Genomic DNA, 56982 nt, shown 5'->3' on the forward strand with positions numbered 1-56982 from the left:
ATGCATCTTGAAATCTATTGAGTATATTCATACTAACACTAAAACACCTGTAAAAAATAACTTTTTCAACAATACCACATTAAGTAATAAGACTATTAAGCAACATATGGAAATACTATTTCATATATATATTCATACAAATTAACTTCATCCAAGATGATAAACGCCTTGATTGAATTACCAAACTCTAAATCAAAATCCCTTTTATCAACAATATTAATCACAATTTCAGCCGTACCGTTTTTTACGCCAAATATAGCCTCAACCTTCCCTTTTATTGCCCCATACTTGAGATAATCATAAGCATCCATTTTTAATTCTACGCTCTGTCCAATTTTAATCTTTCTAATGTATTTTTCACTAACAACTCCTTTTGCTATAAAGTGATTACCATCAGGATATATAGTAAAAACTAACTCGCCTTTTTTTACCTGCTTAGGCCTGATGCCATTAATATTATTAAACTCAACCTTACCATCAGCTTTTGCAATTCCTTCTATTCTCAACTTACCATTCTTTATATTCTCCATCCCTGTGTTTTTTACATTCAATTCTGAGACAAGAACGGAGAGTTCACCTCTTAACTGGTTAAGCTCCATATCTAACTCTTTATATTTGGTTGCTCCAATTATGTATCTACTCTGCTCATCATCTAAACTGTACTTTCTTTTCTCTAAGTCTAATATATCAGATTCAAGATTAATCAGGCCACGACGTGATGAGAACAATTCCATTTTATATTTAATAATATCTTTCTTAGATAAATAATTATTATTCTGATTTAACAATTTATCTACAAAATTCATCTGTTCTCTGTAGCTTTGACTAAAAAAATCATAGTCATCTCTATGGTCTTTCAAAATAGAGTCTATATTTTTTAACTCACTTTCATTTTTATTAAACTTAAAATCCTCATAATTTTTTTCAATCTTCATCCGCTCATAGACATTATCTATATACTTTTCCATCGCATTAATTTTCGTATTATCTCGTTTTATATTTTGCAATAAAATAGATTCAGCCTCCTCTAAATCTGGATTAATCGCATTATAAATAGAATCTCCTTTTTTAACCACATCACCATCACGAACATTATAATTTTTAATGTCTATATCCTTTTCTGCATAAAATAATACAGGCTCTGGTGCGGTTTTAATAAAAGCATTTTCTAAAACAACTCGCCTCTTTATAGTCACAACAAAAGATAAAGCAAAACATATAATCAGCAAAAAAACTGTTATACTTATAATTAATTTATATTCTTTATGCAGTTCTGACTTAACTTCATTATTAGAGTTTAATTTATTCATTAAAAGCCTCTAGTTTGAAGAAATCATAGTCCTTTTCACTTTTCAACTCTAACACTTCATGATTTTCACAATCGATAGTAAAATCATGAGCGACATAGAATATAATACAACCTTCTTTTTCTGAAATTAATTTACTTACGACTTTAGCATTTTCATTATCAATTCCTCTAAATATTTCATCAAATATCAATACCGATTTATCTGACAGATAACCTCGTAAAAAGAGTAATACTTGTCTTTGTCCTTCAGAAAAAGGGTTAACCTTATCACTAATAACGGTATCTAGTTTTTCAGGCAAGCTATCTATTGTCTGCCATAAATTTAATTTTTTAAGCATACTCTCAACTTTATTCCTATCAACGTCTCTTCCTAATGTAATATTTTCAATAATACTTGTAGTAAAGAGTATATCTTGTGGGAAGTATGCAGAGCATTGATTTATATGAATTTCAGGCTTAATAGTTTTATCAGAAACATAAAAATTCACAGATCCATTTACAGGTGGAATCAAACCAATCAAAGTCTTACATAAAGTTGTCTTACCAATACCATTCTGTCCTATTATTTTATATATACCCAAGAAACTTCAAGATGCAGTTTTTAGCACCTGAAAATGGTCGTTAATTCTAGACATCAGCGAGTCCGCTATATCCGGTAGCGTTGTGGTGAAAAATTTGAAGACGTTGTCTCGAAATTCATGTTTATCCGCAAAATAACGGTTATTTCGAACCTGTTCATTCATGACCTTCCATAATCGCTCTATTGGGTTTAAATTTGGGCTATAGGGAGGAAGGTAATGTAACTCAATATTGCTAACATAAGCCCACTCCTTAACAAGATGAGCTTTGTTGTAACCCGCCCCATCCACAATAAGATGAATTTTTTGATGATAGTCAGGATAAGACTTTCTTATTTCATTGAAAAAACAGCAAATGTTGTAGTCATTGATGGTTTGATATTCCTGGAACACCGTACGACCAATGGCATTCAGGTTGAGCGCGCCCAATATATTCAGGCGAGTCCGGCTTCCTGTTGTTTTTACTGTTTTTTTCTCGCCTTTTCGCATCCAGCCATAACCGAGTTTGGTGCCTTGAGTCGGGTGAACAGCATCAAGAAAAAGGATGGGTTCGTCTTTCGCTGTGACTTTAAGATTCTCATAATATTCAATAAATTGTCGCTGTTTTTCTGCGTCGAATTTATGAGGGACGCCACAAGGTTTTTTATAAGAAAAACCCTGACGGTGTAGCCATTTATTCATGCCGGGAATGCTAAAGGTAATATTCCAGAGCTGAGCAACATAGGCCACGATTTCATGGGTGTGATGGAAAAGATGTTGAGATAAGTGATTGATTAAAAAATCAGTTTGTTCTTGAGAAAGCAAACTATCAGACCCCCCATTATCAGATTTAAGTTTACCTTGATTAAGGTAATCGCTGATATGACGGTTAACGGTCATTTCATGAAGACGCAGGGCCTGAGCGATCATCACTGAACTCCAGCCTTCAGAGGCCAGCAGGACCGCTTTGATGCGATCACACTCCCTCTTATCACGGCAGGTGTGATGGAGATGTTCAAGTTCGGCTTTTTGTTCATCGGTAATGAATATTTTCATAGCGAGGATAATGATCTCCATTTCGGATAAAATCAAGCATCTTCAATGATTACGGGTATATCTTATTACTTTGAAAGGTAAAATCCGGAATTTTACAGACGATATTTCCATTAGTACCAATATGAAGATTCCTCACTGTAATTTCGTCTACACTAACAATATTATCATCTAATTCAGTATTCAATAAACTCTCATCTACAACATTATTCCCCATGAATTCTTTATACCTTTCAAGAGTAATGCTTGATCTTTTCAACTCCATAAAAGAAACTAAAATTTGCATTGTATGTTTTAGAGACATTTCTGTAAAAGCAATTAATGTCAACATTATACCTAGTGAAAAACTACTATATCTAATAATGCTAATAACCATGACACATCTAATAACAGTACCAATGATTGTGTTAACTGTTAGCGTTTTACTTTTCACACCAGCAACAAGTAATGCAACATTTTTCTCCCTATTCAAAAAATCATTCATCCTGTCAACACATCTATTCAGAATCCTGTTTCGATAGTTATTGCCTCGTATCGTTTCCCTTCCTCCAATAATATCATCCATAATTGAAAGAAAATTTGATTTTATTTTAAAACGCTGCTCTTCTAAAATAATCATTTTCTTGACAGACAAAAAATAGACAATCACCAGCATAATCATTCCTAAGATCAAAAAGCTGACAACTAGAGGACTAACATATAGCACTATGATTGATAATATTAAAATCGTAATAAGCTTAACAACAATATCTATTAGCAGAGTCAAATAATACTTTTTAATATTTTGAGCATCATAAATCCTTTGAATCAATCCACCTTTATTATAATCATTCAATATAGATAATCTTGTAGTAATCAAAGCAAGTAAATATTTATCTAAATAATAATAGTCCAAATATTTTTCCAGTGATGCTCTAAAGCGAGCAGTCAAATAAGTTAGTATCATATTGAATGATTCATATAATAGATAGGATATCATAAAGATAAATAAAAAACGCAAGTCACCTGATGGTATAACCGCGTCAATCAGATACTGCATAAAAAATGCAGCAAAAGAACTAATGACACTTAATAGTAAAGAGTATAGTAATAAAGATTTTATATAACCTGTCGCAAAGTTATCCTTCAATGCCACATCCATTTTCATGCTAAATTCCTGGATAATATTAATATAATTTACAACAATGAAATAACCGTGGATTCAGCAACAAGTTAGTTCATTACCCAATTAGAAAACCTAATTAAAATACATATAGCACTATTTTGGAATATTATTTAGTTATCAACCACATTCAGTATGTTCATAATGCCCTGACTCACAAAATTTTCATCAGAATTTGTTTCACCACCAAGAAGCATAATAACCTCTCTATAAAGAAAATCTATTTCCTTAATTCTTGTTTCTATATGATTAGGACTCATTGCCAGTGAGAAATGCTCAGCAAAACTTTCATCAATATCTTTGAGCTGGCTAATCATTTTGCGAAAACCTTGCAGCCCCCAATGACGATGAAGTCTGATATAAGAATCTGCAATATTGAGCAAAAACTTAGAACATGCAAATTCGAAAAATCCAAGGTCATATTTCACTTGATGTACCTTCCGGTATAGGCTTTCAATTAGCAATGCACTTTTCCTTCTATTTTCTATAGAAAATGTTTCTACAATAGGTGACTCGACTATAGAATAGGTTTTTAGTTTCAATTCTCTTGCTATATTTTTATTATCAAAAATAATCTCTGAATCCAACATATGCTTTATTGTTGGTCCATGCTTATGAGATAAAAGTTTTACTAAAGATTTTTCTGCCATATACCGAAGTTCAAATTCTACTTCACGATAGACTACCTTCTTTCTAAATAAATCAATTTTACTTCCATGTATAATAAGCAAGTCAATATCACTGCTTCCATTTTTATATTTACCTGTAAAATATGATCCATATCCAAGAATAGCTAAGACTTTTTCTTCTCTCTTTATTTTTTCTACAATTTCTTTTAAGCATTCTTTAATGTCGTCCATACTACCTCGCTTAGAATATCTGTCACGAAAAATATAAAAATCATTCACTGGAAACTACAGCATATTTCACATCAAAACATTTCAACTATTTTAACTCGATTTCATTCAGGTGAAATCGAACATCGTTGGGTTTGTTCATATACTCTGATAATGGTAAGTTACTCTTTATTGTATTTCGTAATTGATCTAGCTTCTTAATATAATTTAATCTCGTTTCTGATTGGAATCCAGTAATAGACGATGTGGTAAGGGAGCTTTCTCTTTCTATCTTTACATAGAGGGGACGGTTAATATTCCTGACCTTTACACAATGAATAGCCCTAAGTAAAAAATCATCATCAGCAGCAATTCTAGTTGTACCATCAAAACCACCAAGGGTACGAAATATACTAAATCTAATTAACTGAGTAGGTTGAAAACTCAGATACTTCTTACCAAGTTGATGTGCAATATAAGGGATTCTATAAAACTTCTTAATGCGAAATGAGTTAACCGTATGGAAATTTTGGTAGAAATCTATATATGAAGTACCTAATATATCAATATGACTATTTTTGTTCATCAGATTATACAGGCAATCTAAATAACTTTTCAAAATAGTAGAACACTTGGAGGGAACTCAGTCCAATTTTTGCAATCTGATCAATTGTAGATAATCCCAAACCACTAAACGGACTGAGTTATGCCTATCATAGCACCTATACCCCGCAATGAACGACGCCAGATGAAAAAAATTATCCAGAACACCCGAGATAAAGATTATGCTCGCAGGCTCATGGCCATATTGATGCTGCATCGAGGCGAGTCTGTCTCTCTGGTCGCCAAAACCCTTTGCGCCAGTCGTTCTTCTGTCTATCGCTGGATAAACTGGTTGACTTTATATGGTCTGGAAGGACTCAAAAGCCTGCCTGTGGGCAGACCCGCTGTCTGGAATTTAATCCCGCTTTATCCTTTACTGTCTTTTTTATTGCAATATTCTCCCCAGCAATTGGGCTGCCTGCGTTCTCGCTGGAGTCTTGAGTTTTTTATAATTAAAATCAATGAATTATTAAACATAAAATTATCCATCAGTACCTTCTATCGTTACTTACATAAAATGGGTATCGTGTGGCGAAGGGCAGCCCCGACGCTTAAATTACCCGATCCCGAGTACCATGAAAAAATGGCGAAAATTACCGAGGCATTGTCAACGTGTTCAGAAAAACATCCCGTTTTTTATGAAGATGAAGTCGACATCGAGCTGAATCCAAAAATCGGGGCTGACTGGTATTTAAAAGGGCAACAGAAACGTATAGTGACACCAGGAAAAAACCAAAAACATTATTTTGCAGGTTGCCTGAATGTTCAAACGGGAAAAGTGACTTATGCTGACGGGTTAAATAAGAATTCTCAGTTATTTATCAATGTATTGGAAGAACTTGAACGCCAGTATTGTCATGCTGAAACCCTCACTTTGATTTTGGATAATTACAGTATCCATAAAAGCCGACGGGTCAGAGATTGGCTGGCTTGTCATCCTAAATTTAATCTGTTGTTTTTACCTGTTTATTCACCCTGGCTGAATAAAATTGAGCGTCTGTGGCAATCCTTACATGAAACGGTGACACGAAATCATGGCTGTCAGTATATGTGGCAATTGCTTGAGAAAGTGAAAACGTTTTTAAATTCATGTCCCTACAGGAATAGCAGAGAATAAAAAGAGTGAGTGTATTATAATTATGAAAAGTTATTTAGTCTCATTGGTACAGAATAGTCATCTGCATCATGAAAGGTTATAAATTCAGTATCAATTCTATTGATGATATTATTTTTCAATCGATAAGTCCCGACATTAACATCACTCCTAAACAACCTGATATTTAAATTAGTTTTACTTGCTAAATATTCTAAAACATGTTGGAGCTGTATATAGTTGTCTTCTGATGAATGATCATCAGCAACTAAAATCTGCACATCACTCAAACAAGTTCTCATTATAGACTCAATAGCACTAACAATAAGTATAGGCTGATTATAATGGGGGATTAGTACAGAAACTCTACTCATGTGAGCTACTCATTCAAAATAATTATCAATTATTCAAATTACAATGAACACCTTCAACTACAACTCCAAATTGGCGAAATATCTTTATTAAATAATGTATGTACAGGTTTGGATGCCAAAAGAAAAAAACAAGCCTCACAATAGTAAATGGAATAATGAGAGCAGTAATCCATACCTTACTCAGGTCATTATTATTAAATATCCTATAATTTGTTCTTCCTACTCTAAAACTTCTTTTTAATACCCAAAAAATATTTGCACGATTTTGGTCATAGAATTCATAGGCCAGTGCATCACGGCAATAGAAACAGCTGATCCCAATTTGCTTTGCTCTATGGAAAAAATCCGTATCCTCTCCTCCTGTAACACCAAAATTCAAGTCAAACAGCTGCTCCTTCATCGATTCATACACTCGGCGTACAATAAATACATTACAAGTGCTAACATTTATATCTTTAGAATCTGATACTAATAAGTCTCGGTAATAAAATGAAACTTTTTCCATCCATTTTCTTTTTTTATCCAAAAAAATAGGATAAGTGTTACCTTGTATCACATCAGAATTTGTCTGTATCTGGCATTCAATAAGTGCATCTAACCACCGAGAACTAACAATCTCATCATCATCAATCATAGCAACTGCATCGCACTTATATGTTTCAAAGGCCAAAGTTAACAGCATATTTCTAACTAATGAGATATTTTTATCTTCAACAAGAATGACATCAATATGGAAATTAAAATCATCTTTGATTTCATTGATCATGTTAAAAGACTCTTTCTGAGAAGAATCGTTATCTGCCACAATGGCAGTATAGTTATTTGATGTCTCTAATTTTTCAATGGATTTCAATAAACGTAATAATGATGAACTACGTTTATAAGTAGGAATAAGAATTGCTACTTGCCGTAACATCCATTACCTCCTAATAAATTTAACGATAATGAAGTCATCATGCTCTATCTTTCTGAATGTATTTTAAATTAAACGTATCTCTTAACCATTTAAAATCATTAATGGTTGATAACAAGAATTCCATATTTTCAATGTTTTCCTCATAAAAATGAGCAGCATCATTAGCTCCTTTTGATATCCAATCACCAAATTCTATCTGAGTATCAATTAAACTCCATGCCGTTAATCTTTCTTTACATATAATATCTTCTTTAGGATTTTTCCTTGGTATACTGAGTTTTATACATTCTCGAAAAGCAGCTCTCCAGGAATGGAAACTGCTTGTGTTAATGACTGTATCTGAAGCAACAATATTGACTACGCGATAATCAGGGCTAAGAGATATGGTCATATCTCCAGAAAAATTTTTAACATCCTGAAACAACCTTTTATTAAATAATTTCACACCTCCATTCCCGTAGCATAAACGATTAACTGAGTTAACACTTCTCCATACATAAGTCGCAGTTGAGCATAAAGGTTCCACTGGTAACTCAAAGTTAAATTCATCTCTAATTTTACTGTCTCCGTCTACAACAAAGAACCATTTAGCCGTTACAGAATCAGAAGCAACTTTATGAGCGTTTAAGATACCATTAACACCATGAATTCTTTTTGCATCAGGAAATCTATTTTTCAAATGATTCCAATTAGATTCAGCACATGGTTCATCATAAGATATAAAGACAATGTCATATTTCATCTGTATTCATCCTTCAGAAAATTCCTCATTAAGTATTATGTTAGCTAAATGTTTACTTTGAATATTAATATTGAATTCATTCATTATTTTTTGATGTGCATTCTCCCTCATAATATTTTTATCTTTTTTACCCAACTCGTCTATATATGATATTTTTTCTGATAAAGCTACAATATCTCCTTCATTGACAAGAAATCCATTAACATTATTTTCAATTAACTCGGTAATCCCGCTATGGTAGGTAGACAAAACTATCTTTTTCATAGCCATTGCCTCCATTAATACCACTGGTATCCCTTCCATGTCACCAGAGTTAGATGTTTTGGATGGAAGTATTAAAACATCTGCGTCTTTCATAAAATTTAAGACTATGTGATGGGGTTGAAAACCATGCATTTTTATATGTTCATTCAAATTAAGTTTTAATATTAATTCATAACAATAATCATTGAGCTCCCCATCGCCAACAATGTCTAAAGTAAATGACACTTCACTGCTTATTCGTGCTAGAGATAACAATAAATCAGGCAATCCTTTTTTTTCTGTCAAACGGCCGACAAAAATTATCTTCATTTTTTCTTTATTAGATTCATTTGGATATAAACATGAAAGAGCATCAATATCGATCCCCAGATGTAGCACCTCAACATTGGTAGGATGACATCCTAGATTGATGATTCTATTACGCATATATTCACAAACTGAAAAAATTTTATTTGCTTGCTCAAATAAAATTCCGTAATGATTTCCCAGATCATTAAGACTCTTTTCTTTAGTCATTTCATATGCATGTAATACACTATATAGTGCACTCTTAATATATCCATATTTTTTCAATTGTGCCGCCATGATACTAGCCATACCAAAATGGCTTATAACGATATCATTAGGTTTTATTTGTGACGGATTGGATAGAAATTTAAAAAGCAAGCGCTTACGGTAACAATTTCGTTTAAATAAACTCATTCGAGAAAAGAAATAACCAGAGGTTATAGAAAAATAAATAAACTTAAATATTGCATATATAGGATGAATGTTTTTTATATCTTCTAGACAAACATAGGGGATTGTAGAATCATTAGCACAGATTGTATCACTAGATTTAGAAACAGATACAACTCTTACATTAAATCCTTCTTTCTTCAAACTGATAATCTGTTGATGTATAAAAGTTTGTGTTAGGACTGGATATTCTTCAAGAAAAAAAACTATATCACGCACAGAAGATCCTTTTCTTTTTATACCCGTCATCTTTCAAGTTGCCTCTTTGTTAGTTGCACTCGCTCACCCCGGTCACAGAGTTATCTATGCTCCCGGGGATTCGCTCCCTTGCCGCCGCAATACACATTGAAATCCATTAGGTATATATAGTTAAACAGAACCACATTAATATAGAAATTATACTGTAATCTATTCCTTTAATTTTTATCACAGCGGGTTTCATAGAAAATTCTCACATTATTAATTTATTCGTGGATAATTATTATTTTCAAATAGCAACATTATCAAAATAAGATTTATTTTTCCTATAGAAAAACAAACTCATTGTAAGCCCAATACAAATAGAAAGAACATGACCAGGCTTAGGATAATGAGCATAAATAAAATCTAAAGCGATTGCCGGCAGCATGGAAAAAACAACAGCAAACTTTAATATACTAGAGGTATGCTCTTTGACAAAAACCAACAGTAATGCAAAGGAAGATACGCCCAAAACAGCTTGTGATGCTCCTGTACCAATATTCCAAGGGTAACTAACAAAGTTAGTGCTATAAAGAGTTCCCAAAGCACCAGAAATAAACCATAAAACTAATAAAAATTTAGATCCAAGATGTTTTTCCAATAAAATTCCCAATATTGAAAGTGATAGCACATTGTAGACCATATGCAGTTGTTTAACATGTATGAACTGGGAAACCAGAAGTCGCCAATACTCAAATTCATATAATCTATTTGGTGTTAACCCTCCATATTTCTCTAGTTCTATAATGCTTATTTTACCGATAAAGCTATCTGTTAATGAATATGAAACAAATGTGGAATAAACAATTGTCACACATACTATAAATACTGTTGTTATAGGCGCTTTTTCAATTTTGAACATTCAATACTTCCTTCATAATCATTACATGACATCACAAATTATATCAGGTAAATCTTTAAGTGTAATATCTATATCATCAATTTCACTTAATTCTATGTTACGCTTAAAGTTAGTTACAATCTCAGGATTATCCAACCATTTTTTTATTATACCAGGCCCATTAGATTGATTTTCAAAACAAAAACCAAATTTTCTTTTGTTTGTCAACTCCACTATCCATCTTTCCATTGGTAACCCTGAGAAATGTATTAGAACTGGTAAATTGAATCTAATTGATTCCAATACTGTGTTTGGACCAGATTTGGAGTATAGAAATGATCTGCTGTTTGTTGAAGCCTCTAGTATCAGTTTTAGATAATCCTTATTAGCTAATGTATTATAAATGCATGCTCTATCTGCATACTTCCTATTTAAATCTATGCATTCATCATACAATTTCTTATTCGAAATAATAACCATGAATATTTTAGGTTTCGACGGATGTTCGAAAGAAGTTTTTAATACATCAAAATAACCTTCTTCACATCCATTGCAGAGAATTAAAATAGAAGGAATGTCCTGCTGATCGATTTGATAGTTTGAAACTGGCTTAAATAATGGAACAGTCTCTAGTCTATGAAATTTTTCAACCATATCAGAATTTGGGTAATAATTTGTCGTTCTAATCGTCAAATCACTACTAAAATGTTGATGTATTTTAATATCTAACAAACCAGGATTAGTTATGAAGTTCACTGTTTTGAAATCAAAATAGAATTTTTCTTTGAATGCATGGACTATTTTTGCGATAACACCTTTCGTCGATATAATTAACGATGGAAAATCATTTTCAATGACACTCGATAATGATTCATTTAATACTTGCTCATTATTGAAATTACTAATCCACAAACCAATATCATCTATCAACTCATCATATAGCTTCAATTTAATGTGAGGATCATAGTAACTTGCAGAAATCTCTTGCATTCTTAATCCAAACTTGCTGAACACAGGTACTAATTCATCAAAACAGATTAATTCTGTAGAAAAAAATGCTTTACTAGCTAGTTCTGATTCAATTTTTTTTGCTGCTTCATAATTTCCCATTCTCCCCCAAGTTCTCATGCAAATAATCAATATCTTCTTCATTTAAGTAATATCCCCACAGCAAACTGTTAATATAAACTCAAAATCTCATATAAATTCACAATCTTCACATGATTGAGTTTTAATATATTTTCTATGGACTCCGCCCATATTGCACCGAAGGAGACGCAGCAAAACCGGCTTCATCAAAATAGACCAGACGGTAGTAGCCTAACCGTGCTCCGGCCGTAACTTTATTGAGCAAGGCGATTTTTTAGCAAATTCGGGTTCGTTTATAGGGCCTCTGGCAAGCACGAGCAAGCCCATCCCTCGTGTACGGACGTCCCGGTGCTGGTGATTCAAGGCAAGTTGTTGCAACGTGATTCGTTCAGGCTCAGAAAGGACTATCTACGATGTCATAAAAACAAGTGGAAAGTCAGATTATCGTATTACCCATTATTGCAAGAATGTAGATAATTTATCTGATTAACTTAGTTCATTTCTATACTAATAAAATCAGAATATCTACATGGCATTGATATGCCATATCACTAATACTCCATAAAAAAATCATAATTATTTACAATTCCTTTAGGATCCAAGTGTTTCTTGAGTTCTAAAATTTTCATATAATCATCTCCATATATTTTTATTTTATCTTCATATTTCATTTCATGCCATCCCGCAAGATAAGGCCGACCTTCATTTAAAATACACTCTTCTAATATTTGACTATGCAGTAACTTTAATTTTTCATATTCTTTGCTTTCGTTTCTAGGAAACGTAAAGTACACCCCAACCCCGAATACAATTCCACTCATTTTTTTCGATATCGGCTCAAAAGGAAAGAACTTACTTAAACTAGGACTTTTCTTTAAAATTATAAGAAGCCTACCTTTATTACTTATAAAAACGTCATTGTTAATTACTTTATTTAATAGGAAATTAGCAAAAGCCATAATATTATTCTGATCAACACAATAATCTCCCCAAAGATTAACATAGTCTCTATTCCAGAGATCATGCCTATAGGCACCAAATGTTCTTCCTCTATAATCTCTTACTGAATGGTATTTGTAGCCAATACACCCTGTCACTTGACATTCTAATACCTTATTAACAATATTAATCTGATCAGAATTATTGCTGAGAACCATATTAACATAGTATTTTCTTCGGTATAATTGACATGTGACAGCTTCAATATTCAGATTGGAATATTCAGATATCAATATCAGAAAACTCAGTAAATGAAGAATTCCATCAAACTCTATCACATAAAGTATGTTCTCTACTCTTAATGGAATTGCTTCAAAAGTCACATCTTCAATAATACCAAGTATTCCTAATGATGCGAGTCCAAAATTATAAAGTTCGGAATTTGAATCTTCTGAACATCTATGCCTTTTTCCATCAGGTGTTATTAGCGTATACGATTGAATACATGATGCCTGACTGCCATATAGATATGAATCTTCTCCATATCCACCAACAGAAAGTGTTCCTCCAACAGTCGTATCAGGATGCCTAGTCAAGATAGGAAATGATAAGCCATTTTTTCTCAAAAAACACTCAACAGACAACCATGTTTCAAAAGCTGAAACTTTAAACTTATATTCATCTATTTTTTCAAATACCGGATTTTCGACTGATACTACTAATACAATTCCCTTTGAAAGCGATTGTGTACCAAAAGAATGCCCAACACCACGTATATTTATTGGTATCTCATTTATATTACAATAGTGAATTATATCTATTATTGAATCTGTATTTTTCACACAGACAACAGCAAGCGGTGGTATTGAATACATTCCACCAAAGTTTGTACAAAATGTTGATAAATATTCTTCCATCAATATGACATAAACTCCATGCAATTGATTAAGATCATTATAAATTGTCTTTTTTTCATGCCAAGTAGTATTCATTATTCCAGAACCTGATTTTATTCCATAGTTAGAAACCAAGGTATACTTTTATAAAAACCTATCAAAATAGAGGATATTTCGTATCATGCAGACTTATAGTATATTCTTGATTAAATGCCTTATATACCCGACGGCAAGGAAGCGAATTCCCGGGAGCATAGCGAACTATGTGACCGGGGTGAACGAGTGCAGCCAACAAAGAAGCAACTTGAAAGATGACGGGTATACATGCTAATTAGCACAATTTATCAAAGTGGTTCTGTAATATATCTGCCCACTCTTTCTTGAACCAAGGCGTACAAAACTCTTCATTATTATGAATATATTCTTGGACATCTTTAATATTAATAAAAAATCCTGCTGATACTTCTTTTGGGTTTTCCGTTGGTGGTGTATCAGTAAAAACAACAAAGACATGACATAATTCATGTTCATATCCTACATCTTTATATTTTTCTTTATATTGGAACTTATATAAAAATTTTGGTTCTTCATTTATTACAATACCGAGTTCTTCTTCCGCACGTCTCATCACAGCATGAGAAATTTCTTCATCCGGTCTCGGGTGACTGCAATATGAGTTAGACCAATATCCAGGCCAGAGTAATTTAGACTGTGCTCTCTGCTGAATGTATACCTCATTTTTTGAATTAATAATAAAGCAGGAAAAGGCACGGTGAAGATGATCACCGTTTAAATGAGCGTCTATCTTATTAATGCATCCAACTCTGTTATCATTCTCATCGACTAAAACTACATTTTCCATATTAGAGACTCCTCATTAATATATTCTTTCTTTATTTAATATGTTTATAGCATTGTTATTCCAATTGACTTCTTCAAATGTAGTTCCAATTGAAATAAAATCAGCACCAGAATATAACAGGTTATTTACCTGCTCAGTGTTTGATATTCCTCCACTAACAAACAACAGTGTATTATCTCCAACAATAAACTTTACAAAACTGCATATTTCATTAGAAATAACGCTGTTTCTTGAGTAAAGGTAAAAAACCTTCAATAAATTGAAATCTATACCTTCCAATGCTCTAGCAATACTTTCTGTTGAGTGATCTACAGTCTTTGAATAAACAAATTTTTGAGACTTTTTATCATTACCTAGAACAAGAGCAGCAGAACTGATTAAACAGTTGTCACCATACTTTTCAATACTCTGCTTGATGGACTCTCTCTCTAATGATAAAGAGCTATAGTATTCCACATTGGAATTTATCACTGATGTGGCAAAAAATGCATCTGCGTGAGGTGATGAAGGAAATCCGTTTGGTTTCTGAGGAGGAAAATGCGTTATGATCGGGATGGTTTTAATCTTTGATGCGGCAGCTATAAAGGGAGACACTTTCATCTCAAAGTTTTCACAATCCGTACTAGCTATTATACAAAAAGGAGCATATTTTTGAAAAGTTAATAATCTATTTATATTTATTTCATAATTAAACTTAAATGGATCGAGGATAGGGATTATTGACTTTCTACATGAAGACATATATTTACAAATATCCATAGTAAACCCTATTTTGACGTTATTAATTTAATGACCTAAATAGCTTTTCATAATACCGATACAGTTGGTCTATTTGATTAATATTCAAGCAGTGCAAGTCTGGTGCCTGATAGGCTGCAACAATTACGCCTATTGAGATAGGCTCTAACTCATCGCTCTGCTATGCATACAACTCCTGCTACACAAGGTGTTATACGAAGTGGAGCCCTATTTTGGAAAGTTATTTAGTTTGACAAAACAATTTTATTAATCAAATAAAGATTTTTTTTCCTTCAAACTTTCAGTTTTTTCCCAAGAATATGCAGACCATGCTATTTCTCTTAACGGATTTCCTGAAAATCTTCTAAAAAACAACTCAATCAATATGATTACATGCCATATTAAGAATATAAATTTAAGTATACTTTTTATAATCTTATCTTTAATAGGTATATTGATAAACATGGCTGGGAACAACCCATTGAACTGAACTTCTTTTAAATAATACAAGCACTTATCCAATGGATAATCAGCACAATAAACTACAGTGCTAATAATGGATCTACGTATACGGAAATATGTATCTTTGACATTCCCTCCAACATAATGTTGACATATAGACTCTTCCACGATCCTCATATTATTTTGAGGATTTTCTAATTTCATGTCTAATAATTCAAAAAAGAAAAAACCATCATCACAAATATATCTGGCAGGAATCAAGTTTTTTATTGATGAGACACCTACCATCATACAACAGCCATGTGGATATTTTGTTTTCTTTGTAGACATTTTATTTTTGGCAAAATTCAAAAATTTTGAAGTAGGATATTTTTTCGGTGTCGGGCATTTCAATGCACCAGAACTCCCTATAAACCCTCTGCGACGAAGATCTTCATACAATTGTAAAAATGCATCATCAGATAGAATAACATCATCATCCATCCATCCAACTGCTGAACAGTTTATCCTTCTTGCTAAAAGAACAGTTTGATTTATTGAATATGCTTTGCTCCTGATATCTGTAAGAAACAATATCAACTTGTCGTAAACCTCATTTTCATTCAAAAGCTTTTGAACACTATCAATAATATCTTCTCTATGACTATAGTTAGATTGAATACTAACCATTAATACAGAATTAAATTTGATGCATTGTTCTATTCCTCTTTGAATTGCTTCTAAGATCTCAGATTTATCACATCGTCCCCATAGTGTCGGCAACAATATGATACTATCTGCATTCTTTATATAAGATAATTGTGCACATTCCTTCAATTCTACTTCATAACAACGCTCATCACTAAAATGTAAATATATATCTTTATGTTTCGAATAATTCCAGTCATTCCCTTTTACATAACATTTGGATACTTGCTTCTGCATTATCTTAAATATATTCATCATCTTATACCCCAACAAAATCACAATATTCACATATTCCGATTCTATTTCTATTCTTTAATTGTTCTCTAATTTCATTTAAATTATTTGAATTCCATATCTCAAGAATGCTTTGGTGGTTAAGATCTCCTATAATGGCCTCTTCCATCCAATCCTGACAGCACAAAACAACAGTACCACTGAATGTTATTGTGAGTTCAGTAAATGGTTTTACACATGAATTATTTAGAAATACCTTCTTTTTTTCACCAATATTTCCAGCACGATTTGTCAAGCTTTCAGAATTATCTCGTGTTACAAATATTAAATTATCAGTAATATTCTCCTCCCATTTTTTTATTTTCTTCAATACTATTTTATCATCAGTATAGTCATTCACTATTAACTCAGCATATTGACCAAGCTCCTTAGCAATTGTTTCATTTAATAAGGAACCATTTGTCTGAATAATTATTTTTGCATTTGTTTCGTTTTTTATTTTTTGAGCCCAATCTATAATTCTCTTATCCATCAATGGCTCATTTCTAAAAAACAAACTGATATAACCATTAAAGTCTTTTAACTGCTCCACTATTTTATCAAATAGTTCTTGCTGCATTTTCCCTTGTTTCATTTTGACTTTATTTGTGGGACAAAATGAGCAGGAATAGTTACAGCCACTTCTTGTTTCTATTTGTATAATCTTAGGGAAATCTGGCACATCTAATTTACTACTTATTAGCTTAGATAAAAATGACTCTATGAATTTTGATTTGATATACTTCCTATTTATACCACTAATTGTGTTTAGAACACCTTTTCTTTTTATTCGACTAAAAACATAGCGGATTTTTTCTTTATTTATAAGATTCATCTCAGTAAAATATCCTCTTTATAAATTTCGACTCAATATATTAAGTTAATAAGATAAATTATCTGCATTCTTGTTATATACCCGTCATCTTTCAAGTTGCTTCTTTGTTGGCTGCACTCACTCACCCCGGTCACATAGTTCTCTATGCTCCCGGGGATTCGCTCCCTTGCCGCCGCGATGCATCTTGAAATCCATAGGGTATAATTAATATAATAATCTGACTTTCCGCCTGTTTTTATAAAATCGAAGATAGTCCTTTCTGAGCCTGAACACAACTGTAGGTATAGGAATAAAATCATGACATACGCTACCGCTCATGGATTACAGGCTCCAAAATCCTAGACAGTTACCCAGTAGTTATAGAATTCGTTTTTCCTCTAAATAACTAATTAATGGAAATTTAAAGAAACATTCCATTAATCCAGAAATCAGCGTAGGGTAGATCACGAATAATTAACATTTATACTTAATTATTAAGATTAGTTTAAGATTTTTAAAATGCAAACGTGATGAAAAATAAATTTATGTGAGAACCTCTAAATACTTCCCTTAGTCGCGAAATTGAGCAAAATACAAACAATGTCGTTCCTGACAAGGTAACTTCATCATGATGACTCGCTGTTCTCAGCAAAAATATCCGGTAAAAAGAGGCCAGTCAGCTTAACTGACTGGCATTAGGCCAAATCGCCCGTTTTTATCTTACTTCAAATAATATCGGCTGACTTGCTGAGCTTTCAGCCAATGATTAACTTCATCATATTCCGCTTGCATCTCATAACTTCGCGCTTTTAGCGGTGTGAGATTGAAATACATCTGGAACGTTGATTGTTGTTTGTTTTGCAATTTAGGATCAGCGCCTGACTTCAACAATATCAGTGCCAGTTCCGGCGAATTAATTTTGGCTGCAATATGTAACGGCGTATCCCCAATCCGATTAGCCTGATTGGGATTAGCACCAGCGACCAACAGTAATTCAACCTGCATTTTTCTCCCTACCTGAACCGCAACATGTAAAGGTGTTGCTAAGGTTGCAGGATGCATAATATTCACATCCGGCGCGACGGATAATAAAGATTTGAGATAATCAGGATTGTTGATTTTTGCAGCCGTATGCAAAGCACTTTCTTGTTGCAAACCAGGTTGAGTAGGATCAGCGCCCTCCTTCAGCAAATTATTAATATCATCCATTTGCTGATTGAATATCGCCCATTGTAACGGAGTTATATTTTCTTTACCCCGCTGATAATCTAGTTCCGATTCAGGCTCAATTACTTCATTAATTTTCATCACACTTCTCTTTAATTATGCAGAAACACTCAGATCCGGTTCATTAAGCATGACTAGAGATTCTTCTTGCTGTTCATCATTTAAAGATGACCAAGGTTTGTATATCGTTAATAATTCCAGCACCTTTTCAAGAGAATGTGCTTTTAATCCACGTATCAGATTATGAGGAAACCCCTGACCTGACTCTCCTGAATCATCATTATATTTCAGTAAGATTTTATGTCCTATTGGCTGAGATACTGGCAGTTTCTGTTGTAATGCATCAAGTAAATCATGCTCCACAACATAATGGCGCACCAATCCATTTTCAGCGATAGCCCTACCCTCTTGGGGTGAAAAACCCAAATTTTTCATCATATTGTCAGAAACACCGGCTGAATTAAATATTACCGCAGGCTTTCCAACTGATAATGCGGCTGTCGCGGCTAATCCACCTCCCAAAGAGTGCCCAGTAAATAACAAGTTTTCCCCAAATGCTATTCTGGCAGTGCGAGCTAAATCAATTGCTTGATGATATTGAGCCTCATCAAATCCAAAACCTTGTCGTAAATTAGTTAATATATCCTTCAAATCATTAGTGCCCACAAAAGCCACTATATAGAGATCGTCATTCCGATAAATACCTGCCTGAAAACCTGTTGTTTTATCCCTTAAATTTGCCGGTTCTATTCCTGCCTTTAATAATTCACCATCAGAAAGACGAATATAATCACCTATTCCCATCGTGGTGCTTATGTAGACATCATCAGAAATTAAGGTCAACATATAATCAATTTCATGAGATTGCTTACCACTAATTTGTTCAGACTTAATTCCTGTGATTGACTTTAAATTAAGGTTAATACTCTGTTCATTAATTAATGATTGATAGACTCTATTATTTTGTTTAGTCGTTTCCGAGAGGGAAAAAACTTCTGTAGTCGCTTTTTCAATATTTTGGTCTGGAACAGAAGGCGGTGTAACAAGTTGAAGATTATTTAAAACGGGAAAACTTGAATCGACTGATAGATTCATTTCAATTGATAAACTCATAAAATTCCCCTAAGGATAGCTGAAAATAATCGACGATTTAATCAGTACAACTCATCTATCGGCAGGGAATGCCATTGGGTTAAATCAATGTTTAAATTTTGTTAACAAAATTAATCAACTGTGATTCTGCTCTCTGATAACAGCGAAATTCCTACCTATTATTTGCCAATAAATAGCCAGAAAAGAGTCAAAGGAACTGACTGTTTACAACACATACCGTTTTGGTTTCATACGATATTCAAACAACGATCCAGCTTATTCTTAACCACAATCTGGTTTTCATGCATTGAATGCTAGCAATCATTTCGCACAATCAACCAAACTATCAATGAGTTATCTTGGTTATTTGCTCAAGCCAATATGTCTCATTCCTATATATACCCTATGGATTTCAAGATGCATTGCGGCGGCAAGGGAGCGAATCCCCGGGAGCATAGAGAACTATGTGACCGGGGTGAGAGAGTGCAGCCAACAAAGAGGCAACTTGAAGGATAACGGGTATATCCACACAAATGAGGATACTCATTGATTCAGAACAGTTAATTTCATATAGTTACTATAAAACATACTGCTACCTTATGTTTTAAATACGTTTTTATAACTAACCACACAGCAATTCTTTGGGTAAACTTTCAAAAATACTTTACAACATTGAAATAGTTATCAAGAATTTAGTTTTAGTGTGCATCAAAGGTTTTCCTCTGATTTTGTAATCGGTAAGCTAACATCCATTTGGTAATCTATAAAAAGGATTTACTATGTCCGCACCTCTCACATGGCACGACGTAATCGGTAACGAGAAAGAACAACCCTATTTTCTCGACACACTAGCCTATGTCGCAAAAGAACGTCAGGCAGGTAAAACCATTTATCCGCCACAACAGGATGTATTTAATGCATTCCGCTACACCGAATTGGCTGATATTAAAGTGGTGATACTTGGGCAAGACCCATACCATGGCCCTAATCAGGCACATGGCCTCTCTTTTTCTGTGCAACCGGGTATTCCTGCACCACCGTCTCTGGTTAATATGTACAAAGAGCTGGCATCCGATATACCTGACTTCCAGCATCCAAATCACGGTTGCCTAATCAGTTGGGCTAAACAAGGGGTGTTACTACTCAATACCGTACTCACCGTAGAACGTGGTAATGCACACTCCCACGCGAATCTGGGTTGGGAAACTTTCACTGATAAAGTCATTGCCGCTATCAATGAGCACCGTTCAGGCGTCGTTTTTCTGCTTTGGGGATCCCATGCTCAGAAAAAGGGCTACTTTATTGACGCTAATAAACACCATGTTCTCAAAGCACCCCATCCATCGCCACTATCTGCCCACAGAGGGTTCTTTGGCTGTCAACACTTTTCAAAGGCCAATACATTGCTAGAAAAACAAGGCATCGCGCCAATTAATTGGACACCTGAGTTGCCACAGTAAAAAAATGCCGCCCCAGTTGGAGCGGCATTGATACTTATTACTGAACTAAAATGACTACTGAGCTAAAATTACTTTGATACGGCTACCATTGCCGGGCGTAACAAACGGCCATTTAAGGTATACCCTTTCTGCATGACCATCATGACATGATTCGGCTCATGCTGATCGGATTCCATCATGGTCATGGCCTGATGAATTTCAGGATTAAAAGGAACATTTGTGTCGCCAACAACTTCAATACCAAATTTACCCACAGCCCCAAGGAAAGACTTCAACGTCAGCTCGATGCCTTCAACCATAGGTGCTATTTCGGTATTAGTACGATCTGCCACCTCCAAAGCTCGCTCAAGATTATCAATCACTGGTAACAGTTCATTGGCAAATCTTTCTAACGCAAACTTATGGGCTTTTTCCACATCTTGCTCAGTACGACGACGGATATTTTCAACTTCAGCCTTAGCACGCAAAATGGCATCACGTTCACGCTGTTGCGCCTGCTTGAGCTGTTCTTCCAGCTCTGCGACACGCGGATCAACAACACTTTCAGTCTCTGATGCTTCTGCTTTATCCGCACTGTTTTGCTGTTCAGATACAACTTCCATATCTTCCGAGACTTGCTCGTCAGGCATTTTTTGTTCTTTACTACTCATGAATATCTCCGCGTATTTGGCATTAATCTCGCTACTTAGCCTATTATGGGGATCTAAACTGGGGATTCAAGGGAACCCACCATATTGTGAGGATAAAACCTCTTGCTAGAAGGAAATTATAACGATGAATAAAAAATTCAAATGCATAGGTATTGTTGGTCATCCCCGCCACCCAGAAGCACTTGCTACTCATGAAATGCTTTATCATTGGTTAAAATCCAAAGGTTACTCTGTCATTATTGATCGTCAAGTAGCCAAAGACATTGGTTTAAAAGATGCACAAACTGGCGGTCTGACCGAAATTGGTAAACAAGCTGATTTAGCTGTCGTTGTTGGTGGCGACGGCAATATGTTGGGCGCTGCCCGGGTCCTTTCCCGTTATGACATTAAAGTCATTGGTATTAACAGAGGCAATCTAGGTTTTCTGACCGACTTAGATCCTGATAATGCTTTGCAACAACTTTCTGAAGTATTGGATGGCGAATATCGGAACGAACACCGTTTCCTACTAGAAGCTCAAGTCAGAAGAAACGGCCAGAAACCTCGTATCAGTACCGCTATCAACGAAGTCGTACTCCATCCGGGGAAAGTGGCACATATGATTGAATTCGAAGTCTATATCGATGAACGTTTTGCCTTTTCCCAACGTTCTGACGGGCTAATTATCGCAACGCCAACCGGTTCCACAGCTTACTCGCTTTCCGCAGGAGGGCCAATTCTAACACCAAATCTGGATGCAATTGTCTTGGTACCAATGTTCCCACATACATTGTCTTCCCGCCCACTGGTTATCAGTAGTGAAAGCAGCATCAGGCTGAAATTTTCCCAAAATAGCAACGATTATGAAGTCAGTTGCGATAGCCAGATAGTTCTACCTATACAGGATGGAGAGGATGTAATTATTAGCCGCAGCAAACAGAAGCTTAATCTCATTCATCCTCAAGACTATAATTACTTCAACACATTAAGTACAAAACTAAGCTGGTCTAAAAAAATGTTCTAAAAAATTAGGTTTCACTACTTTACTGTATAAAAAACCAGTTTATACTGTATGAAGATACAGAGGTGTTTTTATACACAGGAGAAGTGTGATGCTCACCCAGTTAACCATTAGCAATTTTGCCATTGTTCGTGAGCTTGAAATTGACTTCCAGCCAGGCATGACAGCCATCACAGGTGAAACCGGCGCGGGTAAATCCATCGCAATTGATGCATTAGGTTTATGTCTGGGTAATCGTGGTGAGGCCAATATGGTGCGTCGTGGGGCTTCTCGTGCTGATATTTGTGCCCGGTTTTCTCTTTCTGATACGCCTTCTGCTCGTCAATGGCTAGAAGCCCACCAACTTGATGACAGTAATGAATGCTTACTTCGCCGTACAATAACGTCAGATGGCCGTTCCAGAGGCTTTATCAATGGCACCGCCGTACCGATTTCCCAATTACGCGAATTGGGTACCCACCTTATTCAAATTCACGGTCAGCACGCCCATCAATTACTATTAAATAACGGCCACCAAAAACGCCTGCTTGATACTTACGCTAATCAATTCAATTTGCAAAATGAAATGAAACAGGCATATCAGCAATGGCACCAAAGTTGTCAGGATCTGGCTCGATTCCAACAACAGGCGCTTGAACGTCAATCTCGTCAACAGTTACTGGAGTATCACTTAAAAGAGCTCAATGAACTGGCACCGCAACCAGGTGAATATCCAGAACAAGATAATGAATATAAACGGCTAGCAAACCGTGGTCAGCTACTCTCTGTTAGCCAAACCGCACTCCAGTTACTTAGTGACAACGATGAACAAAATATTATCAGTCTGCTGAATTACGCCAAACACGAACTGGCAGAACTCATCACTATGGATGATAAATTCAGTCAATTACTCACTATGTTGGAAGAAGCATCCATTCAAATTAATGAAGTCAGCGATGAACTCCGCCACTATGGTGATCAACTGGATATGGACCCAAATCGTCTTTTTGAGCTGGAACAAAAAATTTCACAACAAATTAGAGTGGCCCGCAAACACCACGTTCCACCGGAAGAACTTCCTTCACTACATCAACAATTATTGGAAGAACAGCAATTACTGGCGCAGCAAGAAGATGACTGTACCCACCTTAGCGAGCAGGTTAATAAACACCATAAGCAGGCATTGGAAGTTGCAGAAAGATTGCATCTGGTTCGCCAACAATATGCTAAAGAACTCAGTGAACTCATTACGCACAGTATGCATCAACTCGCCATGCCTCATGGTCGCTTTACCATTGATGTCTCTTTTACACCTGAACATCTGAACGCTGATGGTTCAGATAAAGTTGAATTTAACGTCACCACTAACCCCGGTCAGCCACACCAATCTCTCGCAAAAGTTGCTTCAGGTGGTGAACTTTCCCGTATTGCGCTGGCAATTCAGGTTATAACGGCTAAGAAAATGGAAACGTCCGCTTTGATTTTCGATGAAGTGGATGTCGGTATCAGCGGCCCAACAGCCGCAATTGTCGGCCGTCTGTTACGTGAATTAGGCGAATCTACACAGGTTATGTGCGTCACCCACCTGCCTCAAGTAGCCGGTTGTGGTCACCAACATTTTTATGTCAGTAAACAGACTGACGGTGAAGAAACTGAAACTCAAATGCAACTACTGGATAAAAAAGCCAGATTACAAGAGCTGGCGCGGCTTCTCGCGGGCAGTGAAGTGACAAAAAATACCCTGGCAAACGCTAAAGAGCTACTAGCAGCGTAATTTGATACAACTTTTACGTATATTTAGGGTCATAACTAAAGCTTGTATACCTTATGGATTTCAAGATGCATCGCAACGGCAAGGGAGTGAATCCCCGGTCACATAGTTAACTATGTGACCGGAGTGAGCGAGTGCAGCCAACAAAGAAGCAACTTGAAAGATAACGGGTATAAAGGTTTTCAATCTCATCAAGGTCTATTATTATCAACACCCTGACTCCTAAAGGAATGTAATTACCATGCGCTGTAAAATGTTGACTGCCGCTGCTGTATCATTTGTCATGCTGACTGCGGGTTGCTCTACGTTGGAACGGGCTGTTTATCGCCCTGACATTAATCAGGGGAACTACCTAACACCGACGAGTGTATCAAAAATCCACAAAGGAATGACCCAGCAACAGGTAGCTTACACATTAGGAACACCAATGTTACAAGACCCGTTTGGGACTCAAACGTGGTTTTATGTATTTCGTCAGCAACCTGGGCACGAAAAAGTGACTCAGCAAACTCTGACCCTGACATTTGACAGTAATGGTGTACTGACTGACATTAAAAACGAAAATTCACTTACCGAAGATCTTCAATAACCGAAGAAATATAGACAGTCAGTCAAAAAAATAGATGACTGACTATCTATAGTAATTATTGAGCATTATTTTTAGCCCGCTCAGCACGCTTACGACGCATTTCTTTTGGATCAGCCAATAATGGGCGGTAAATTTCCACCCTATCACCCTCTTCCAAAATATCCGTCAACTTAACAGGACGGCTATAAACTCCGAGTTTATTCTTTTGCAAATCAATATCATTACGCAAAGTCAGCAAACCTGATGCAACTATTGCCTGCTCAACTGTTGAGCCTTGAGCCAATTTCACCGTACGCAGATATTGACGATCAGGCAATGCATAAACAACTTCAACATTGATATCAGACACGATAAACCTCGCGTGCACGTAGAGTAAAAGCCTGCACCATACTTCCAGCCAGCTCCTTAAAAATCTTACCAAAAGCCAATTCAATCAGCTTATTAGTGAATTCAAAATCAAGGTGCAACTCAACTTTACAGGCATCTTCACTCAATGGTATGAACTGCCAGCCTCCCATTAACTTACGAAAAGGCCCATCGACCAGTTGCATATTAATGCTTTGGTTATCGGTCAGAATATTCCGGGTAACAAAGGTCTTGCTTATACCCGCTTTCGAAACATCGACTGACGCAGTCATTTCGTTATTGCTAACACTCAACACACGACTACCAACACACCCCGGTAAAAAATCCGGATAAGAACCGACATCATTGACCAATTTGTACATTTGTTCCACGCTGTAAGGTACTAACGCAGAGCGACTAATCTGTGGCATATAATTTCCTGTAAGGCTTAATTGTAGCAAATAATATCACCTATACGTGATCAAAGAAAAAACTGTCAGCGTATAATGCAATAAACACGCATTAATCAGCAAATATGCGCGGGAAAAGATTTCTTTCACCAAAGCATTCAGTATAATGCATACACTATGACAAAGAAAAAAGCACACAAACCCGGTTCGGCAACCATTGCCATGAATAGACGAGCTCGTCACGAATACTTCATTGAAGAAGAATTTGAAGCGGGTCTCTCGTTACAAGGATGGGAAGTCAAATCACTGCGCGCTGGTAAAGCCAACATCAGCGACAGTTACGTTTTGCTCAAAGATGGAGACGCTTATCTTTTTGGTGCCACCATCACCCCGTTAAATGTAGCTTCTTCCCATGTCGTCTGTGATCCAATGCGTTCACGCAAACTCTTACTTAATCAGCGCGAACTTGACTCATTATATGGTCGAGTCAATCGTGAAGGTTATACCGTTGTTGCCTTATCTCTCTATTGGAAAAACGCTTGGTGCAAAGTCAGAATTGGCGTAGCAAAAGGCAAAAAGGCACACGACAAACGTTCGGACATCAAAGAACGTGAATGGAAATTAGACAAAGCACGTATTATGAAGAATGCTGGGCGATAAATTCTGGCATTATAGTTTAGTATTCTGATATACTTGCGTTTAAGACACTTGGGGCTGATTCTGGATTCGACGGGATTCGCGAAACCCAAGGTGCATGCCGAGGGGCGGTTGGCCTCGTAAAAAGCCGCAAAAAAATAGTCGCAAACGACGAAAAATACGCACTAGCAGCTTAATAACCTGCGCAGAGCCCTCTCTCCCTAGCCTCCGCTCTTAGGACGGGGATCAAGAGAGGTCAAACCCAAAAGAGATCGCGTGGATGCCTTGCCTGGGGTTGAAGCGTTAAATCTAATCAGGCTAGTTTGTGAGTGGCGTGTCTGTCCGCAGCTGGCAAGCGAATGTAAAGATTAGACTAAGCATGTAGTACCAAGGATGTAGGAATTTCGGACGCGGGTTCAACTCCCGCCAGCTCCACCAATTTAGTAGGGACAGTGATAGGACAACAGCTTTAAAAACAGTGAGTTAGCAAAGTTGATTGGACACTGACCGGACAATGAAGGGACACAAAAGGATACGCAAAGGAGCCGCGGAGCTTTTGGAAAAACCAACCATAATTAGGTTGGTTTTTTTATGTCTGTAACACATAGCAACTACCTCTATTTTATAATTTATAGTACAAAATAAAATGCCTCACCAGATCTCTGCCTCATAGGGCATTATTCATAAATCCAGCACTTGATACCGTCAGTTTTTGACGCATGCATGTAACCCAACTTCATGTAACAATCACCTTAGTGATAGGTATTTCTGGTGTGGCATATCCTATGCTCATGGAGTTCGGCTTGTGCCACTTAAGCGGTCATTTTATTTACCAATGTCACCCTATCGGCGAAATGGCTATACTATGATGTGTCGATAAACAGTTTATATTTGTGGAGTAATTTTGAAACGTATACCGCCAGAATTGTTTAAGTCTGAAATGAAACGAAAAGGCTGGACGCGCCGCGAGCTGGCTATACGGTGGGGCAAATCAGAAACATGGATCAGCAAAATAGTGAATAATATAGAACGGGATCAACACTGGAATGACGCCCTCAATGGACTGCCTGACAACGAAAAGCCCAGGTAAACTATAGGTCATATTTTTATTGCAGAAAGGTAACCTATCGTTCATAATTCAACATTGAGAGACTATTTTCACTGACGCAGAGCTACCGGGCTGCCACCCGATAACCCTGCTTACCACAACTAACTATATAAGGTAGTTAATTATGGCTAAACGCGATAATAAAACAATTCGCCGAATTTCCCAAGCTGAACGTTTTGGCAAGGTAGCTAAAAACGGCATTTCTTTAAAAGGAAAATGGTTACAGGAAGCGGGATTTACCTTTGGAATGCCACTAAAAATCCGGGTGATGCCGGACTGTATTGTTATTACCGCCCAGAACACTCAGGAACTCTGGCAATGCCTGGAAGGACTGAGTATTGAGCCATTTAACCCCAGTGCTGCTATTGACTGGATTAAGTATTATCCTGGTGGGTTGATGATTACCTAATAGACTAAAGCATAAATGGACTATATCCTTAAATGTTGGATGATTATCCAACATTTTGAGGACGATTCAGTCAGAGTAGTGCAAAAAAGCCATATTTGATTAGACTTATCTAACTATTGGAGGTCGGTTCAATTGGCCCTGATTCCATTATTCTAAGGGTTTTTCGGGCCAGTTAATATCTGACGCTAAATTAACATCAACGCGGTTCAATAATACTCTATATTTTTTTAACTCTGCTAACAGCGATTTTTCCTTATCACTCGACATCTCCAAATCTACAGCATCTTGTAACGGAGCGATCTGTTTACTTACAGTGAGCATAAGTTGCTGTTTCTTATGTTCTGCTTGCTGCTGCTGTTCCCGTCTGAGCTTTATTTTATCACTTTCTGATATTATCCACTTTTCACTATCCCACTTGTGATAAACAGACTGTGCTTGTTCTGTAAGAATTGGATAACCCTCTTTATCACTGACGATAGCAAACCCGCGTGATTGACCGTCAAGTAATTCATTGTGTTTTTCTGCTGTTATTTCAACACACTCTTCATGAGCTTCATTATAAAAAACACATTCTTTTCTGGAGAAATAGACCATTTATACCCCCCAAAATAATATATGTACAACTTTGCCTGGATTCTCATCATTGTTGGGAGTACCTGCTTGATATTCAAATGTCGATAGTGTTGCATTACGTACTAATGTGTGGCCAGTTGATGTATTGATACTCGACATACTTGCAATATAGCCAAAAAGCTTATTTTTAAAAGAAATTGGATAATTTACCTTTATCCATGATTGTTGAGCTGATGGGACTTTAACCCATTGAATAATTACCCCCGTATCTCCACATTGCCACCAACCATTTTCGGATTTTATAGCTGTATTTTGTAATGCAAGAGTACCACTTCTCTCAGGCGCTAATATATTGTAACGCCGCTGATTCTTGGGATCGTCAGAATAGATATGCAACAATTTCCCTTCAGAACCGTTAATTCCCAATATATATCCATCTTTCGATTTGAAACGCAATTTAGGAAAAGGAGTTTTACTGTCAATCAGTAAACTGCCAACGGTTGCGGTTTTATTGCTAGAAATGCGTAAGAAAGTATTATCGCTCTCAGATTTAGCATAACTTCCCACATCCCCAGCATTCAAACTAATATCCCCGGCCAACGGCTTCCCGTTAATTTTCCGGCTATTCGGCACCGCCCCTTTAGCCAACTCCACCATTTCCGATAAACCGATATTTTTTACAAATTCAGTTTTATTGAAGATGTCTGCTCCATTTTGATTTTTAGCGAGCTTATTATTGGCATTATCATTCACATCAGAAACAAGTTTCTGAGTTGCTGCAAGGGTATTACTGTTACCTGTCTTGTCTGTAAGTTGGGTGATGCCTTTTTCTATAAGTGTGGCGTCAGGAATCAAATCTTGAGTTGCAATCTCTCCCAGTCCTAAATTATTACGTGCTGTCGCTTTGTTATTAATATCAGATAAGTTATTAGCTTTCTGTAGAAATAACCCATTAGGATCTGCTAGTAGATTTTTCCAACCGGAAACTGATGTACTATCCGGATCTGTATTGTTATCTTCTACCTCATTCCACCAAATTTTACTTCCATCAGAACTGGCAACAATGGCCCCTTTAGGATAACCATCAATGGCAGCACTAAAGTCAGCATTATACGAATACAAGCCACCAGACATTGAATAACGTATTGCGGTAGTAATATCATTCAATATCCCGTTCATATCCTTGCCAGATGGAGGAATTCCACCAGCAGATATTGCTGTCATCGTTAACGGGGGGAAACCGCTCGGATACGTAGCTACTCCTTTTGCCAAGCTGCTTTCAGTTGATTTTGTTGCAATCTCGTTATAGTCTCCGGCGCTCGCAAACGGAACAGCAATAAGATTAGGTTTTTCAGTTGATTTCATTTGTTGGTATCCTTTGAACGATTGCGACACTGACACCAACCGGGTAAGGCAGTGCTCTCGATGTTTGAACAATTGCTAATTCTGCTGTTGATAGCTGAAATTCAAATACATAACTCATCTTCATATTTCCATCATCAGTGATATATGCACGTCCGCTATCGCTAAACATATAAACAAGCATTCTGTTGATGTTTGGTATAGTGCAGTCAGATATATTTGACATGGCTTTCATCATAATTAGCTTTCGGTACATCAGATCTGATAGCTCAATAGTTTTTGTTTTTGACTCCCCGGAATAAAATGGTGCTTGGTCAAATGGATTTGGATCTATCGTTGTCGGAACATTCAGTAAAGCTTCACCAAAACCTATATATTTTACATTTTCATTAACAGTCAGCCGCCTGCTGACATTCACTATTTTTCCCCACACATCCAGCCCGTAAGTATTTTCTGTGTCAATATTCCAAATCAGATCGTAAAATGTATTAATAAATTCAACAGAGGAAACAGCGGCATTGAAACTTCGAATAAGTGAGTTGAGTTTTGGACTAGCGGCATACTGAGCAAGAATAGTTGCTCCCACATTTTCCATTTATGAACCTACTAATTTCACAGAAATATTATCAACGTCAAGCGTTGGGATTTCATCAATACCAAAACTAATTGATGTTGAATAAGTAATACCGTCACGGCTAAGCGTAATATTGTAAATATCAACACTCGATGTATCTATGTTATAAACGCCTGAATAATATCTACCAGCAAATAATGTAGATGCTATTCTTGCTCGGGTTCCACCGTCTTCTCCGTTAAATGCTTGCGCTATAGCTGACTTAACCTGTGTTTCAATATCAGCAGGAAGGTAATCGCTATTAGCAAGTGAGACGTCAACATAGACACGAATGGGTGCTGGTATCACATAGTTAATTTCATATTCGGGATAAGGCTGAACATAGTTTTCATCATCCACAATTGTGTGAGTTGTATTTCCGTTCGTAGGAATACCTGGAGGCTTTTTCTTCCAGATTACTCTAGCGACATCCTCAGTCTTTCCCCCATATACAGCACTATAAATAGAGTTTGGCACCATTCTGTATTTTGATACCCCGACCGTTTTTACTACCGATGTATCATTTGAAATAACGTATGCGTCTGCCACGCCATTTACTTCTAATACTGCGGCATAAATGGCATGTAATGAGTTTGTCGCATTTTTAGCAACAGATTGTTTACGACGATACTCAAAATTAGCGCGGGTTTCCTCATCTATGCCAGGTACGCCAGCACTCGCATTACTGATACCTGACCAACCGGGCACCGAGCTATAAATCGTGTTCAAGTCATCAATTTGGCATGCTAACGGCCCTGATGTTGAGTTTTGGAAAACAACATCAACAGAGCCGCTGCCCGGGATCTTAACCTCTGTTAGTGAATGATAAAGATACCCTTTTTTATCTTGAGCAATACTACCAATTGGAATAACTGTATTAACTAACCCAGTGCATGTTGCTGTTACCGTTGTTCCCGATGCTGGAATTCGATCTAAAAAATAAATTCGTCCGATAGCATCTTGAAAACGTCCGGTTGCATAATCCGGATTAATTTGATTGACGATAGCAAGTAACTGATCGTTCTTGTCAGCAATGATAGCCGCATCACTCATGGCTATTTGACCTTGCGGTGTTGTTAAGCTCGTACTCATTGCACCACCCATTGCTGTAGCCAAATCATTTAGCCGCCCATTTAAAATATCAACCTCGTCGGGCACAGTTAGACCCGTCTTTGTAAAGGTTACACCTGGAACACTTGTTGTCAGTACTACAGAGTTAGTCATCAGAAATTTACCACCGTTGATTGATTGTTCATGTCCGTTATTGTCATCATGCCCGCAATAGTTCTCTCCTTTCCATTTATAACTTTACAAGTGGCAGACTGAACATAAGGTGACTTCATTGCTTCTTGTTGCATTTTGCTGTTGATTAGCTGAGTTCCCGGCCAATATCCCAAAATTCGCTGGTAATAAGGAATACCCAATGCTGTGTCATACCAGCACTCACCCAGATATGTACTACAGGCACAAGCGACATCCTGCGCTACAGAATAGGGATTATCAGTAATGGCGATATTTCCAGAATCATCTAACGTTAAATCCCATGACTCGGTATCAAGAAGAAATGAACGAGTTTGCATTTTCGATTCCTATGGAAATAAAAAAACCGCAATTAAGCGGTGTAGATATGAAAAAACCCGCACTGTAGGCGGGTTTATTGACGACTACTCAAAAAATTTTAAGCAGCTTGACGATGATTCTTACGCTTTCCTTGAAGCTCAACTTTTGGCTTATGCTCAAACATTTTTGGGGCAGCTTTTATCAACAAGTCAATAGCTCCACCCACAGCAGTATACACCTGCTGCGTATCAAATTTTTTGATATCTTTAATGGCTGCTTTCTGCTTTGACATAACGACTCCTAAGAGATTTTCTCTCCAATAGCTTTGAGCCTGAGCCCATAAGGGGTGTTCACATTAACAAAGTTTTCTCTTGCACAAAAAACAAACTAATATTCGTTAGTTTTCGTATGCTATCACTATAAACTCTAGTGTCTAGTCTTTTTTTTATCAATCTTTGATTGTCTTGAATATTGTTTCAAACGTATCAATATCAGCCTCCATAATGTAACCACACTTCATCATGTTAAATCCATAAGATGAGTAATAGGAGATTACTTCTTCAACAGGCTCAATGATACGGATATATTTACCCTGTGCAGATTTACAAAACATGTAAGCAGCCATCAGAGTAAGTTGAAACATTTTCCCATTTAAAGGGTGTTTTGCGTCATCACGATAGAAGTTCTCTATCATATGAATTTCAAAACTTTCCTCATCAATGGAATATGTACATAAAGCTAGCCCAGAAGGAGGTCCTTGCACATTTCCACATTCTACCAGCTTTAAGCAAAATTCAAATTTATCTTCTCTGTTTCCTACCCTAGACAAACATTCATCCCAGTTTAGTTCGCCGTATCCGCGAGAAAGGATTCTGTAATCATCATCAGAGATATCCCCTATAGCAAGGTTAAGCTTAAGCTCATCAACAATAATCTGCATGCTATTTCTTACCACATGCCCGATCTGCTCAAGATTAAACATTCTTTATCTCTCATTTTTAATTGGTTGATATATCTTACAGCTTTTTGTGATTATTTCATATGCTATTTAACTTTTCTTGCCATTAAAACGTGCACTATTTAACAATGACAAGTGAGTTAACAATTAACCCCAAACCAAGGATGGCTATATCCACCAGCGTGACTAAGGTTTATAACTTACCGTTCTCTATATTTTATTCTCTAAACTTCAGCTAAAATAAATAATGTTGACTTCAATGTGATTGACTTTATAGTACAGAACCATTGCTTCTATCTCTATATCAGTCAAAAGAAGCTCTTTTCCAAGTCGCACATACTCGTAACCTTTTCCAGTTTCACAGTTCAACTAATACTGTTACCAGTTAAAACAATGACCGAGAAAAATAAAAAATTTACCTGGGCTTCACAAAGATTTCTTAGTTTCTTCATTTCTACATATTTATCATCCTTATTTACAGCTTTAACTATCTTACGGTTCCATCGAATATTGCATTTCCACCGTTACCGCCACCACCTTGAATAACCGCACCATTTAATATAATAGATGGTGAGTTCATTGTGATTGAATTTGATGAAGTCATTTCCGTTGTCGGAGCGACTACGTTAATTTTATTCGGTGAAACAATATTTATCTGATTATCTACGAATTCAACATATTGTTGTGGTTCTGCGTTTAAAACTCCCCCCAGATAAATTGCGTCTGAATAATTGTGCGTTCTTTTTGAACCCGGTAATGCCGGTGCTTTTGTTGCTCTGATGCTGCTAATATCACGATCACAAATGGCAATTAAACCAATATCACCAACCACAGGATTCATAATGACAGCACTGTTACCACGCTGAAGACGAAATACTGGAACATTATAGATTATTCCATTCTCGATTTTTCTCCCTGCTCCCGTCATATTATGTACCATCGGCTTTACATCTACGGTTTTCCCGCTCGATTTAATAACAAGGCCCAAAGTGATAAAAACATGCTGACTAAGAAACTGCCTCATGACAAAATCAAAAGCATTCGCTTCACTGTTTATGTCCGTTGGTTTTGTTGTCAGCTTTGTCATTGTTTTTATCCTCTGTTTTCACTGGAGTGCCACTAAAAGATGTATGCCACTGACCACCATCAAGCCAGGAGGTAAGGTAGTGTTCCGCCCCTGTTATCAGATAAGTGCCGCTAACGTTCGGCAAAGAGGTTTCTATTTTTACCTTACGACCTAAAATAATTTCATTACTGAAAAGGGTAGTTGCTGTTATTCCCACGCCAGTAAATATGGGATAGCCAATTAGCCCATATTCTGGAGACGTAAGTAGCGGTTTTTCAACTTTCGGTTGACCATGAGGCCAAATGGTCACTTTATCAATCCCAAAGTCAGTGTCTATATCTAGCGCACTTGCCGCCTGTTGGATTTGATTAACAACGTTTCCTGTATAATGAGGATTTGAGATAACACCTGTGGCGCCATAATTTTCAACCGTTAGATCCGCTTTTTTAGCCATTGCAGTAATAATATCGACAATATCCACATCTCCCGATGCAGTGAACGGTTCAACTTCCTTTGCTCTTAGGCCAAGCATCATACTGGCCGTTATCGTCAGGGGAGTATCGGGTAACTGATTAAAATCTGCATAGGCATCACTGATAAAACCCTCAAATATAGCATGACCATCCGCCCATACACGCATTAAGTTGAATTTCGCACTACCAATCCAGATCCCGCGATAACTCAACGTTGCCATTTGGCTGGTTGTTAAACCCCAGATTTGTAATGTTATTTGTGTCCCTGATATGCCGCCCCACGCCGCCATGTTGACATAAGCGCGTGCGTTTTCGATAGTCAGTATATTGTTACCGCTATCATCAAATGTCTTGCCGTCAACTAGCTGAAATTCAACTGTGATATTGTGTTGTTTGTACGTCACTGAGTCACCTCTCCTGGAAAAAGGTAATATAATTTGTAGCGTTGCCCTAGCTCCTCCCAATGGGGATCAGATAAACCATCCAGATCAGCAAAAAACAATTCACCCTGGAACCGTAAATAACTGTAACGGACAATTTTATTGCAGTTGAGGCACACAACTCCCTGTAGCACAGGTTTATCATTGACGGTTAAATCCATATATAAACCTGTGCCACGTTGATTGAGGCGTATCATGCATGACTGCTCATTCAAGGTCACAGTGAACTCCTGAGCCTTAGCCGCCCTGATCGCTATTTCAATCACGTTAATTTCCTCGATAATTCTTCTACTGCATCATTGAGATGGTTGGTGGCACTCAATACAGAATCATTTAATGGACCAGTAATCGTCTCTGTTGCACGCTTGAAACCAGATGAAACTTTATCAGCAACTTGCGTTGCAGCACTGGAAACGGATTTTTTCAATCCGGTCAGAGCCTTTTTGACATCGGATAGTGTGGCATGTTTTGTTGAACCTGTTGATTGTTCGGTATTTTTACTTGGGCCTTTTGCTGTCTCATTCTTTGTTGTATTCGACTTGTTAGCAACATTGCTGCTCATTTTCACTTCGGCAATGTCTTGTACCGCCTGGAAAACTGCGGTCACAATCAGTAAGGTAACACCGTTATCCTGCCTTATTCGAAAATCGTACTTAATCAAATCATAACTTGTGTACGTAGTATCAGGTGTTTCAATGTCGTAAATTTCAGCACTGGATACCATCTTATCTAACGCTTCAAGAACATCAGAACGGGACGTCAGGGTGAGGTTTGTTAAGTTAGGCACGGAACCAGAAAAACCGGTCCATCCCTCAAACGAGAATGTCACATGGACTTCACCGGGCCGCTGCACTTTGTTGTATGATGTATAGCCGCCTTTCTCTATCGGCGCAGTCGTGATTGATGCCTCTCGTGTGACTTCTACTACAATGAATGATGTGGGCGTAAACGGCTTATCACCAACTCTCTGCCCGGATGCATAATAAATACCATATCCAGGAGATATCATACTGTTAACACCAGATAGCAGGTTGCCACTACGGAACGCACTAAGTACCGTTGTTTGATTGAGAGAGAATGCCATTATCCAGTTACCCCCGTTGAATAGCTTGTTGCCAGCGTTGATCCACCTATTTTCTGCCGGGCATCGTTAACCACGCCTTTTACGTTGTTAGCGTTAGAGCTGATTTGAATAGTTCCGATGTGATAACTCTCAGAAACAGAGGAGGTACGGTTGTTATTTACCGTATTCGAATAACGCTGAGCGGCCACATGAGCCCCCAGTTGTGGCATATTCGCCAATACCTTTGGGATATAATCGCGGGTTTCTTTTGGCGCAGCGCCCAATCCTTTCCGTATAACATTTCCCTGTCCCCAGTTATAAGCCGCCAGTGCTTTACTCAAATCTCCGTCAAACATTCTCATTAGCTGAGATAAATATTTTGCCGCGGCTTCCGAAGATTTTACCGGATCAAAAACATCATCATCCATTAACCCAAAATGTTTGGCTGTACCTGGCATAAACTGGAATAAGCCCTTGGCACCTGCTTTAGACACAGCATACTGATTGCCTCCCGATTCCGTCATGGCAACACTACGTAACAAACCCTCCGGTAACCCGAACTGCTGCTCAAGTTGTGCTAATTTTGGTGATAGCCAACCCAGTAATTTCATGCCGGTAGTGTTCGGTGACATTTCAGCGGCTGCGACTTGAGGAACGAGCGAATCAATCAGTTTATTAATTGAATCGGTCAGCTTATCTAACGCGGCTTTTAACCAATTATTGCTGTATTCTAGCCGCTGTTGTCGTTCATCCTCGGCCCGAATGATACGGTCATTTTCGCTGCGCTTTTCTTCCTTTTTGACCTCTTTGACTACGGTCGTATCTGGCTTAGAGGTTTTACCATCCAGTTTTGCCTGATAGGCTTCATACTCTTTTTTACTAAAAAAGGGTGTCCAGTCGCTTGCCAGATACAATCCATATGAATCAAGTGTATTTTTTGTCTCTTCCCCAACAATCGAAGTCGCAACTGACTCCACAGGATCATATAACGCATATGTGATAGCGCCATATATTCCGGCTTTCCCGGCAATCCCTTTTCCCGGTAACCCGCCGCCTTTCCCCATTTTCAGCATGGACGAAGCCACGCGATAAATTCCCCATAACCACCCCGCAAACTTCAACCCGATCAGACCAATGATGACATTACCCCAACCGCCTACCGCATCTGCGGCCTGATTAGCGACTGAAATAATAAAACTCATCTTATCGAGAAAACCACTGACCGCTTTTTTAATCTCTTCTGGGTGCTTATTCATCCAATCAGCTAGGTTTTTTAGCCAGATATTGAAATCATTGATATATGGTAAAAGGGCATTAAACAGAATGTAGCCTGTTTTCTCAAAACTCTGGCTTATCTCTGTCCACTGTTCACGAAAACGACGCGCGGCGGCAACAGATTTATCATCCACACCCGAATTAGCTGTAAATTTATCCACATCTTTGAGTACGTGACCGGATGAGAACCACTGTTGCGCGGCGTACCCGACCCCAAGTTCACCACCGTAAGCTTGCTGTTGATCTTTATTAAGTCTGGGAAAAACACCGCTCAGCTTACGCATGATAGATTCGGTGCTTTCTGAGGCAATATCAATATCGACACCCGCTTGTGATGCCGTTTTTAACAGCGTCTCAAGAGCCGGATCAAGCGCAACACCTGATTTTAGTCGGGCTTTAGCATCATTAATGCGTGAAAATGCCCCCACAATCTCATTTGCGCTGACACCAAATGCTTGACCTGCTTTTGTCCAGCCATCAAGCGCTTTAGCCGACATGCCGAACGCATCAGCGGCAGTACTTAACTGATTGAGATTGCCGGCAAAACTGGTCACAAAACTTTTCAGTCCACCGAGTGAGACCGTGACACCCGCCAAAGCCAAGATCTGACTCTTTATGCTGGAAAAGAAAGAGGAAGCTTTCTTTCCTGCCGCCTCCATTTCTTTTGCCACTTTTTCGGTTTTCTTACCGGTTTTGTCTAATGATTTGCTGGTTTTCTTTTCACCATCATTAAACGAGTCAATCAGTTTTTGCATAACCTGAGCCAACCCACCGATCCCGGCAATCACTGCGGTTTCACCTGCGCTAAATTCAGCCGCATCAAGCCCCAGCGTTATAACAAGTTCATCTATAATGTTTGCCATCAGTTTTTACCCTGCTGTAAAACGTAAGCATTGTGATTATCGACCTGAATAATCTCTATTAACTGCCAAAGGTCCTCCACGCCATAAACTGTATCCAGCTCATGGAGCGTTGCCTTTCCTGATGAGATAACGGTCGCTATTGTGCCTGGGACATTTGTATAACTGATGATACCGAATGGCTTTGAGATGCTGGAATAGCGCGGCGGGATTACGATTGGTCGGCGGTTTTGAAAAAATCCACGTGTAACTTAAGCACCTCTGCACGTAATTTCAGCCGGGTAACAATTTCTTCAATGTCACTGTCGATCAGCTCGCGTTTGATTTTTTTATCTACCTGATTCGGAACCATCTGCACACAACCCATCAGTTCATCAAGTAGTGGCCTGGCTTCATCAGGAGCAATGCGAGAAATTGCTTTCAATCCAACCACCGCTAATGCAGCCATGCCCAAATCCCGAAAATTATCGGGGATAGACAACCCCTCTCTCCCCATTGCCATCAATGCACGAATAGCCCACCATTCAGCCTGCGAAGCGGGCATTTCCTGAATGTAAAAAAGCTTTCCTTTGTCGCGATTATCATCATTCATAGTGATGAAGGTTTCTTTACGTGCCATTAGCTATATGCCTCACCTGTTATTGATTCCCACTCAATGACGGCCTGCGCCGCTTGTAAAACCTTTCCTGCGTCCGGCATGGTTTTCCATTGCTTCAGAACGCCGTTCACCAATGTGTATTTACGCCCGATGGCTGGAAGAATAACCGTCGCATTACATCTGAACACCGAGACGCTAGTACGTGATGTCGTTGCCCAGGTATCAAAAATGGTGCGACTTTCCGAATCAGGCATAATATGAATCGTCTGATTGATATTGCCGTAGATAAAACCCGCTGACAGTTTACCGTCCGCCCCACGTACCGTTTCAGCCAAATCCAACGCCTCAGTTTCGAAAATGTTGTCGGCAGCAAATCCCTGTAATTGCACACCAGACGGGTATAAATTGGTCACAGTCAGGGTAATTACCGCATCAGCAGAAGTGATTGTGTCTGACATTATTGAACCTCCGTAGATGCCATTTCGAATTTCTGAATACTGCCACCGTCGCAATACCACAGTGTACAGCTTGGGCTGGTGCGATTTGCACGCATAGAGGCAGACATTTCCCCAATATACAAGTAATAACCCTTCGCGATTATTGACGTTGAAACATCAGATCCCACAGCGTTAATAATTTCCAGTTTTTGTGCAGCCGATAATGTTACGCCTGCTCGGATACCGCCCCACAACTTAAACCGCTGGATAACATCACTCATTGAGGCTTCCACCAGCGCACGGCCAGCCGTGTTATAAGGGATAGTCTTGTTGGATTTGAACAAGGCAATAACCGCGCCTTGCAAGTTCGCATTCAGCCAGATTTGACCACAGAAGGAATCTAGCCACTTAAAATCACCGGTTATTGTGCCATCAGCCCAATAATTTTCGGTGATATTATTGGCGGCATAATTGCCATAGAAGTTATACCCATTAGCAATCAGCGCATCATAAACATCAGAATCGATCACATCAGGACTGAGGCCGCTCAATTCTCTGAATTTAAACGGAACACGCCCCTCAGTTCGCTCAAAATCCAGCACCGCCGCATAACCCAATACTGCTGCCGGTTTCATATTATCAGAGCAGAAAACAGGAACGACACTCCCGTAGCTGTGAATGCCAATAATTTTATGGGCGATAGTTTCCTGACTGCCTTTCACTTTTGCCGTGCCGCTTGTTGTCCAGGCAACATAGAAATAGCGATATACCTGACTACTAGCCCACGCGGATAATGCAAGATGCTGTTCATCTGTACATTCAAATACCGTCGTAAAACATGCCCATTGCTGAGACTGCGTTTTAATCACAGCGAATAGATCAGGAACCGCCGACACTGTAGCCCCCTGAGAAACCGTTGCCCCTAGTGCGCCAGTGAACTTAAGAGCCTCGGCCCCATCACCAGTACCATAGGTGATATTTGTATCTTCCGGTTTAATGCTGCCAGAGGCAACATTGATGATAAAAGCTTTACGGGTGGTATCGAACACAACCGTTACCGCCTTGCCAATCACTGTTTCAATGCTCTTTGCTGCATCCGCAAAGGATTTAACCCCATCAAGATTGATTGCGGCGTTTATTGCTGTACCATTGATATTGAGTTTCAATGTACCGGACATTTTTTGCAGATCGGTAATAGCTACCTCATTAAAAGAACCTGAACGTAACCAGGCCGATACTGCCGCTCGATTAAATCGGGAAAACAGCAATTGACCGGGCGTCTTTGTACAATTGTTGTACCCTGAAAAATAAATAGCCGCCATGCTATATTCTTCGGATGCACCACCGAAATATGCCGCCACATCCTCTTTAGTCGAGAACGACAACACCACACCAACAGGTGCATATATATTATCTGTCAGTAATAATCCATTGAGATCAACAGCATTACCCACTGCCGACAGCACCCCCGGATTAATTCTCACGTCTTTACTGATTGGAATTGCCATGAATAGACTCCACTGTTTTAGTGTTCAGCGTAATACTGTCAAAAAATAGTTGTTCTGTTGTCACAACAGGGTTGATTTGAGCAGTAAATTCAAATGTCCAACGCGACTCATATTGCTGTTCACCATTAATCATCGTCGTCTGAATCGGGTCGCTGGCATAAAGTGGTGCCATATCGATACCTGATCTCTTGAATAGCTCAATCGCATATTCAGTGCGCACCGTCGTTGCAATAATGTGAGCATCCTCATGAGCGAACTGACCGTAACAGTCAATTTGACATGTCCAGCGTGTCGTCCGAGTGATTAGACTTTTTCCCATACCTGCCGCTGTTGGTGCGTTATAGATCACTACACTTGTTGATAAACCCGTGCTGTTCAATGGTGTCATAACAATAAAATCGCCATCTGACATCGGTGAGCGATTTATCTGAGACAAAATAACGCTACGCCTGGGTATTAAGGCCATTAAAAAACCGCGTAATGCGGTTGTTATATCGTCTTGCGTTACACTTATCGTCACCACTATTGTTCCCCACGCTGCAATGTAACAGCGAATTTGCACCAATTCGGCCACTCTTCCAAAATCTGCACTATCAACCACTCTTCACCATTAATAATCAACAGATCACCCCCTTGCTGTCTGGGGCGGTTGACGGCATTAAAATTGCCATTCACATAAGCCGCTTTGAGCATGCCCTGAATATTCAAGCCGTTCGTATGTTGTAGATCAGTAAAAGTCAGTGGCTGGATTTGTGCGGTAACGGGTGTTGTAATGTAGCGCGGGACTTGCTTACCACTGGGTGCAATATCATATCCCACACTTACCCGTATCTCTCCAGGTGAGTGAGGATTAACAACCCCAACAGCACCAGATACAATATTGTGCAGGTTCATTCGTTCCCCTCATCAATCACATAATCAACACTGTTCAGCATGTGTTTGGTGTGACGTAGCGGCGCATCAAATCCCTTTTTAGCTATAGTGGATTTTTTATTAGCCGGTGAAGTGAAAGAACGAATAGATTGTTGAATTTGCCCCTTGATAACTTCCCCGGTCATCCGTAACGCTGCATCCCCATTCATATCGTTAGCACTCAGGCCCTGTGCAAGCACATCACCCCATTCATTAGCATGTTCGTTGATAGTGTTACGAAAAAACGGACGGGGTCGCCTATTACGCCTCGGATCGCCAATCTCGTTACTAATTGCCACCATTGCAACTGAGGTGCCATCGGGATAAGTCGCGTCTTTGAAAAAACCAACCCGCAATTTTTGGCCTTCACCCACTCTTTTAGCTAATTGCTTTAAGTAGCGTTTTGCTGCATCACCGCCCTTGATACTGTTCGACATTAGCGCCTCCATTGAGTCCGTGGATAGTAATATGACGGATAGTGAGAGGGAGAGCTGCCGGGGACGTAACGCATAATTCTATATTGCGCTGTTGCCTGCCAGTACATAGCCCCGTATTTTGTCTGCAAGAACCAAGCAGCACGTTCACTCACAACGCCCATATCAGCCGAAACGGAAACAGATCCCTCACTTGCGCTGCTAACCCGCCCCACGAGCGGATTGGCCGCTGTTCCGCTAACAGATAAACGATTAAGTTCGGCAATATGAGCAACAAGCATATTCAACAACAGTATTCGTTGTTCAAGATCACTAACTGGGCTTTGGGCCGTATTGTTAAGATAGAGTGTTGCTTCAATAAAATAGGTATCCAGCAGGACATCACTGATAGAAGAAAACTCCGGGTAACGAGTGCGAAATTTCACGACATCAAAAACGACAACAAAGCCCATTAGCTTAATCCTCTTCTTTTCGCTGCTCGATATTTTTACCCGGTTTTTGGGGATCGATAGGCTCTAACCCGTTCTTTAACCCGGCTTTTTCCTCAGCTTCCGTCCGAGCCTCTTTGAGTTTTTCTTGGGCAAAAATAAGCCCATTTTTGACTAATTCCGTATCTGCATAGAGTTCCAGATATTTGTCAAAAAACGCTTTATCAACATCATATGTCAGCCCATAACCACCAATAATTGTTGATGAATTTATCCCGTTTAGCGTCACGCGATTCCCATCAATTTCAATCGTTAACCCGTGAGGCAATTTACACCCCACAATGACTGTCACCATTTAAACCCCCAACATTTGTGCAATAGCGTGTGGATAACGAATAATCGCACCCCACGTACCGGCTGATTTCTTTTGTTTAAAACTGGATGAGCTCACAACAACCGCGTGTGCCCGCATTTTTTCAGTAAATGAGGCATAAGCCGTTTTTTCACCATCAAGCGTATCAGCAATCAATTGAACCAGTTCCCCCGCTTCCGTACTGTATTCAACCGCCGTTTCAATCGTCAGATTCGGAAAATTCTTTTTCAATTGATCGGTAACATTAACGTTGTACTGGTTAGTTTTTGTCAGATTAACTTCCGCTGTTGGCGACATGCAAAGTTTCAATGGCTCTGTTCGTTCCACCAACCCTTCTGTTTGTTTTGTAAGCTGCTTAAATAGGCGTTGGGAAATATCGTCATAAATTGCCTGCCCGTCTTTGGTTTCCCACGTTGTACCATTGGATTTTCCGTTTGCAGCCGGTACCACCGGTGCGCTTAACCCCGGATCATTCAACAGTCCATAGTTTTTAAGCCCCGCAATACCATAGAAATAAGACTTGTTCATAAACTTGTTTAGGGTTAATGCGCTTGCGGTGTTAAGTTGCGCTGCTCGATTGATACGGGCCGTACCGTACATATCCAGCTCACGCTCCCCCCAGACAGTAAATGTTTGGAAATGATAGCTCTGGCGTTCCACCCAATTCACGTTAGCATCTGACATGCCGTTATTGCTGTGATCACCGTATGAGCTCACTTCACCCGTTGATTCTTCAACCGGGAACTGGGTTGTCAGCGTTGTCCAGTCACCTTTTTTATTTTCACCGATAATTTCAGCCGCTCTCATCGGCGTGACCAACACACGAACCAGCTCAGGATCGAGATAGTTAGTCAGATACGCAGGAACACCGGCATTACTCACAGTCACCATAGCTGGCTGTGCATCCATAGCTAACGTATAGTTACGAGCATATTGGGGATTTAAGTAATCGACGGCCTGTGGTACTACAATGCCGTATTCCCCTTCAATATATTGAAAATCTGTGTGTCGTTTCATTAGCTCCAGGTCCCCATTTTGACTAATTCACTCTCACCAGCAGCAGTACCGGCAACGAATTTAGTTTCGATAAAATCAGTGATAGTTTTTCCCGCTGCGGCGGCCTGCACCTCACCCGTTTTTAAGGATGCGTAAATCTTATCCCCAACTTTTGCGGGAGTGCTTGTTCGTACCGTAAAATCACCCGCAGTAAATAAAGTGACTTCACGTCCGGGTTGGATCAGCATGGATGCTTCTCCCAACCAAAGAGTGATAGACGCTTGTCCGTCACGCCCCACAAAACCAGACGGTGCACCCGCCCCCTTGTTCGAAACAACACCATCAATCACCCAGGCAAAACGCCCAACAGTTACTCCATCGTTACCCGCAATCAGCGTGCCGTCCCTTGCTAACAAAGTGGCGCTAGGGTTAGTACTGGCAAATGCTCCCTCAATGCCGGGGGCTGGATAGTGATTAATTTTGTTCGGAAAACCCATAGTTAAATCCTCACTAATTTAGATGCGGTGGGAAAACGTTTTTCAAAAGAATCTATAGCAGCAGAATCCATTGCTAGGTGGGCTTTAAGTTTTGCTGACTCTGCTATGCCGATCTGCATTTTCACTAAAGAGCGATAAGCGGACGGATGAACGCCGGTTGTATCAACACCCACCTCATCAAGCGCAACCTTGTAAATTTCGTCAGCAGAATCCATTGCTACTACATCACCGATGAGGGGTTTAACCTCAGCCTCAGCAATGCGAATAGCATTAATGCGATTCACTGTGTCTTTTTCTGCCTTTCGAGTAGCTGCACGAATAGCAGCATCCATTGCGGGCTTACTGACGCTATCCTCTTCCTTTGGTTCTGGTTTATTATCGGGATCATCGTCTTGCGCGGGAGTGCCTGAAATTAACGCCCGGATTTTTGCCAAGTCTTCCTCTGGCAATTTACCCGCAAGCAGTTCAAGTACTTGTGCACAGATATCATCGTCCTGCGCGGGTAACTCCGCAGGCTCCTGTGTCTCCGCATCATCAGCAACAGCTTCAATGATTGAGGCAAGCTCCGCTGAGTCGATTTCCATATCCTGAGCCAGAAGGGTACCGAATTTGTTTTTCGCCGCTTCCGCTATACTTTTCGCGCTACCACCCGCTTTCAGTAATGAGGCAATTTCTTTTGGTGCAGCATCTTGTGCTAATTTCGGCTGCAAGTATGCCCCCAGCGCCGCACGTACAGCGACAGCCACCATTTTTTTATTTAACTTCATGTGTTTTAACTCCAGAGGGAGGGAATCGCAGACAACAACATCTGCACCGACTCGCCCTTCTTCAACAAGAGCGACATGGTTCCCGACGATATCGCGCATAACGCCATCATGATGAATGCCGTCATACATGCCGGGGGTCATATCAGCGACGTAGTGATACGCCGCTGACAATTCTTTTTGTTCATCCGATTCAATACCCGCTATGGATTCAGCATCCCAAATTGCCAGGCTGTTTTTCAGGTATGTACCATCGAACATGGAATCTGATCCCGTTGTACCGACAATCAATTCTGTTGAAGGTTTGGCCGCCGTGACGGGAATGTGTTTTTTCAATAACGGCAGGTTATTGAAAGTTGCAACCCCTTTCTCTAATTCATCAGGGGCACGCAACAGTTTGTAGATACGATTAGGATCAAGCCTTAACCCTTGCCAGTTCGGGATTTCTCTTCCGTAATACGATGATACCGTCGCCTTAGAGATAGGACTTTCAGTAACATGCAAACGCCCATCTCTGTCGTATGAGCGTACAGAAGCCCGATCTAACGCCAGACCGTGATTCATAATATTTCTCGGATTAATTAATTGGTTAGTTTAGGAATGACGACCTGCCAACCACACCCGCAATTGATTTCTTCACCAGGCATGATCCATTTTCCGTCAATATAAAGCCCTTTTGATAAATCGAACTCTTTACCATCCGCTTTCAAGTGTGATTGACGAAATTTTTTTGCTGCATGACTGTGCCGCCAGATACCCGTTTTAAAACCCATTGAACGCTGCCGGGCAGATTGCATAACAAAAGTCGCTTTGTTGTTCTGGTCACGAGCAATCAGGACTGCTCGGCGCTTAGTAATGTCGTAACGCTCTTGCAAGGCTTTTGTCAACGTTCCAAGATCACGCCCCCTTGCTACTGATTGCATCACTAGCGTTTCAACTTGGGATAAATATTGCCGTGGAATACTTTTAATCAACCCAACATTCTCACCAATGACCGTCTGTAGCGCGTTATTCATTTCTGTCGTCATCGTGAACGGTATCGAAATATGTGCCGCATCTAACGCATGATTTAACGAGGCATCCATGTTGTCCATTGATAAAGCCGCGAATTTTTTCGCCAGCTTGTCAGCTAAAGCATCAAACTGCTTTAACCAACGCCGGGTTAATTTTCGCATTGCTGAACGCATCAACATCTCCGGGCTAACATCCATTGCCATTGCTGCACCGCTGTTCTTATAGTTGGCGGATACCCAGTAAATCACCGAGTTATTCATCTCATCCACCAGCTTATATAACTGCTTGCTGTACCACACCCGAACACCGGCATTAGGTTTAATTTGTCGGAGTGTTTGAAGGGGATCAGATGATGTTTTCCGTGTTGCCCTCTTCTTCGATGTCGTCTTCTTTGTCGATTTCATCATTGATTTCCAGAGAGTGATACGGGCTGTTTTCATCGTTGGCTAGACGTTCGCGAGCTTCATCTGTGCTAATCACATTTGCAGCAATTAATACTGAATCAGTATCTGCATCGGTCTTACGTATGCTGGCTTTTTGTTCATCATTCATTTGATACAGCGGTTCGAATGTAAAGCTAATATCAGGATCAATTTCGCCAAATTCGGATAATTGAATAATATCAATCATTCGTGCCAATCCATCTTTCACTAACATTTGCAAGGTAGCAATGAAGTCATAGAAAACACGGATTTCCCCATCAGATGACGCATTTAGCCCGCTTGGTGTGATACCTGTAAAAATCACTAACGGTATGCTACTGACTGAACTCATATGTTCCTGAGACTGGGCTTGCAGTGAATCAAGGCCACTTAGCGGTGTATTGAACTGGAAAAACTCCTCTTCGTTATCCAGCATCATTACCCCTCGGTTATCACGCATCTTGTTAAACAATTCTGCACGATAAATTAACTGATCGGGATTCTTCGTCTGTCCTTGCAACGTCGATTGAAGATTGGTTTTAAATCCAGACACAGAGAATGAATGGATCAAATCAGATACGCTATCACGTGTCCTATACCAGTTTTGTACATAAGACTCTGCAATCTGAGTCAGTGATAAGCCGCCGAAATTATACGCAGGTTTAAACATATCGGTTAATGGCCGGGTGATAAATGTAATCAAACGACTGTCATGTACAGTTTTTGCCATCACATACCAACTTGACGGCTTATAGAAATCATTGCTCAACGGGTTGCTAGCGTTATAAATCCCCGGATATGTCCATATTGGCTCAATGACGTTAAAGCCAATAAGACTCCCCTTTGTGATTTTTTTGGGTGACAGAAATAATCTAGACTCAAGTTCAACCGGATCGGTTGCAGCAAGCACGCCTCTTGACGTGCGAACATCAATGTAAATCTGACCTCGCCCAAAAAAACCATCATGTTCAATGGCTTTTTTTAACCGTTCACGAACGTGGAATTTTTCAATAGCCTCATTAAGCGCTTTGATTTTATCTGATTTGTCATTATCCCCCACTGACGTTAGCTTTATCCACTTACGAGTCATCTCCCCTGCAATAGTGCCGACCATTTTCCGATATTCGGGTAATTGTGACAGTTGGGCCAGATAAGGATAACCGGGGAAACCCACATCTCCCGATATACCACCTGTACCCGTCATATATTCATAAGGTGTAGAATCCATTGCCATTAATGCGGATAACTGTTCAGTAGGAACAACACCGGGAGGGGGCCTGTATGGTTCAACAGGCCGAGCTACTTTTCTCTCTGTTATCGATCCGACAGTATCCGGATGTATGTTCATTGGCTGAGGTGATGCTTGATCAATATCCTGTTCAACTGGCAAAACCTCCGCTTTCTTTTTATGTCTGAATTTGAAAAACATTAAATTCGCCCAACAGATTTTTAGATATACGAAGTGGGTTGTTTTTGCCTGTGATATAACCATCCAGCGAATAACGTACCGCATCCCATAAATGGTTATGTTTGTCGAGCACCACCGGCAGGATTTCACCGGTCAGTCGGTCAGTCTTGTATGAATAGAGTCTTGCCTCATCAATCATGTGCTTACAGCGTTCATGAATAATGATTTCTTCAAAGCCTTTAAGATAAGTGATCCCGTCCTCGACACTTCCGGGCCATTTTGTGGCACCATCGATAACGAACCCCTGGCGTGATAAGTAACTGATAGTTTCCGGTCGGCTACTGTCCCCATGAATGGGCCATTTACGAGAAAGCGGCACCGAATCATAGAACTGGGGCATTTCATCTAATTCAACGCCTACCCCATAGGCTTCATATTCGATATATAGTTTGGTACCAATAATGAAGCAGCGAACCAGTGTGGATGGGTCATTAGCGAAACCAAAGTCAGCTCCATAGAAAAGCCGGTCGGCTTCTAGCCATAGCTCATCAGAAAATGCTTCAACCCGGTATTTTCCAGAGAAAATAACCGCTTCACTGAGTGCTTTTGGTAATCCAAGCCAAATATGCTCATACGCTTCATAATCGATGCGTTTGCAATATTCCATTTCCTGCCGGAGTACGTCAGGGAAAAAGGCGTTATCACAATAGTTAACTTTTCGAATAATAACGCCGCCGTCAGAGGGATCTTCCTGATGCCGGGTCATCAGTTTGTATGTCGGGTCCTCTTCCTCGCGAGGGTTGAAAGAAACCCAGACTTCGGATTTATTAGCACGTACAGTTGGCCCAAGAATATCCCAACTATCTTGCGAAACGGTCTGAGCCTCTTCAACCCAGCAGATCTTAATGCCATGCATCGACTTGATGCTTTGAATATTGTTGCGAAGACCTTTAAACGTGAAACGAGTGCCGTTCTGACCTTCAATCTCGTTGTTTTTGACCTTATAGAAGTGGGACAGTCCAAGATCAATGATTTGTGCCTCAAGCAGGGCAAGAACAGAATCATTGATTGAGTTCTGGAATTCACGGGCACAAAGAATCGTCATTGGTTCTATAGCACCCAACAATACCAGCGCACGAGCAATCTCTACCGATTTACCGCCACCACGCCCGCCATATGTCCAACGCCAGCGAACAGAACCCAATGCTCGGTCATATAAAACCTCTGTCGCCCAGTCACTACTAAAGGCGTACAGAACACCATCTATGATGACTGGGCTACCTGTTTTCCCTCGCGCAATTTCTCCATGTGAGAAGCCCAGACATCAGCAGGACAATTGGCGGGAGTGACAATACAGACTTTGCCATAACTCAGGCCAGCGAGATCAACATTGACCTCAGTTTTATTGCTGCTCATGTCGATACCGGTAAGTTGCGCAGCGTTCTTAATGTTCGGCGCAACCTGTCCGAACTTCTTATCTGCTAACGCTTCCTTCCCAGCACGAAACGACAATTCAGCCAGGTGTCCAGCATTGAATGAAACAAGCAACGCCGCTTCGTTTCTCAGTTCTCGAATGCGGGCTTTTATTTCCGGTCTGCGTATCAATATGGATGATTGAGAATCAGCACGGGCTGGAGAGTAACCCGCACAAATTGCCGCCTCTTTCATCGGCATACCCGCCGCTATGTTTTGAGCAAACTGTTCGTATTGCGGCTTTAGAATCCCTGCGGTTCCTTGCGAACTCTCTGCGAACTTTTCAGACTCCAAGATATTACTGGTGTTACTTGCTACCTGACTTTCCGCTTGGTTCGCATCAGGTTCGCACTGCGTACTGTCAACAATAGTGCGAACCCATTCCTCAGTCTTTGCCCTCTTGCGGATTGCGGCATCACTAATACCGTACTTTTTGGCAATCTCCCTGATTGAGAGAAAGCCGGAACGGTAATCACGCTCTATTCCCTCCCAGTCAGTATTTTTTGCCATTTCTTTCCCTTAAAATATAAAAACCACCGTGGAAGGTGGTCAACATACAATATTTATTCAATAACAAATAATCATCATTCAGTTATTGCTTAATTCGGCTTTCCGTCTGATATTTACCATTCGAACATAAAAATCATGCATAGATTTATAGTTTTCTTCACGTTTATCAATAGCCTCAAAAGGCTTAAGCCACTCATCAACCTGAGATTTGCACGTAATAAAAGCATCATCCACTAACTTTTCAGGCAGTATGTCTGCTGATAATTTAGGAAGGACATAATCATTTAGACATGTTGTCATAGGATCTACGTATTGGGTTTCCGAGTACCCGATACAAGGTAAAATAAAAACAATCAGCAATCCGATAAATTTTACGCAATTGAATATTTTTAACATCACTTCCTCCTTGCATGGAAGGATTATACATCAGCATTATCACTAGGGTGTGTCCCGCAATAGGCTGAGATAGAATAATCTATGTGGCTCTGACTTTCGGAAAAAACATGTTATGGCTCGTTACGACCTTCCTGATGAAGCATGGGAGTTACTGCTCCCCTTATTGCCCCCTGAACATTCTCAACGGGCGGGACATCCTTATGTTGAACACCGCCGGGTTATCAACGGCATGTTTTGGATACTCTGTTCCGGTGCCCCCTGGCGGGATTTACCCGAACGTTATGGTTCCTGGAAAACCGTCTATAATCGCTTTAATCGGTGGGCAAAATCGGGGCTCATTAACCTCATTTTCAATAAGTTATTGTCAATACTGGATGAACAAGGTTTAGTTGATTGGTCAGCTATATCTCTGGATGGCAGTAACATTCGTGCGGCACATTGTGCGGCGGGCGCCAAAAAAAACATCCCGATGTCACCGAAAATCATGGCCTGGGTCGCTCTCAGGGTGGTTATGGCTCCAAAATCCATCTGGCGGTCGATGGAAAAGGCTATCCACTGAATGTGGTACTCAGTGCAGGTCAATGTCATGAAAGTCAATATGCAGTGCGCCTGCTGGATGGTCTGGGTATTCAGCGTAAAAACGGTTTTATGAAACGTCGTTCAAAAGCGGTGATTGCTGATAAAGGTTATGCCAGCCACGCATTACGTAACCGGTTAAAAAGTCAGGGAATAAAAGTGATAATTCCCTATAAATCAAATGAAAAAGCGCGGTCAGATGGACGGGTTAAATTCGACCATGAAACGTATCGAAGAAGAAATGTTGTAGAAAGATGTTTTGGTCGACTCAAAGAGCATCGTCGCATCGCCACCCGTTATGAAAAGACAGCAAGAAATTATATCGCTATGGTGAAATTAGGTTGTATCCGCTTATTTCTTAAGGCCATAATTTAATTGAGGGACATAACCTAGTATGCGATAGGAACAGGCAGTAGCATGAATTATCGGTATTAACGTAACTGTTTAAAAGATGAAATTATCATTCTTAGCTTTAATTTCATTAAGTGACTTGTCTCAACTTATTTCATGTTAAAAATAGGTAGTTTTATCTTTCCATGAACAAAAACACTCTCAAGGAGTCTGTAATGAGTTTTAAATCAACCATCGAAAAGATAGATGATTCACTAAAAAAACTACCTCAGCAAGCTGACAACTTCAGTGCACTTATGTCTAAGCTTGCAAGTTACACAGTAGTAAATGGTTTAATCTGTTTTTCTGCCACAAGAGTTAGTTGCAAATATTCCACTATAAAAAACCACCACAGATGTGATGGATTGGGGTGTTGAGTTTTTAGAGTTATTTACTGGCTATTATGTACCGGAGGAATAACCATTCATTAAGATTGATTAACCTTTTTCTTAGAGTTTGTCCTGTATAATGTTTGAGTAATCTGCGAGGTAAAATAATCTTCATCCAGAAAACACAATAGCCTCTTAATGTGTTTTTTCTCTTGTGGCATTGCAATTTTCCTTTTGCCATTATCTTCGTGTATATCTAAATCAAAAACCACTCCATTTTCATTAGCTGCTGCTAATAAAGCATCCACAGTATAATTCTCTAAGACTCTTGATTTATTTATTAATGATACTTTCTTTCTTATTACCGTATCAGCAAGACTTGTAAGGTCAAAATTATTTGAAATATGGAAATGATCATGATTAGAAAACTCTCTTAAATCATCATCAGTGGCCTCTTTAAAATACCCATCAACATCGAATATTCGCCTCAACATATGAAAACTTTTAAATTTTAATTTATTACCCTCAAGTATTGCGGTTAGCTTATTATCGATAATCAAACCATCAGAATCAGATAGCTTAAAGGTATTTTTGTCTTGAAGTATACTATGAAACAATGTTTTTTTATTATCTATTATTTGTCTTTTATCAAAACATTGAAGATAAGCTTTTATATTATCTTCTGTTTCAGATGAAGTAATTTCACCAGAAAACAGAGCCTTTATATTAAAAATAGATATCTCCTGCGGACTCCACTCTTGAATGGAGGTAGGCGTCTGAATTGCATCAAGAACACCTATAACATCATCAAAATTATCAATACAAAAATACTCCACAGGACTGGTAATATAACCACCACTAAATTCTACAGATGTCGTATAATTATTTTCAAAATATTCTTTTTGTTTTTTAAACAAGGCGTTTACAGATTTTTGCGTCTCTGAGTCTGTGACAATTCTCACAATTTTACTAGTGTCGGTTATAGCAAATAATTCCATAAGTAATTTCCTTTTTGAATTAAACAACAATGTATGTGTGAGCTGTTAGCTTTATAACATCTAACCTGTCGTTATTCACTAAAAATAAATCCCTTTTGGTAATCAATACAAAACTAATACCTGTCTCGCCCTCTGCTTCATAAAATTTATAACCGAAGAATGATAATAACGGATTAAAGCTATAACCTTCAGAGAAAGAAACATAAGCAAGCAAACTAATGTAAAAGAATGCAGCAATTTTCCAGTCAAAAAATGTCCCGGACGCACTAAGCAATGGAAATAAATATGTTAAAAAGTAATTAGTTACTTCTTTATTAGCTGGAGTAGCTGTTTTTATATTCTTTTTTGTTCGACCTGAATGATGAATAGAATATTTCAATATAATAATACAGAGAAAGACACTAATCACTCCTATAGTTATATACACACCAAGCATAATGTAGTTTTTTTGAATGAAAGCCAAATAAGCCAATGTGATGCATACAGGAGCCACAGAAGTTGCAGTTAATGCAAAGCGAGCAAGTTTGCTTAAAAACATTTTCCACCTCCCTTCACCATAACTGTATAAAAAAACAGTATACATCAATTTAACTCAAAACCGAATAATAAATTTATATTGATAAATAATGCCAATATATTCAAGAAAAAAACATCAGTTATTCAGATGATTATCGGCACTGGGTTCTAACATAGTCTTGCAAGCCCTCTAATTGTGCCTGCATCATTGTTACCCTTTCGGTGAGAGTGAAATAATCCCTGATAGCGGGGTCTTCCAATCTGGAGCTGGCTGCATTAACCATGCCGGAGGGGGAACCTGCTTCACTTTGACTACAGGTTGCCGCGATGCGCAACTTGCGACGACCAGCGGCAACATCACTGCGAAGAGCATCAATTTCAGATTTGGCATTAGCAAGTTCCTGAGTGTGTTTCACATCAAGCTCGCGCAGCATAGTGATATGTGAGTTTTGATAATCAAGCGCATCCGTAAGCTGTTGGATTTCTGATTGCCGCTGTTTTGTAATATGCTGCTCTTTCTGTAACTCAAAGTGATAGTAATACGCTGTCAATGAAATAAGGATCAACGCTAGTATAGTGTAGTAATGAAAGCTAAATTTCATAGCAACAACACCCCAGAAACCAGCTCCATCCATCTCTACCTATCAAAGCAAGAAAGAAGCCAAACAGAAACAATATCCTGGCCAACGAATGTCTATTCATCCAGCCCCCAGCAAGTTAATTCCGATTCCTGGGCACGTCGCTCAACTTGACCATAACAGCCGTTTGCCTGCCCTTTGGTCTGTCGACAGTCTCGACCATTATCAAATACCCAACGTTTTATCTCAGCACAAGCGCCTTTCTTATCTCCGGCATTCAGCTTTCTATAGAATGTGGAAGAGAAGCATTTCGATGGGCCAATGTTATATGGGCAAAAGCTGGCAATACCTGCTATCTGAGGTTCAGTTAATGGCACCCGCACATTGCGTTTTACCCATGCAATAGCCTGCTTTGCTTCTTGTGCATTGAGGTCACGGCACTGATTCGGCATTAACCTCATCCCCTGACGAGCGGGAGTTCCATCAATCCGAGTAACACCTCGGCAGATTGTCCAGACTCCCCCCGCATCTTGATACGCTGATAGCCGGTTACCCTCTTTCTCGTCCAAGAACTGAGACAATATCGCCGTGGCACCTGCACCAGAAAGAACCAGACCGATAACCGCAGCACTTAACTTACTGGTCTTTGTCATTGCGGCTAAGCTCCCGATGCTTGTAGTACCAGTTGACCCCAAAGGTGCCAACAGTGCAGATAATGCCAATAATGATGGCCCAGTCGTTCAGCGACAGAGCACCAAGCATTGCTGTAAATGTGCCCCAAGTGTATGCAGTGGGGCTGGTGTATTTGTCCATACGCATAATTCCATCCCACTGATGGAGTGATCATTTAGTTAATTTAATTACTTGGGCTGATTTGCCCTGTATTGATTTAAAAGACTCAATAAGCATCAGACTTCACTGCATTAAGAGAAGAACGTATACTTGCAACAAATTTGAATTACCTGACATACACATTTTTATGAGCTTAATTTACATACGACTATATATTAATAAAATTGTTGTTCGCAACGTCAGCACTGGTAAAGAAGTCTCTGGTACCCCCGACACTCCCTTTACCACATCTCGTTTATTACTAGGGCAAATGATACCTGCAATGTTTTTGCTTAAAAAATTAATAAAGAAAGTGAGAAAAAATACTTGGTATAACTTTTTTTTGTCAAACCATCATGTGATTATTCAGCCGATGGAAATGAATGAAGGTGGACACAGCCAAGTTGAATTTAGAGCTTATATAGATCTCGCTAAGAGCATTACTTCAAGTCAAAAAGTTAATCTCTGTTCACCGAGATCACAACCACTTTCTGACAATGAAATCCGTCAAATACTATCCAGCAATTCACTATTTCGCCATAATAACTAATGAGAGAAACTCAAATAACCCCTCACCGCAGCGAGGTAGTTATTCATATCATCACCCCAATTTCCCGCTTAGTTTGGTTAAAGTACTCTTCTTCCAGTTCTACACCCAAGACCCTACGATTCAGCTTCAGTGCCGCTTTTAGTGTTGAGCCCGATCCCATAAAGAAGTCCGCCACCAAATCCCCTTCCCGACTACTGGATCGGATAATATGCGCCATCAAGTCTGCCGGCTTTTCGCAAGGATGTTTACCTGGGTAATACTGAACAGGTGGAAAAGACCAGACATCAGTATAAGGCACATCTACCGTCACCGAGAACGGACGGCGCAGCAGCCCATATTCCAGACTCAATTCCTCATATTGGCGTGACAAAGTAAGATGAGATTCTACTAACTCATGATATGGCCTGTTTAATTCTCCGTTCTGGTGTTTTTCTCTGGCTATTCGAGCGAACAATATCCGCAGTTTTTGGTAATCCACTTCATTGGGTAATTGCCACTGGCTATCACTGAACCAGTGACTGGCCATCTGTTTTCCTGTGGCAGCGTTAATTTCTTTTGCTGTGACACCCAACACCTTTCGTGCATTGCGAAAGTAGTCCACAAGCGGTTTAAAGACATATTGTGATGCCGCGCGCGATAAATTTCACTTATCCGCTCGATAAATAAAGCGACAATTGCGTTTCATCTATTGAAAATTTTTTACACAACTAGCGTCGTAAATATGACTGTAATTTATTCAATTTACCCATTTTTCCTTTAAATCTGTAGCACGGTAACCAATTCCGAACAGTTAGGCGGTATATTCTGCACTCATTAAAATGGGGTTAACACCCCTATCATAATGCACAGTACAGAAACCAAATGAAAATGATTGGAATGCATTCAGCTATGATCTTAGCTGAACTTGAACCTACCTCTAATGTAAAGCTATCTTAGCCTTATAAACCTCTATCTTGAGACTAAGAAGTTATTAAGAAGCGCCTGACAAATTTACCTAACCGAACGAGAAGAATGAGCGTATAGACAGGAAAAACGTGAAGTCATTTTCGGAATTCAGCATATAAGTTAGCAATACGCAATGCGTAAAAATCGTTGGTCAAATTAAAGGAGCCGAAGCTCCGAAAATTGGGGAAATCGCTATAGCTGAAAAGGCCGACCTCATGATCTCATAAACCAGCCCCCTCCAGCCTAGAGCGGAACCGGTTTAGTTACATCTATCTGCGCAAAAAGAGCGCAGATAGCTCCAATTAAGTGTTAGCCGAGTAAAATGTGTATAGATACTGCATAACACGGAGTATAAAAAACAACTTTAGGGATATTAAACCCTAATTGTTCTACCACATAGTTAATATAGTTAACTATGTGAATCCCTCTTTAGCTACGCTATCTGATGAAACTAGCGTAGATAGAAAGTTATCAGCATATCGAGGAATATTTTCTTGGGATTCTTTTTATGAGAACACTTGGTTCTAATGATAACAAATGTGCTATATGAACAAATTCCACAACATCCAATCTTCTTTCACCATTCTCAACTTTCGCAATAAACGATTGAGGGCGATCTAGCGCTTGAGCTAAATTCTCTTGCGTGACCCCCTTTGCTATACGAGCCTCACGGAGTGCTTTGATAACTATTT

General features: G+C 39.1%; 65 protein-coding genes, 1 other RNA gene and 1 pseudogene (1 of these 67 only partly in view). 11 read left to right on the forward strand and 56 right to left on the reverse strand.

All coding sequences use genetic code 11. The features are described 5' to 3' along the window. Positions 1 to 95 precede the first annotated feature (95 nt). From PluTT01m_RS17285 to PluTT01m_RS17305, 5 genes are all read right to left on the reverse strand, one after another. Entirely contained in the window at positions 96 to 1310 is a 1215-nt protein-coding gene (locus PluTT01m_RS17285) for an HlyD family secretion protein (RefSeq protein ID WP_011147539.1), read from the reverse strand. Then, entirely contained in the window at positions 1303 to 1890 is a 588-nt protein-coding gene (locus PluTT01m_RS17290; protein ID WP_049789788.1) for an ATP-binding cassette domain-containing protein, read from the reverse strand. Before PluTT01m_RS17290 ends, PluTT01m_RS17285 begins: the two co-directional genes overlap by 8 nt. A 6-nt stretch (positions 1891 to 1896) precedes the next feature. Beyond that, positions 1897 to 2922: an IS630-like element ISPlu19 family transposase gene (locus tag PluTT01m_RS17295; RefSeq protein WP_011144720.1), complete on the reverse strand. Its 1026-nt coding sequence runs from the start codon at positions 2920 to 2922 to the stop codon at positions 1897 to 1899. 49 nt (positions 2923 to 2971) lie between these two features. Then, a complete protein-coding gene (locus tag PluTT01m_RS17300) occupies positions 2972 to 4066 on the reverse strand; it encodes an ABC transporter transmembrane domain-containing protein (RefSeq protein ID WP_041381021.1) in 1095 nt (364 codons plus the stop codon). 128 nt (positions 4067 to 4194) lie between these two features. Then, positions 4195 to 4941: a nucleotidyltransferase domain-containing protein gene (locus tag PluTT01m_RS17305; RefSeq protein WP_011147540.1), complete on the reverse strand. Its 747-nt coding sequence runs from the start codon at positions 4939 to 4941 to the stop codon at positions 4195 to 4197. A gap of 682 nt (positions 4942 to 5623) precedes the next feature. Here PluTT01m_RS17305 and PluTT01m_RS17315 point away from each other — a divergent pair. Continuing rightward, positions 5624 to 6637 (forward strand): IS630-like element ISPlu10 family transposase, encoded by a 1014-nt coding sequence (locus PluTT01m_RS17315; RefSeq protein ID WP_011144854.1) that lies wholly within the window; start codon positions 5624 to 5626, stop codon positions 6635 to 6637. 20 nt (positions 6638 to 6657) lie between these two features. On the opposite strand, the gene PluTT01m_RS17320 is transcribed toward PluTT01m_RS17315, so the two are convergent. From PluTT01m_RS17320 to PluTT01m_RS17390, 13 genes are all read right to left on the reverse strand, one after another. Further along, positions 6658 to 6987 carry a glycosyltransferase family 2 protein gene (locus PluTT01m_RS17320; RefSeq protein ID WP_011147542.1) on the reverse strand — a complete coding sequence of 110 codons (330 nt, stop codon included), beginning with the start codon at positions 6985 to 6987 and terminating at the stop codon, positions 6658 to 6660. Positions 6988 to 7012: 25 nt separating this feature from the next. Beyond that, positions 7013 to 7903 carry a glycosyltransferase family 2 protein gene (locus tag PluTT01m_RS17325; protein ID WP_011147543.1) on the reverse strand — a complete coding sequence of 297 codons (891 nt, stop codon included), beginning with the start codon at positions 7901 to 7903 and terminating at the stop codon, positions 7013 to 7015. A 37-nt stretch (positions 7904 to 7940) separates the two neighbouring features. Further along, positions 7941 to 8645: a hypothetical protein gene (locus PluTT01m_RS17330; RefSeq protein ID WP_011147544.1), complete on the reverse strand. Its 705-nt coding sequence runs from the start codon at positions 8643 to 8645 to the stop codon at positions 7941 to 7943. 6 nt (positions 8646 to 8651) lie between these two features. Beyond that, positions 8652 to 9896 (reverse strand): glycosyltransferase, encoded by a 1245-nt coding sequence (locus PluTT01m_RS17335; RefSeq protein ID WP_202926183.1) that lies wholly within the window; start codon positions 9894 to 9896, stop codon positions 8652 to 8654. A gap of 238 nt (positions 9897 to 10134) precedes the next feature. After that, positions 10135 to 10749 carry a rhomboid family intramembrane serine protease gene (locus tag PluTT01m_RS17340; RefSeq protein WP_011147546.1) on the reverse strand — a complete coding sequence of 205 codons (615 nt, stop codon included), beginning with the start codon at positions 10747 to 10749 and terminating at the stop codon, positions 10135 to 10137. A gap of 21 nt (positions 10750 to 10770) precedes the next feature. Further along, on the reverse strand, positions 10771 to 11880 hold the full coding sequence (locus tag PluTT01m_RS17345) for a hypothetical protein (RefSeq protein WP_011147547.1): 1110 nt from the start codon (positions 11878 to 11880) through the stop codon (positions 10771 to 10773). A 488-nt stretch (positions 11881 to 12368) separates the two neighbouring features. Continuing rightward, the gene (locus PluTT01m_RS17360; protein WP_228957266.1) at positions 12369 to 13748 is read right to left on the reverse strand and encodes an FAD-binding oxidoreductase; all 1380 of its coding nucleotides are present in this window, start codon (positions 13746 to 13748) and stop codon (positions 12369 to 12371) included. 235 nt (positions 13749 to 13983) lie between these two features. After that, positions 13984 to 14514 carry an isopentenyl-diphosphate Delta-isomerase gene (gene idi / locus PluTT01m_RS17365; protein ID WP_011147549.1) on the reverse strand — a complete coding sequence of 177 codons (531 nt, stop codon included), beginning with the start codon at positions 14512 to 14514 and terminating at the stop codon, positions 13984 to 13986. A 15-nt stretch (positions 14515 to 14529) separates the two neighbouring features. Further along, positions 14530 to 15273, reverse strand: coding sequence for a geranylgeranylglyceryl/heptaprenylglyceryl phosphate synthase (locus tag PluTT01m_RS17370; protein WP_011147550.1), 744 nt, complete (start codon positions 15271 to 15273; stop codon positions 14530 to 14532). A gap of 246 nt (positions 15274 to 15519) precedes the next feature. Then, positions 15520 to 16659 carry a hypothetical protein gene (locus PluTT01m_RS17375; protein WP_011147551.1) on the reverse strand — a complete coding sequence of 380 codons (1140 nt, stop codon included), beginning with the start codon at positions 16657 to 16659 and terminating at the stop codon, positions 15520 to 15522. A 1-nt stretch (position 16660) separates the two neighbouring features. Next, the gene (locus PluTT01m_RS17380; RefSeq protein ID WP_011147552.1) at positions 16661 to 17509 is read right to left on the reverse strand and encodes a radical SAM/SPASM domain-containing protein; all 849 of its coding nucleotides are present in this window, start codon (positions 17507 to 17509) and stop codon (positions 16661 to 16663) included. A 699-nt stretch (positions 17510 to 18208) separates the two neighbouring features. Further along, positions 18209 to 18796 carry an ankyrin repeat domain-containing protein gene (locus tag PluTT01m_RS17385; protein ID WP_011147553.1) on the reverse strand — a complete coding sequence of 196 codons (588 nt, stop codon included), beginning with the start codon at positions 18794 to 18796 and terminating at the stop codon, positions 18209 to 18211. Positions 18797 to 18811: 15 nt separating this feature from the next. Then, entirely contained in the window at positions 18812 to 19828 is a 1017-nt protein-coding gene (locus PluTT01m_RS17390; protein WP_011147554.1) for a Tle-like phospholipase domain-containing protein, read from the reverse strand. Positions 19829 to 20586: 758 nt separating this feature from the next. On the opposite strand from PluTT01m_RS17390, the gene ung reads away from it, so the two are divergent. After that, the gene (gene ung / locus PluTT01m_RS17395) at positions 20587 to 21267 is read left to right on the forward strand and encodes a uracil-DNA glycosylase (RefSeq protein ID WP_011147555.1); all 681 of its coding nucleotides are present in this window, start codon (positions 20587 to 20589) and stop codon (positions 21265 to 21267) included. A gap of 68 nt (positions 21268 to 21335) precedes the next feature. On the opposite strand, the gene grpE is transcribed toward ung, so the two are convergent. Continuing rightward, on the reverse strand, positions 21336 to 21917 hold the full coding sequence (gene grpE / locus PluTT01m_RS17400) for a nucleotide exchange factor GrpE (protein WP_011147556.1): 582 nt from the start codon (positions 21915 to 21917) through the stop codon (positions 21336 to 21338). Between the two features lie 124 nt (positions 21918 to 22041). Here grpE and nadK point away from each other — a divergent pair, with 124 nt between their 5' ends. From nadK to bamE, 3 genes are all read left to right on the forward strand, one after another. Beyond that, the gene (nadK, locus tag PluTT01m_RS17405) at positions 22042 to 22920 is read left to right on the forward strand and encodes an NAD(+) kinase (protein ID WP_011147557.1); all 879 of its coding nucleotides are present in this window, start codon (positions 22042 to 22044) and stop codon (positions 22918 to 22920) included. Positions 22921 to 23008: 88 nt separating this feature from the next. Further along, positions 23009 to 24670 carry a DNA repair protein RecN gene (gene recN, locus PluTT01m_RS17410; RefSeq protein WP_011147558.1) on the forward strand — a complete coding sequence of 554 codons (1662 nt, stop codon included), beginning with the start codon at positions 23009 to 23011 and terminating at the stop codon, positions 24668 to 24670. 238 nt (positions 24671 to 24908) lie between these two features. Then, complete coding sequence (gene bamE / locus PluTT01m_RS17415) at positions 24909 to 25256, forward strand: outer membrane protein assembly factor BamE (protein ID WP_011147559.1); 348 nt, start codon at positions 24909 to 24911, stop codon at positions 25254 to 25256. A gap of 55 nt (positions 25257 to 25311) precedes the next feature. Here bamE and PluTT01m_RS17420 read toward each other — a convergent pair whose 3' ends face one another. Both PluTT01m_RS17420 and PluTT01m_RS17425 read right to left on the reverse strand, forming a co-directional pair. Further along, positions 25312 to 25605, reverse strand: coding sequence for an RnfH family protein (locus tag PluTT01m_RS17420; RefSeq protein ID WP_011147560.1), 294 nt, complete (start codon positions 25603 to 25605; stop codon positions 25312 to 25314). Continuing rightward, positions 25598 to 26032: a type II toxin-antitoxin system RatA family toxin gene (locus tag PluTT01m_RS17425; RefSeq protein WP_011147561.1), complete on the reverse strand. Its 435-nt coding sequence runs from the start codon at positions 26030 to 26032 to the stop codon at positions 25598 to 25600. Before PluTT01m_RS17425 ends, PluTT01m_RS17420 begins: the two co-directional genes overlap by 8 nt. Before the next feature lie 156 nt (positions 26033 to 26188). Here PluTT01m_RS17425 and smpB point away from each other — a divergent pair, with 156 nt between their 5' ends. From smpB to PluTT01m_RS17445, 4 genes are all read left to right on the forward strand, one after another. After that, the gene (gene smpB / locus PluTT01m_RS17430) at positions 26189 to 26671 is read left to right on the forward strand and encodes an SsrA-binding protein SmpB (RefSeq protein WP_011147562.1); all 483 of its coding nucleotides are present in this window, start codon (positions 26189 to 26191) and stop codon (positions 26669 to 26671) included. A 50-nt stretch (positions 26672 to 26721) separates the two neighbouring features. Then, positions 26722 to 27085: a transfer-messenger RNA gene (ssrA, locus tag PluTT01m_RS17435) on the forward strand. A 466-nt stretch (positions 27086 to 27551) separates the two neighbouring features. Continuing rightward, on the forward strand, positions 27552 to 27737 hold the full coding sequence (locus PluTT01m_RS17440) for a helix-turn-helix domain-containing protein (protein WP_011147563.1): 186 nt from the start codon (positions 27552 to 27554) through the stop codon (positions 27735 to 27737). A 142-nt stretch (positions 27738 to 27879) separates the two neighbouring features. After that, complete coding sequence (locus PluTT01m_RS17445; RefSeq protein ID WP_011147564.1) at positions 27880 to 28164, forward strand: SymE family type I addiction module toxin; 285 nt, start codon at positions 27880 to 27882, stop codon at positions 28162 to 28164. A 147-nt stretch (positions 28165 to 28311) separates the two neighbouring features. Here the strand turns inward: PluTT01m_RS17445 and PluTT01m_RS17450 are convergent, their stop codons facing one another. The 28 genes from PluTT01m_RS17450 to PluTT01m_RS17585 all read right to left on the reverse strand — a co-directional run bounded on the left by PluTT01m_RS17450 (position 28312) and on the right by PluTT01m_RS17585 (position 50577). Beyond that, the gene (locus tag PluTT01m_RS17450) at positions 28312 to 28758 is read right to left on the reverse strand and encodes a tail fiber assembly protein (protein WP_011147565.1); all 447 of its coding nucleotides are present in this window, start codon (positions 28756 to 28758) and stop codon (positions 28312 to 28314) included. Further along, entirely contained in the window at positions 28759 to 30102 is a 1344-nt protein-coding gene (locus PluTT01m_RS17455; protein WP_011147566.1) for a phage tail protein, read from the reverse strand. Next, positions 30089 to 30694 carry a DUF2612 domain-containing protein gene (locus PluTT01m_RS17460; protein ID WP_011147567.1) on the reverse strand — a complete coding sequence of 202 codons (606 nt, stop codon included), beginning with the start codon at positions 30692 to 30694 and terminating at the stop codon, positions 30089 to 30091. The genes PluTT01m_RS17455 and PluTT01m_RS17460 overlap by 14 nt, the downstream gene beginning before the upstream one ends. Further along, positions 30695 to 31936, reverse strand: coding sequence for a baseplate J/gp47 family protein (locus PluTT01m_RS17465; RefSeq protein WP_041380244.1), 1242 nt, complete (start codon positions 31934 to 31936; stop codon positions 30695 to 30697). It lies immediately after the preceding gene. Then, entirely contained in the window at positions 31936 to 32292 is a 357-nt protein-coding gene (locus PluTT01m_RS17470) for a contractile injection system sheath initiator (RefSeq protein WP_011147569.1), read from the reverse strand. Before PluTT01m_RS17470 ends, PluTT01m_RS17465 begins: the two co-directional genes overlap by 1 nt. Positions 32293 to 32390: 98 nt before the next feature. Further along, positions 32391 to 32564: a hypothetical protein gene (locus tag PluTT01m_RS26975; protein WP_011147570.1), complete on the reverse strand. Its 174-nt coding sequence runs from the start codon at positions 32562 to 32564 to the stop codon at positions 32391 to 32393. A 156-nt stretch (positions 32565 to 32720) separates the two neighbouring features. Continuing rightward, entirely contained in the window at positions 32721 to 33254 is a 534-nt protein-coding gene (locus PluTT01m_RS17475; RefSeq protein ID WP_011147571.1) for a hypothetical protein, read from the reverse strand. Between the two features lie 463 nt (positions 33255 to 33717). Next, entirely contained in the window at positions 33718 to 34317 is a 600-nt protein-coding gene (locus PluTT01m_RS17480) for a Gp138 family membrane-puncturing spike protein (RefSeq protein WP_109791732.1), read from the reverse strand. Then, entirely contained in the window at positions 34277 to 35173 is an 897-nt protein-coding gene (locus PluTT01m_RS17485; RefSeq protein ID WP_011147573.1) for a baseplate hub protein, read from the reverse strand. Before PluTT01m_RS17485 ends, PluTT01m_RS17480 begins: the two co-directional genes overlap by 41 nt. Continuing rightward, entirely contained in the window at positions 35170 to 35475 is a 306-nt protein-coding gene (locus PluTT01m_RS17490) for a phage baseplate plug family protein (RefSeq protein WP_011147574.1), read from the reverse strand. Before PluTT01m_RS17490 ends, PluTT01m_RS17485 begins: the two co-directional genes overlap by 4 nt. Next, complete coding sequence (locus PluTT01m_RS17495; protein ID WP_011147575.1) at positions 35472 to 36293, reverse strand: phage baseplate protein; 822 nt, start codon at positions 36291 to 36293, stop codon at positions 35472 to 35474. The genes PluTT01m_RS17490 and PluTT01m_RS17495 overlap by 4 nt, the downstream gene beginning before the upstream one ends. Continuing rightward, positions 36293 to 38410, reverse strand: a complete 2118-nt coding sequence (locus PluTT01m_RS17500; RefSeq protein ID WP_041380246.1) for a lytic transglycosylase domain-containing protein — start codon at positions 38408 to 38410, stop codon at positions 36293 to 36295. Before PluTT01m_RS17500 ends, PluTT01m_RS17495 begins: the two co-directional genes overlap by 1 nt. A 208-nt stretch (positions 38411 to 38618) precedes the next feature. Further along, a complete protein-coding gene (locus PluTT01m_RS17510; protein WP_011147577.1) occupies positions 38619 to 39026 on the reverse strand; it encodes a hypothetical protein in 408 nt (135 codons plus the stop codon). Then, positions 39026 to 39463, reverse strand: a complete 438-nt coding sequence (locus PluTT01m_RS17515) for a phage tail fiber protein (protein ID WP_011147578.1) — start codon at positions 39461 to 39463, stop codon at positions 39026 to 39028. Before PluTT01m_RS17515 ends, PluTT01m_RS17510 begins: the two co-directional genes overlap by 1 nt. Then, a complete protein-coding gene (locus PluTT01m_RS17520) occupies positions 39463 to 40950 on the reverse strand; it encodes a DUF3383 domain-containing protein (protein WP_011147579.1) in 1488 nt (495 codons plus the stop codon). Before PluTT01m_RS17520 ends, PluTT01m_RS17515 begins: the two co-directional genes overlap by 1 nt. After that, positions 40931 to 41473, reverse strand: a complete 543-nt coding sequence (locus PluTT01m_RS17525) for a phage neck terminator protein (protein ID WP_011147580.1) — start codon at positions 41471 to 41473, stop codon at positions 40931 to 40933. Before PluTT01m_RS17525 ends, PluTT01m_RS17520 begins: the two co-directional genes overlap by 20 nt. Then, on the reverse strand, positions 41473 to 41844 hold the full coding sequence (locus PluTT01m_RS17530) for a hypothetical protein (RefSeq protein ID WP_011147581.1): 372 nt from the start codon (positions 41842 to 41844) through the stop codon (positions 41473 to 41475). Before PluTT01m_RS17530 ends, PluTT01m_RS17525 begins: the two co-directional genes overlap by 1 nt. Further along, positions 41841 to 42299, reverse strand: a complete 459-nt coding sequence (locus tag PluTT01m_RS17535) for a hypothetical protein (protein ID WP_011147582.1) — start codon at positions 42297 to 42299, stop codon at positions 41841 to 41843. Before PluTT01m_RS17535 ends, PluTT01m_RS17530 begins: the two co-directional genes overlap by 4 nt. Continuing rightward, on the reverse strand, positions 42299 to 42748 hold the full coding sequence (locus tag PluTT01m_RS17540) for a DUF4054 domain-containing protein (RefSeq protein ID WP_011147583.1): 450 nt from the start codon (positions 42746 to 42748) through the stop codon (positions 42299 to 42301). Before PluTT01m_RS17540 ends, PluTT01m_RS17535 begins: the two co-directional genes overlap by 1 nt. Before the next feature lie 4 nt (positions 42749 to 42752). After that, the gene (locus PluTT01m_RS17545) at positions 42753 to 43079 is read right to left on the reverse strand and encodes a hypothetical protein (RefSeq protein ID WP_011147584.1); all 327 of its coding nucleotides are present in this window, start codon (positions 43077 to 43079) and stop codon (positions 42753 to 42755) included. Further along, positions 43080 to 44114 carry a major capsid family protein gene (locus PluTT01m_RS17550; protein WP_011147585.1) on the reverse strand — a complete coding sequence of 345 codons (1035 nt, stop codon included), beginning with the start codon at positions 44112 to 44114 and terminating at the stop codon, positions 43080 to 43082. Continuing rightward, the gene (locus PluTT01m_RS17555; protein ID WP_011147586.1) at positions 44114 to 44590 is read right to left on the reverse strand and encodes a structural cement protein Gp24; all 477 of its coding nucleotides are present in this window, start codon (positions 44588 to 44590) and stop codon (positions 44114 to 44116) included. Before PluTT01m_RS17555 ends, PluTT01m_RS17550 begins: the two co-directional genes overlap by 1 nt. A gap of 2 nt (positions 44591 to 44592) precedes the next feature. Beyond that, complete coding sequence (locus PluTT01m_RS17560; RefSeq protein WP_011147587.1) at positions 44593 to 45918, reverse strand: DUF2213 domain-containing protein; 1326 nt, start codon at positions 45916 to 45918, stop codon at positions 44593 to 44595. A 17-nt stretch (positions 45919 to 45935) separates the two neighbouring features. After that, positions 45936 to 46628, reverse strand: a complete 693-nt coding sequence (locus PluTT01m_RS17565) for a phage head morphogenesis protein (RefSeq protein ID WP_040149365.1) — start codon at positions 46626 to 46628, stop codon at positions 45936 to 45938. 85 nt (positions 46629 to 46713) lie between these two features. Then, entirely contained in the window at positions 46714 to 48219 is a 1506-nt protein-coding gene (locus tag PluTT01m_RS17570) for a DUF1073 domain-containing protein (RefSeq protein ID WP_011147589.1), read from the reverse strand. After that, positions 48197 to 49402, reverse strand: coding sequence for a PBSX family phage terminase large subunit (locus tag PluTT01m_RS17575; protein WP_071824128.1), 1206 nt, complete (start codon positions 49400 to 49402; stop codon positions 48197 to 48199). The genes PluTT01m_RS17570 and PluTT01m_RS17575 overlap by 23 nt, the downstream gene beginning before the upstream one ends. Before the next feature lie 59 nt (positions 49403 to 49461). Next, positions 49462 to 50181, reverse strand: coding sequence for a terminase small subunit (locus PluTT01m_RS17580; RefSeq protein WP_011147591.1), 720 nt, complete (start codon positions 50179 to 50181; stop codon positions 49462 to 49464). A gap of 78 nt (positions 50182 to 50259) precedes the next feature. Further along, the gene (locus PluTT01m_RS17585; protein ID WP_011147592.1) at positions 50260 to 50577 is read right to left on the reverse strand and encodes a hypothetical protein; all 318 of its coding nucleotides are present in this window, start codon (positions 50575 to 50577) and stop codon (positions 50260 to 50262) included. Between the two features lie 112 nt (positions 50578 to 50689). On the opposite strand from PluTT01m_RS17585, the gene PluTT01m_RS17590 reads away from it, so the two are divergent. Beyond that, a protein-coding gene (locus PluTT01m_RS17590; protein ID WP_232507859.1) for an IS5 family transposase occupies positions 50690 to 51528 on the forward strand; the annotation gives its coding sequence in 2 pieces (ribosomal slippage) (positions 50690 to 51029 and positions 51029 to 51528; 840 coding nt in all). 442 nt (positions 51529 to 51970) lie between these two features. On the opposite strand, the gene PluTT01m_RS17595 is transcribed toward PluTT01m_RS17590, so the two are convergent. From PluTT01m_RS17595 to PluTT01m_RS17615, 5 genes are all read right to left on the reverse strand, one after another. After that, the gene (locus PluTT01m_RS17595; protein WP_011147593.1) at positions 51971 to 52870 is read right to left on the reverse strand and encodes a Kiwa anti-phage protein KwaB-like domain-containing protein; all 900 of its coding nucleotides are present in this window, start codon (positions 52868 to 52870) and stop codon (positions 51971 to 51973) included. Positions 52871 to 52889: 19 nt separating this feature from the next. Next, complete coding sequence (locus PluTT01m_RS17600) at positions 52890 to 53408, reverse strand: KwaA family protein (protein WP_011147594.1); 519 nt, start codon at positions 53406 to 53408, stop codon at positions 52890 to 52892. Positions 53409 to 53538: 130 nt separating this feature from the next. Continuing rightward, positions 53539 to 53988 (reverse strand): lysis protein, encoded by a 450-nt coding sequence (locus tag PluTT01m_RS17605; protein ID WP_011147595.1) that lies wholly within the window; start codon positions 53986 to 53988, stop codon positions 53539 to 53541. A gap of 92 nt (positions 53989 to 54080) precedes the next feature. Further along, on the reverse strand, positions 54081 to 54617 hold the full coding sequence (locus PluTT01m_RS17610; protein WP_011147596.1) for a lysozyme: 537 nt from the start codon (positions 54615 to 54617) through the stop codon (positions 54081 to 54083). Next, on the reverse strand, positions 54601 to 54783 hold the full coding sequence (locus tag PluTT01m_RS17615; RefSeq protein ID WP_011147597.1) for a phage holin family protein: 183 nt from the start codon (positions 54781 to 54783) through the stop codon (positions 54601 to 54603). Before PluTT01m_RS17615 ends, PluTT01m_RS17610 begins: the two co-directional genes overlap by 17 nt. A 160-nt stretch (positions 54784 to 54943) precedes the next feature. Between PluTT01m_RS17615 and PluTT01m_RS17620 the strand changes: the two genes are divergently transcribed. Beyond that, positions 54944 to 55345: a YjaA family stress response protein gene (locus tag PluTT01m_RS17620; protein WP_011147598.1), complete on the forward strand. Its 402-nt coding sequence runs from the start codon at positions 54944 to 54946 to the stop codon at positions 55343 to 55345. Between the two features lie 43 nt (positions 55346 to 55388). Here the strand turns inward: PluTT01m_RS17620 and PluTT01m_RS17625 are convergent. Together PluTT01m_RS17625 and PluTT01m_RS17630 are read right to left on the reverse strand one after the other, a co-directional pair. Further along, positions 55389 to 55967: pseudogene (locus PluTT01m_RS17625) on the reverse strand (DNA methyltransferase); the annotation flags it as partial. A gap of 794 nt (positions 55968 to 56761) precedes the next feature. Continuing rightward, on the reverse strand, positions 56762 to 56982 hold the 3' portion of the coding sequence (locus PluTT01m_RS17630; protein ID WP_011147600.1) for a helix-turn-helix domain-containing protein. Its footprint extends 28 nt past the window's final position; 221 of the gene's 249 nt are visible here — the last part of the coding sequence; its start codon lies beyond the right edge, outside the window; it ends in the stop codon at positions 56762 to 56764.

This window comes from Photorhabdus laumondii subsp. laumondii (assembly GCF_003343245.1).
In the GTDB taxonomy this organism is placed as follows: Bacteria; Pseudomonadota; Gammaproteobacteria; order Enterobacterales; family Enterobacteriaceae; genus Photorhabdus; species Photorhabdus laumondii.

Excerpts from the sequence above, each read along its gene's own strand:
- PluTT01m_RS17285 (WP_011147539.1), bottom strand. The coding sequence starts at position 1,310 with ATGAATAAATTAAACTCTAATAATGAAGTTAAGTCAGAACTGCATAAA.
- PluTT01m_RS17295 (WP_011144720.1), bottom strand. The coding sequence starts at position 2,922 with ATGAAAATATTCATTACCGATGAACAAAAAGCCGAACTTGAACATCTC.
- PluTT01m_RS17300 (WP_041381021.1), bottom strand. The coding sequence starts at position 4,066 with ATGAAAATGGATGTGGCATTGAAGGATAACTTTGCGACAGGTTATATA.
- PluTT01m_RS17305 (WP_011147540.1), bottom strand. The coding sequence starts at position 4,941 with ATGGACGACATTAAAGAATGCTTAAAAGAAATTGTAGAAAAAATAAAG.
- PluTT01m_RS17315 (WP_011144854.1), top strand. The coding sequence starts at position 5,624 with ATGCCTATCATAGCACCTATACCCCGCAATGAACGACGCCAGATGAAA.
- PluTT01m_RS17320 (WP_011147542.1), bottom strand. The coding sequence starts at position 6,987 with ATGAGTAGAGTTTCTGTACTAATCCCCCATTATAATCAGCCTATACTT.
- PluTT01m_RS17325 (WP_011147543.1), bottom strand. The coding sequence starts at position 7,903 with ATGTTACGGCAAGTAGCAATTCTTATTCCTACTTATAAACGTAGTTCA.
- PluTT01m_RS17330 (WP_011147544.1), bottom strand. The coding sequence starts at position 8,645 with ATGAAATATGACATTGTCTTTATATCTTATGATGAACCATGTGCTGAA.
- PluTT01m_RS17335 (WP_202926183.1), bottom strand. The coding sequence starts at position 9,896 with ATGACGGGTATAAAAAGAAAAGGATCTTCTGTGCGTGATATAGTTTTT.
- PluTT01m_RS17340 (WP_011147546.1), bottom strand. The coding sequence starts at position 10,749 with ATGTTCAAAATTGAAAAAGCGCCTATAACAACAGTATTTATAGTATGT.
- PluTT01m_RS17345 (WP_011147547.1), bottom strand. The coding sequence starts at position 11,880 with ATGAAGAAGATATTGATTATTTGCATGAGAACTTGGGGGAGAATGGGA.
- PluTT01m_RS17360 (WP_228957266.1), bottom strand. The coding sequence starts at position 13,748 with ATGAATACTACTTGGCATGAAAAAAAGACAATTTATAATGATCTTAAT.
- idi (WP_011147549.1), bottom strand. The coding sequence starts at position 14,514 with ATGGAAAATGTAGTTTTAGTCGATGAGAATGATAACAGAGTTGGATGC.
- PluTT01m_RS17370 (WP_011147550.1), bottom strand. The coding sequence starts at position 15,273 with ATGGATATTTGTAAATATATGTCTTCATGTAGAAAGTCAATAATCCCT.
- PluTT01m_RS17375 (WP_011147551.1), bottom strand. The coding sequence starts at position 16,659 with ATGATGAATATATTTAAGATAATGCAGAAGCAAGTATCCAAATGTTAT.
- PluTT01m_RS17380 (WP_011147552.1), bottom strand. The coding sequence starts at position 17,509 with ATGAATCTTATAAATAAAGAAAAAATCCGCTATGTTTTTAGTCGAATA.
- PluTT01m_RS17385 (WP_011147553.1), bottom strand. The coding sequence starts at position 18,796 with ATGAAAATTAATGAAGTAATTGAGCCTGAATCGGAACTAGATTATCAG.
- PluTT01m_RS17390 (WP_011147554.1), bottom strand. The coding sequence starts at position 19,828 with ATGAGTTTATCAATTGAAATGAATCTATCAGTCGATTCAAGTTTTCCC.
- ung (WP_011147555.1), top strand. The coding sequence starts at position 20,587 with ATGTCCGCACCTCTCACATGGCACGACGTAATCGGTAACGAGAAAGAA.
- grpE (WP_011147556.1), bottom strand. The coding sequence starts at position 21,917 with ATGAGTAGTAAAGAACAAAAAATGCCTGACGAGCAAGTCTCGGAAGAT.
- nadK (WP_011147557.1), top strand. The coding sequence starts at position 22,042 with ATGAATAAAAAATTCAAATGCATAGGTATTGTTGGTCATCCCCGCCAC.
- recN (WP_011147558.1), top strand. The coding sequence starts at position 23,009 with ATGCTCACCCAGTTAACCATTAGCAATTTTGCCATTGTTCGTGAGCTT.
- bamE (WP_011147559.1), top strand. The coding sequence starts at position 24,909 with ATGCGCTGTAAAATGTTGACTGCCGCTGCTGTATCATTTGTCATGCTG.
- PluTT01m_RS17425 (WP_011147561.1), bottom strand. The coding sequence starts at position 26,032 with ATGCCACAGATTAGTCGCTCTGCGTTAGTACCTTACAGCGTGGAACAA.
- smpB (WP_011147562.1), top strand. The coding sequence starts at position 26,189 with ATGACAAAGAAAAAAGCACACAAACCCGGTTCGGCAACCATTGCCATG.
- PluTT01m_RS17445 (WP_011147564.1), top strand. The coding sequence starts at position 27,880 with ATGGCTAAACGCGATAATAAAACAATTCGCCGAATTTCCCAAGCTGAA.
- PluTT01m_RS17450 (WP_011147565.1), bottom strand. The coding sequence starts at position 28,758 with ATGGTCTATTTCTCCAGAAAAGAATGTGTTTTTTATAATGAAGCTCAT.
- PluTT01m_RS17455 (WP_011147566.1), bottom strand. The coding sequence starts at position 30,102 with ATGAAATCAACTGAAAAACCTAATCTTATTGCTGTTCCGTTTGCGAGC.
- PluTT01m_RS17460 (WP_011147567.1), bottom strand. The coding sequence starts at position 30,694 with ATGGAAAATGTGGGAGCAACTATTCTTGCTCAGTATGCCGCTAGTCCA.
- PluTT01m_RS17465 (WP_041380244.1), bottom strand. The coding sequence starts at position 31,936 with ATGACTAACTCTGTAGTACTGACAACAAGTGTTCCAGGTGTAACCTTT.
- PluTT01m_RS17470 (WP_011147569.1), bottom strand. The coding sequence starts at position 32,292 with ATGCAAACTCGTTCATTTCTTCTTGATACCGAGTCATGGGATTTAACG.
- PluTT01m_RS26975 (WP_011147570.1), bottom strand. The coding sequence starts at position 32,564 with ATGTCAAAGCAGAAAGCAGCCATTAAAGATATCAAAAAATTTGATACG.
- PluTT01m_RS17475 (WP_011147571.1), bottom strand. The coding sequence starts at position 33,254 with ATGTTTAATCTTGAGCAGATCGGGCATGTGGTAAGAAATAGCATGCAG.
- PluTT01m_RS17480 (WP_109791732.1), bottom strand. The coding sequence starts at position 34,317 with ATGACAAAGCTGACAACAAAACCAACGGACATAAACAGTGAAGCGAAT.
- PluTT01m_RS17495 (WP_011147575.1), bottom strand. The coding sequence starts at position 36,293 with ATGGCATTCTCTCTCAATCAAACAACGGTACTTAGTGCGTTCCGTAGT.
- PluTT01m_RS17500 (WP_041380246.1), bottom strand. The coding sequence starts at position 38,410 with ATGGCAAACATTATAGATGAACTTGTTATAACGCTGGGGCTTGATGCG.
- PluTT01m_RS17510 (WP_011147577.1), bottom strand. The coding sequence starts at position 39,026 with ATGGCACGTAAAGAAACCTTCATCACTATGAATGATGATAATCGCGAC.
- PluTT01m_RS17515 (WP_011147578.1), bottom strand. The coding sequence starts at position 39,463 with ATGTCAGACACAATCACTTCTGCTGATGCGGTAATTACCCTGACTGTG.
- PluTT01m_RS17520 (WP_011147579.1), bottom strand. The coding sequence starts at position 40,950 with ATGGCAATTCCAATCAGTAAAGACGTGAGAATTAATCCGGGGGTGCTG.
- PluTT01m_RS17530 (WP_011147581.1), bottom strand. The coding sequence starts at position 41,844 with ATGAACCTGCACAATATTGTATCTGGTGCTGTTGGGGTTGTTAATCCT.
- PluTT01m_RS17535 (WP_011147582.1), bottom strand. The coding sequence starts at position 42,299 with ATGTCGAACAGTATCAAGGGCGGTGATGCAGCAAAACGCTACTTAAAG.
- PluTT01m_RS17540 (WP_011147583.1), bottom strand. The coding sequence starts at position 42,748 with ATGGGCTTTGTTGTCGTTTTTGATGTCGTGAAATTTCGCACTCGTTAC.
- PluTT01m_RS17545 (WP_011147584.1), bottom strand. The coding sequence starts at position 43,079 with ATGGTGACAGTCATTGTGGGGTGTAAATTGCCTCACGGGTTAACGATT.
- PluTT01m_RS17550 (WP_011147585.1), bottom strand. The coding sequence starts at position 44,114 with ATGAAACGACACACAGATTTTCAATATATTGAAGGGGAATACGGCATT.
- PluTT01m_RS17555 (WP_011147586.1), bottom strand. The coding sequence starts at position 44,590 with ATGGGTTTTCCGAACAAAATTAATCACTATCCAGCCCCCGGCATTGAG.
- PluTT01m_RS17560 (WP_011147587.1), bottom strand. The coding sequence starts at position 45,918 with ATGAATCACGGTCTGGCGTTAGATCGGGCTTCTGTACGCTCATACGAC.
- PluTT01m_RS17565 (WP_040149365.1), bottom strand. The coding sequence starts at position 46,628 with ATGAATAACTCGGTGATTTACTGGGTATCCGCCAACTATAAGAACAGC.
- PluTT01m_RS17570 (WP_011147589.1), bottom strand. The coding sequence starts at position 48,219 with ATGTTTTTCAAATTCAGACATAAAAAGAAAGCGGAGGTTTTGCCAGTT.
- PluTT01m_RS17580 (WP_011147591.1), bottom strand. The coding sequence starts at position 50,181 with ATGGCAAAAAATACTGACTGGGAGGGAATAGAGCGTGATTACCGTTCC.
- PluTT01m_RS17585 (WP_011147592.1), bottom strand. The coding sequence starts at position 50,577 with ATGTTAAAAATATTCAATTGCGTAAAATTTATCGGATTGCTGATTGTT.
- PluTT01m_RS17595 (WP_011147593.1), bottom strand. The coding sequence starts at position 52,870 with ATGGAATTATTTGCTATAACCGACACTAGTAAAATTGTGAGAATTGTC.
- PluTT01m_RS17600 (WP_011147594.1), bottom strand. The coding sequence starts at position 53,408 with ATGTTTTTAAGCAAACTTGCTCGCTTTGCATTAACTGCAACTTCTGTG.
- PluTT01m_RS17605 (WP_011147595.1), bottom strand. The coding sequence starts at position 53,988 with ATGAAATTTAGCTTTCATTACTACACTATACTAGCGTTGATCCTTATT.
- PluTT01m_RS17610 (WP_011147596.1), bottom strand. The coding sequence starts at position 54,617 with ATGACAAAGACCAGTAAGTTAAGTGCTGCGGTTATCGGTCTGGTTCTT.
- PluTT01m_RS17615 (WP_011147597.1), bottom strand. The coding sequence starts at position 54,783 with ATGCGTATGGACAAATACACCAGCCCCACTGCATACACTTGGGGCACA.
- PluTT01m_RS17620 (WP_011147598.1), top strand. The coding sequence starts at position 54,944 with ATGAGCTTAATTTACATACGACTATATATTAATAAAATTGTTGTTCGC.